At 71.9% G+C, this 57,671-nt stretch carries 49 protein-coding genes (1 of these 49 only partly in view); 37 read left to right on the top strand and 12 right to left on the bottom strand.

All coding sequences use genetic code 11. The annotated features are described in order from the left end of the window. The first annotated feature begins 109 nt into the window (after positions 1-109). The 5 genes from ACZ4IF_RS33145 to ACZ4IF_RS33125 all read left to right on the top strand — a co-directional run bounded on the left by ACZ4IF_RS33145 (position 110) and on the right by ACZ4IF_RS33125 (position 4,301). Positions 110-835 carry a L,D-transpeptidase family protein gene (locus ACZ4IF_RS33145; RefSeq protein ID WP_467569754.1) on the top strand — a complete coding sequence of 242 codons (726 nt, stop codon included), beginning with the start codon at positions 110-112 and terminating at the stop codon, positions 833-835. Between the two features lie 76 nt (positions 836-911). Then, positions 912-2,069 carry an alanine racemase gene (gene alr / locus ACZ4IF_RS33140; protein WP_467569591.1) on the top strand — a complete coding sequence of 386 codons (1,158 nt, stop codon included), beginning with the start codon at positions 912-914 and terminating at the stop codon, positions 2,067-2,069. Positions 2,070-2,223: 154 nt separating this feature from the next. Beyond that, entirely contained in the window at positions 2,224-3,456 is a 1,233-nt protein-coding gene (locus tag ACZ4IF_RS33135) for an alpha/beta fold hydrolase (protein ID WP_467569589.1), read from the top strand. Beyond that, a complete protein-coding gene (gene tsaE / locus ACZ4IF_RS33130; RefSeq protein WP_467569586.1) occupies positions 3,422-3,955 on the top strand; it encodes a tRNA (adenosine(37)-N6)-threonylcarbamoyltransferase complex ATPase subunit type 1 TsaE in 534 nt (177 codons plus the stop codon). The genes ACZ4IF_RS33135 and tsaE overlap by 35 nt, the downstream gene beginning before the upstream one ends. Positions 3,956-4,130: 175 nt before the next feature. After that, a complete protein-coding gene (locus ACZ4IF_RS33125) occupies positions 4,131-4,301 on the top strand; it encodes a hypothetical protein (RefSeq protein ID WP_359494261.1) in 171 nt (56 codons plus the stop codon). Positions 4,302-4,450: 149 nt separating this feature from the next. Here ACZ4IF_RS33125 and ACZ4IF_RS33120 read toward each other — a convergent pair whose 3' ends face one another. Then, a complete protein-coding gene (locus tag ACZ4IF_RS33120; protein WP_467569583.1) occupies positions 4,451-5,005 on the bottom strand; it encodes a hypothetical protein in 555 nt (184 codons plus the stop codon). Positions 5,006-5,115: 110 nt separating this feature from the next. Here ACZ4IF_RS33120 and tsaB point away from each other — a divergent pair, with 110 nt between their 5' ends. The 15 genes from tsaB to ACZ4IF_RS33045 all read left to right on the top strand — a co-directional run bounded on the left by tsaB (position 5,116) and on the right by ACZ4IF_RS33045 (position 22,809). Then, on the top strand, positions 5,116-5,763 hold the full coding sequence (gene tsaB / locus ACZ4IF_RS33115; RefSeq protein ID WP_467569580.1) for a tRNA (adenosine(37)-N6)-threonylcarbamoyltransferase complex dimerization subunit type 1 TsaB: 648 nt from the start codon (positions 5,116-5,118) through the stop codon (positions 5,761-5,763). A 68-nt stretch (positions 5,764-5,831) separates the two neighbouring features. Further along, a complete protein-coding gene (rimI, locus tag ACZ4IF_RS33110; protein ID WP_467569751.1) occupies positions 5,832-6,338 on the top strand; it encodes a ribosomal protein S18-alanine N-acetyltransferase in 507 nt (168 codons plus the stop codon). Continuing rightward, on the top strand, positions 6,331-7,434 hold the full coding sequence (tsaD, locus tag ACZ4IF_RS33105) for a tRNA (adenosine(37)-N6)-threonylcarbamoyltransferase complex transferase subunit TsaD (RefSeq protein WP_359494254.1): 1,104 nt from the start codon (positions 6,331-6,333) through the stop codon (positions 7,432-7,434). The genes rimI and tsaD overlap by 8 nt, the downstream gene beginning before the upstream one ends. After that, positions 7,431-7,682 (top strand): hypothetical protein, encoded by a 252-nt coding sequence (locus ACZ4IF_RS33100; RefSeq protein WP_467569576.1) that lies wholly within the window; start codon positions 7,431-7,433, stop codon positions 7,680-7,682. Before tsaD ends, ACZ4IF_RS33100 begins: the two co-directional genes overlap by 4 nt. Before the next feature lie 166 nt (positions 7,683-7,848). Beyond that, entirely contained in the window at positions 7,849-8,871 is a 1,023-nt protein-coding gene (locus ACZ4IF_RS33095; RefSeq protein WP_467569573.1) for a LacI family DNA-binding transcriptional regulator, read from the top strand. A 427-nt stretch (positions 8,872-9,298) separates the two neighbouring features. After that, positions 9,299-10,594 carry an extracellular solute-binding protein gene (locus ACZ4IF_RS33090; protein WP_359494245.1) on the top strand — a complete coding sequence of 432 codons (1,296 nt, stop codon included), beginning with the start codon at positions 9,299-9,301 and terminating at the stop codon, positions 10,592-10,594. Positions 10,595-10,603: 9 nt separating this feature from the next. Then, on the top strand, positions 10,604-11,611 hold the full coding sequence (locus ACZ4IF_RS33085; protein ID WP_467569570.1) for a carbohydrate ABC transporter permease: 1,008 nt from the start codon (positions 10,604-10,606) through the stop codon (positions 11,609-11,611). Next, complete coding sequence (locus ACZ4IF_RS33080; protein ID WP_467569567.1) at positions 11,608-12,468, top strand: carbohydrate ABC transporter permease; 861 nt, start codon at positions 11,608-11,610, stop codon at positions 12,466-12,468. Before ACZ4IF_RS33085 ends, ACZ4IF_RS33080 begins: the two co-directional genes overlap by 4 nt. Before the next feature lie 85 nt (positions 12,469-12,553). Further along, the gene (locus ACZ4IF_RS33075) at positions 12,554-14,782 is read left to right on the top strand and encodes a beta-xylosidase/alpha-l-arabinosidase (RefSeq protein ID WP_467569564.1); all 2,229 of its coding nucleotides are present in this window, start codon (positions 12,554-12,556) and stop codon (positions 14,780-14,782) included. 109 nt (positions 14,783-14,891) lie between these two features. Continuing rightward, positions 14,892-15,953, top strand: a complete 1,062-nt coding sequence (locus ACZ4IF_RS33070; protein ID WP_467569561.1) for a LacI family DNA-binding transcriptional regulator — start codon at positions 14,892-14,894, stop codon at positions 15,951-15,953. A gap of 173 nt (positions 15,954-16,126) precedes the next feature. Beyond that, the gene (locus ACZ4IF_RS33065) at positions 16,127-17,488 is read left to right on the top strand and encodes an endo-1,4-beta-xylanase (protein ID WP_467569559.1); all 1,362 of its coding nucleotides are present in this window, start codon (positions 16,127-16,129) and stop codon (positions 17,486-17,488) included. A gap of 105 nt (positions 17,489-17,593) precedes the next feature. Beyond that, a complete protein-coding gene (locus ACZ4IF_RS33060; RefSeq protein WP_467569556.1) occupies positions 17,594-18,670 on the top strand; it encodes an LCP family protein in 1,077 nt (358 codons plus the stop codon). Between the two features lie 188 nt (positions 18,671-18,858). Further along, the gene (locus ACZ4IF_RS33055; RefSeq protein WP_028805410.1) at positions 18,859-19,215 is read left to right on the top strand and encodes a YciI family protein; all 357 of its coding nucleotides are present in this window, start codon (positions 18,859-18,861) and stop codon (positions 19,213-19,215) included. A gap of 116 nt (positions 19,216-19,331) precedes the next feature. Beyond that, complete coding sequence (locus tag ACZ4IF_RS33050; protein ID WP_467569553.1) at positions 19,332-20,624, top strand: RNA polymerase sigma factor; 1,293 nt, start codon at positions 19,332-19,334, stop codon at positions 20,622-20,624. Between the two features lie 148 nt (positions 20,625-20,772). After that, a complete protein-coding gene (locus ACZ4IF_RS33045; RefSeq protein WP_467569550.1) occupies positions 20,773-22,809 on the top strand; it encodes a cell wall-binding repeat-containing protein in 2,037 nt (678 codons plus the stop codon). On the opposite strand, the gene ACZ4IF_RS33040 is transcribed toward ACZ4IF_RS33045, so the two are convergent. After that, positions 22,787-23,980 carry a THUMP-like domain-containing protein gene (locus ACZ4IF_RS33040; protein WP_467569548.1) on the bottom strand — a complete coding sequence of 398 codons (1,194 nt, stop codon included), beginning with the start codon at positions 23,978-23,980 and terminating at the stop codon, positions 22,787-22,789. The genes ACZ4IF_RS33045 and ACZ4IF_RS33040 overlap by 23 nt on opposite strands. 137 nt (positions 23,981-24,117) lie before the next feature. Between ACZ4IF_RS33040 and ACZ4IF_RS33035 the strand changes: the two genes are divergently transcribed. From ACZ4IF_RS33035 to groL, 4 genes are all read left to right on the top strand, one after another. Then, complete coding sequence (locus tag ACZ4IF_RS33035; RefSeq protein ID WP_467569546.1) at positions 24,118-24,999, top strand: polysaccharide deacetylase family protein; 882 nt, start codon at positions 24,118-24,120, stop codon at positions 24,997-24,999. Between the two features lie 56 nt (positions 25,000-25,055). After that, positions 25,056-25,841 carry a polysaccharide deacetylase family protein gene (locus ACZ4IF_RS33030; protein ID WP_467569542.1) on the top strand — a complete coding sequence of 262 codons (786 nt, stop codon included), beginning with the start codon at positions 25,056-25,058 and terminating at the stop codon, positions 25,839-25,841. 250 nt (positions 25,842-26,091) lie between these two features. After that, positions 26,092-26,400, top strand: coding sequence for a co-chaperone GroES (groES, locus tag ACZ4IF_RS33025; RefSeq protein WP_028805404.1), 309 nt, complete (start codon positions 26,092-26,094; stop codon positions 26,398-26,400). Between the two features lie 111 nt (positions 26,401-26,511). Further along, positions 26,512-28,140 carry a chaperonin GroEL gene (groL, locus tag ACZ4IF_RS33020; protein ID WP_095936085.1) on the top strand — a complete coding sequence of 543 codons (1,629 nt, stop codon included), beginning with the start codon at positions 26,512-26,514 and terminating at the stop codon, positions 28,138-28,140. Between the two features lie 167 nt (positions 28,141-28,307). On the opposite strand, the gene ACZ4IF_RS33015 is transcribed toward groL, so the two are convergent. The 3 genes from ACZ4IF_RS33015 to ACZ4IF_RS33005 all read right to left on the bottom strand — a co-directional run bounded on the left by ACZ4IF_RS33015 (position 28,308) and on the right by ACZ4IF_RS33005 (position 30,681). After that, positions 28,308-29,015, bottom strand: coding sequence for an ester cyclase (locus ACZ4IF_RS33015; RefSeq protein WP_467569538.1), 708 nt, complete (start codon positions 29,013-29,015; stop codon positions 28,308-28,310). Positions 29,016-29,141: 126 nt separating this feature from the next. Then, entirely contained in the window at positions 29,142-29,915 is a 774-nt protein-coding gene (locus tag ACZ4IF_RS33010) for an SDR family NAD(P)-dependent oxidoreductase (protein WP_467569535.1), read from the bottom strand. A gap of 94 nt (positions 29,916-30,009) precedes the next feature. After that, positions 30,010-30,681, bottom strand: coding sequence for an MOSC domain-containing protein (locus ACZ4IF_RS33005; RefSeq protein WP_467569532.1), 672 nt, complete (start codon positions 30,679-30,681; stop codon positions 30,010-30,012). A gap of 80 nt (positions 30,682-30,761) precedes the next feature. On the opposite strand from ACZ4IF_RS33005, the gene ACZ4IF_RS33000 reads away from it, so the two are divergent. After that, complete coding sequence (locus ACZ4IF_RS33000) at positions 30,762-31,655, top strand: LysR family transcriptional regulator (RefSeq protein ID WP_467569529.1); 894 nt, start codon at positions 30,762-30,764, stop codon at positions 31,653-31,655. Positions 31,656-31,743: 88 nt separating this feature from the next. Here the strand turns inward: ACZ4IF_RS33000 and ACZ4IF_RS32995 are convergent, their stop codons facing one another. Next, positions 31,744-32,073 (bottom strand): WhiB family transcriptional regulator, encoded by a 330-nt coding sequence (locus ACZ4IF_RS32995; protein ID WP_028805398.1) that lies wholly within the window; start codon positions 32,071-32,073, stop codon positions 31,744-31,746. 389 nt (positions 32,074-32,462) lie between these two features. Between ACZ4IF_RS32995 and ACZ4IF_RS32990 the strand changes: the two genes are divergently transcribed. The 4 genes from ACZ4IF_RS32990 (at position 32,463) to ACZ4IF_RS32975 (ending at position 36,977) form a co-directional block, all read left to right on the top strand. After that, positions 32,463-33,074: a response regulator transcription factor gene (locus ACZ4IF_RS32990; RefSeq protein ID WP_003948568.1), complete on the top strand. Its 612-nt coding sequence runs from the start codon at positions 32,463-32,465 to the stop codon at positions 33,072-33,074. Positions 33,075-33,342: 268 nt separating this feature from the next. After that, positions 33,343-33,918: a sigma-70 family RNA polymerase sigma factor gene (locus ACZ4IF_RS32985; protein WP_028805397.1), complete on the top strand. Its 576-nt coding sequence runs from the start codon at positions 33,343-33,345 to the stop codon at positions 33,916-33,918. 253 nt (positions 33,919-34,171) lie between these two features. After that, positions 34,172-35,677, top strand: coding sequence for an IMP dehydrogenase (gene guaB, locus ACZ4IF_RS32980; protein WP_467569525.1), 1,506 nt, complete (start codon positions 34,172-34,174; stop codon positions 35,675-35,677). A gap of 175 nt (positions 35,678-35,852) precedes the next feature. Continuing rightward, positions 35,853-36,977: a GuaB3 family IMP dehydrogenase-related protein gene (locus ACZ4IF_RS32975; protein WP_028805395.1), complete on the top strand. Its 1,125-nt coding sequence runs from the start codon at positions 35,853-35,855 to the stop codon at positions 36,975-36,977. A 74-nt stretch (positions 36,978-37,051) separates the two neighbouring features. Here ACZ4IF_RS32975 and ACZ4IF_RS32970 read toward each other — a convergent pair whose 3' ends face one another. The 3 genes from ACZ4IF_RS32970 to ACZ4IF_RS32960 all read right to left on the bottom strand — a co-directional run bounded on the left by ACZ4IF_RS32970 (position 37,052) and on the right by ACZ4IF_RS32960 (position 39,230). Continuing rightward, positions 37,052-37,318 (bottom strand): hypothetical protein, encoded by a 267-nt coding sequence (locus ACZ4IF_RS32970; protein ID WP_467569522.1) that lies wholly within the window; start codon positions 37,316-37,318, stop codon positions 37,052-37,054. A 2-nt stretch (positions 37,319-37,320) separates the two neighbouring features. Further along, positions 37,321-37,869 carry a hypothetical protein gene (locus ACZ4IF_RS32965; protein WP_467569519.1) on the bottom strand — a complete coding sequence of 183 codons (549 nt, stop codon included), beginning with the start codon at positions 37,867-37,869 and terminating at the stop codon, positions 37,321-37,323. 152 nt (positions 37,870-38,021) lie between these two features. Then, complete coding sequence (locus tag ACZ4IF_RS32960; RefSeq protein WP_467569517.1) at positions 38,022-39,230, bottom strand: nucleotide sugar dehydrogenase; 1,209 nt, start codon at positions 39,228-39,230, stop codon at positions 38,022-38,024. A 272-nt stretch (positions 39,231-39,502) separates the two neighbouring features. Between ACZ4IF_RS32960 and ACZ4IF_RS32955 the strand changes: the two genes are divergently transcribed. Further along, entirely contained in the window at positions 39,503-41,209 is a 1,707-nt protein-coding gene (locus ACZ4IF_RS32955) for a glycerol-3-phosphate dehydrogenase/oxidase (protein WP_095936094.1), read from the top strand. A 61-nt stretch (positions 41,210-41,270) separates the two neighbouring features. Here ACZ4IF_RS32955 and ACZ4IF_RS32950 read toward each other — a convergent pair whose 3' ends face one another. Further along, on the bottom strand, positions 41,271-42,371 hold the full coding sequence (locus ACZ4IF_RS32950) for a serine hydrolase domain-containing protein (protein ID WP_467569514.1): 1,101 nt from the start codon (positions 42,369-42,371) through the stop codon (positions 41,271-41,273). A 183-nt stretch (positions 42,372-42,554) separates the two neighbouring features. Between ACZ4IF_RS32950 and ACZ4IF_RS32945 the strand changes: the two genes are divergently transcribed. From ACZ4IF_RS32945 to ACZ4IF_RS32935, 3 genes are all read left to right on the top strand, one after another. After that, positions 42,555-44,663: a serine/threonine-protein kinase gene (locus ACZ4IF_RS32945; protein ID WP_467569749.1), complete on the top strand. Its 2,109-nt coding sequence runs from the start codon at positions 42,555-42,557 to the stop codon at positions 44,661-44,663. Between the two features lie 169 nt (positions 44,664-44,832). Continuing rightward, positions 44,833-47,718 carry a protein kinase gene (locus tag ACZ4IF_RS32940; RefSeq protein WP_467569511.1) on the top strand — a complete coding sequence of 962 codons (2,886 nt, stop codon included), beginning with the start codon at positions 44,833-44,835 and terminating at the stop codon, positions 47,716-47,718. A 196-nt stretch (positions 47,719-47,914) separates the two neighbouring features. Continuing rightward, on the top strand, positions 47,915-49,525 hold the full coding sequence (locus tag ACZ4IF_RS32935) for a serine/threonine-protein kinase (protein WP_467569747.1): 1,611 nt from the start codon (positions 47,915-47,917) through the stop codon (positions 49,523-49,525). A gap of 150 nt (positions 49,526-49,675) precedes the next feature. Here ACZ4IF_RS32935 and ACZ4IF_RS32930 read toward each other — a convergent pair whose 3' ends face one another. Beyond that, positions 49,676-50,089, bottom strand: a complete 414-nt coding sequence (locus tag ACZ4IF_RS32930; RefSeq protein WP_467569509.1) for a hypothetical protein — start codon at positions 50,087-50,089, stop codon at positions 49,676-49,678. A gap of 634 nt (positions 50,090-50,723) precedes the next feature. Between ACZ4IF_RS32930 and ACZ4IF_RS32925 the strand changes: the two genes are divergently transcribed. Then, positions 50,724-52,352, top strand: a complete 1,629-nt coding sequence (locus tag ACZ4IF_RS32925) for a serine/threonine-protein kinase (RefSeq protein WP_467569507.1) — start codon at positions 50,724-50,726, stop codon at positions 52,350-52,352. A gap of 228 nt (positions 52,353-52,580) precedes the next feature. Next, entirely contained in the window at positions 52,581-54,257 is a 1,677-nt protein-coding gene (locus tag ACZ4IF_RS32920; protein WP_467569504.1) for a serine/threonine-protein kinase, read from the top strand. 176 nt (positions 54,258-54,433) lie between these two features. On the opposite strand, the gene ACZ4IF_RS32915 is transcribed toward ACZ4IF_RS32920, so the two are convergent. Then, positions 54,434-55,264 carry a hypothetical protein gene (locus ACZ4IF_RS32915; RefSeq protein ID WP_467569501.1) on the bottom strand — a complete coding sequence of 277 codons (831 nt, stop codon included), beginning with the start codon at positions 55,262-55,264 and terminating at the stop codon, positions 54,434-54,436. Positions 55,265-55,764: 500 nt separating this feature from the next. Between ACZ4IF_RS32915 and ACZ4IF_RS32910 the strand changes: the two genes are divergently transcribed. After that, positions 55,765-57,420, top strand: a complete 1,656-nt coding sequence (locus ACZ4IF_RS32910; protein ID WP_467569499.1) for a succinic semialdehyde dehydrogenase — start codon at positions 55,765-55,767, stop codon at positions 57,418-57,420. Positions 57,421-57,553: 133 nt separating this feature from the next. Next, on the top strand, positions 57,554-57,671 hold the beginning of the coding sequence (locus ACZ4IF_RS32905) for a GMC oxidoreductase (protein ID WP_467569494.1). Its footprint extends 1,691 nt past the window's final position; 118 of the gene's 1,809 nt are visible here — the first part of the coding sequence; the start codon lies at positions 57,554-57,556; the stop codon falls past the right edge of the window.

The following is a 57,671-nucleotide window of genomic DNA, read 5'->3' as shown; positions in this document are numbered from 1 at the left end:
GGCCGGCGCGGGCCTTCCGGCGTTCGTGGAGCGGTGTTGACCGGATCGGGGGACCCGGTCCGCGCGGCGCACCGGCCCGCGCGGGCCCGTTGCGTTCGCTGATCGCATGATGAGCGGACGAATGACGCGCCGCGGCGCCGCGGTGCTGCTGGCCACACTGGTCGCCCTGCCCGCGGGCCGGGCGGCGGCGGAGCCGGGACCTGTGGCCCCCGGCCCGAGGTCCGACCACACTGTCGCGGGTTCCGCCGCGGCGTGCACCAAGCAGACGGGCCCCTATCAGCGGCAGGTGGAGCGCGGGCTCGGCCTGAAGGCGGACGGAAAGCAGTCGCCCGCCGACTGCCGGGCCATCCGCGCGTTCCAGAAGAGGTACGCGATCGAACCGGACGTCGGCTTCGCGGGACCCGTCACCTGGACCCGGATCCAACAGCTCGCGGGCATGAAGAACCCGAACGCGGCAGGCAAGTGCCCCGTGCGCTCGTACCGCGTCGCCTGCGTGGACCTGACCCGCCAGCTCTCCTGGGTGCAGAAGGGCACGAAGGTGCTGTGGGGCCCGGTGCCGATGCGCAGCGGGCGGGCCGGCTACCGGACCCGCACCGGCTGGTTCACCGTCTACTGGAAGCACGAGAACCACTGGTCGACGCTGTACAACACCCCCATGCCGTACAGCCAGTTCTTCAGCGGGGGACAGGCCTTCCACGCCATCCGGGGCAGCGTCCACAACCCCGACGGCTCGTGGGGCTGCGTCAATCTCCGGCTCGCGGACGCCCGCAAGCTGTGGGCCGTCCTGAAGAAGGGCGACCGTGTGTACGTGTGGGGCCGTAGGCCGGGGACCTGATGAGGAGCCGCCGGACGGGCGCCGGCGGTACCGGCGCCGAAGGGCTGTCCGCCCCCTCTGAGACACTGGGGACGCGATGAACGAGACAGCACCCCTGCGCGCCCGTGCCGAGATCGACCTGGCCGCCCTGCGTGCCAACGTACGGACCCTGCGTTCCCACGCGCCGTCCGCGGCCCTGATGGCCGTGGTCAAGTCCGACGCGTACGGCCACGGGGCGGTGCCCTGTGCCCGCGCGGCGCGCGAGGCGGGCGCCACCTGGCTGGGCACCGCCACGCCCGAGGAGGCCCTCGCCCTGCGGGAGGCCGGACTGCCCGGGCGCATCATGTGCTGGCTCTGGACACCGGGCGGCCCCTGGGAGCGCGCCGTCGAGGCCGACCTCGACGTCTCCGTCAGCGGCATGTGGGCCCTGCGGGAGGTCGTGGAGGCGGCCGGACGTGTCGGCAGACCGGCCCGCGTCCAGCTCAAGGCCGACACCGGCCTCGGACGCAACGGCTGCCAGCCCGCCGACTGGCCGGAACTGGTCGCCCACGCCCTGGACGCGCAGGCCCGTGGACTCGTCGAGGTCACCGGCCTCTGGTCGCACTTCGCCTGCGCGGACGAGCCGGGCCACCCGTCCATCCAGGCCCAACTCACCCTGTTCCGCGAGATGGTGGCGTACGCCGAGCAGCGGGGCGCCCGCCCCGAGGTGCGGCACATCGCCAACTCGCCCGCCACGCTCACGATTCCCGACAGCCACTTCGACCTGGTCCGCACCGGGATCGCGGTGTACGGCGTCTCGCCGAGCCCGGAGCTCGGCACACCGGCCGACTTCGGACTGCGCCCGGTGATGACGCTGAGCGCGTCGCTCGCGCTGGTCAAGCACGTCCCGGCGGGGCACGGCGTGAGCTACGGACACCACTACACGACACCCGGCGACACCACCCTCGGCCTGGTGCCCGTGGGCTACGCGGACGGCATCCCGCGGCACGCCTCAGGCACCGGACCGGTCCTGGTCGGCGGCAAGTGGCGCACGGTGGCGGGCCGGGTCGCCATGGACCAGTTCGCCGTCGACCTCGGCGGGGACGAGCCCGAGCCCGGCGCGGAGGCGGTCCTGTTCGGCCCCGGCGACCGCGGCGAGCCGACCGCGGAGGACTGGGCCCGCGCGGCGGGCACGATCGCCTACGAAATCGTCACCCGGATCGGAACCCGCATTCCCCGCGTCTACGTGAATGTGAACGAGGAACGAGACGGGTAGCAGGACGGGTGACACGGGCGGCCGGACACCCGCCGGACACCGGCGGCCATGAGTCGCGCGGCGGCGGGCGGACGGCCGGGAGCGCAGGCCCGGGAGCCCGGAGCGAACAGCACGTGGCGCAAGGCCGAGAGCCCAGAGCGAAGAGGAGCTGGACGTGAGCGAGAGCAGCGCGGGGGCCGTCGCGAGTGCGGCCTCGGCCGCCGCCTCCGCCGGGAACTGGCGCAAGGCCGGTGTCGCCGGTGCCGCGATAGGTGTCGTGGCCGCGGGCGCCGCCGCCGGAGTCGCCATAGAGCGGCTGACGGTCGGCCGCAACATGCGCAGGAAGGCCCGCCTCGCGCTCGACTCGGCGGGTCCGTACGGCGCGCTGCGCGGCACCCCCGGCAAGGCGTACGCCGACGACGGCACCGAGCTCTACTACGAGGTCGACGACCCCGAGCCGGAGGCCCCGCTCGCCCCGCGCCGCCGTCGGCTCTTCGGCCGCAAGGCCCCGGCGCCCGTCACCGTCGTCTTCAGCCACGGCTACTGCCTCAACCAGGACTCCTGGCACTTCCAGCGCGCCGCCCTGCGCGGTGTCGTACGGACCGTGCACTGGGACCAGCGCAGCCACGGACGGTCCGGGCGGGGTACCGCCCAGCTGGAGGATCGCACCCCGGTCACCATCGACCAGCTCGGCCGCGACCTGAAGGCCGTCATCGACGCGGCCGTGCCCGAGGGCCCGATCGTGCTCGTCGGGCACTCCATGGGCGGCATGACCGTCATGGCCCTCGCCGACCAGTACCCCGAGCTGATCCGCGACCGGGTCGTCGCGGTCGCCCTGGTGGGAACGTCGTCGGGACGGCTCGGAGAGGTCAACTTCGGACTGCCGCTCGCCGGCGTCAACGCCGTACGGCGGGTGCTGCCGGGTGTGCTGCGCGCGCTCGGGCAGCAGGCCGCGCTGGTGGAGCGGGGACGGCGGGCGACGGCCGACCTGTTCGCCGGGGTCATCAAGCGGTACTCGTTCGCGGGCCGGGACGTCGATCCCGCCGTGGAGCGCTTCGCGGAGCGGATGATCGAGGGCACCCCGATCGACGTGGTCGCCGAGTTCTACCCGGCGTTCACCGACCACGACAAGACCGAGGCGCTCGCCCGCTTCGCCGACCTGCCCGTCCTCGTCCTCGCCGGGGTCAAGGACCTGGTGACGCCGAGCGAGCACAGCGAGGCCATCGCCGATCTGCTGCCGGACGCCGAGCTGGTCCTCGTGCCCGACGCGGGGCACCTGGTGATGCTGGAGCACCCCGAGGTCGTCATAGACCGCCTTGCCGACCTGCTGATGCGCGCGGGTGCCGTCCCGGCAGGGGCTACCGTGGGTGGCTATGGAAGCACCAGCAGCACCGCACAACCCGGCTGAGCCCGCGCAGCACGGAGTCAGCGTGCAGATCACCGTCAGCTCCCCCGAACAGATGCAGGAGCTGGGCCGCCGGCTCGCCAAGCTGCTGCGCCCGGCTGACCTCGTGATGCTCAACGGCGAGCTCGGCGCGGGCAAGACCACGCTGACCCGCGGTCTGGGCGAGGGGCTCGGTGTCCGGGGCGCGGTCACCTCCCCGACCTTCGTCATCGCCCGCGTCCACCCGTCGCTGGGCGACGGACCCCCGCTCGTGCACGTGGACGCGTACCGCCTCGGCGGCGGGCTCGACGAGATGGAGGACCTGGACCTCGACGTCTCGCTGTCCGACTCGGTGATCGTCGTGGAGTGGGGCGAGGGCAAGGTCGAGGAGCTGACCGACGACCGTCTGCACGTCGTCATCCACCGCGCCGTCGGCGACACCACCGACGAGGTCCGGCACGTGACGGTGACGGGCCTGGGCGGCCGCTGGGCGCCGGTGGACCTGAGCGTGCTCGCGTCCTGACCGCCGGGCCCCTGGGCTGTGCCTGGTCCGCCCCTCGACGGCAGCGGTGCCGGTGAACGTTCCGACAAGACGTCGGCAAGATATTGCGTTCGGTGTCCCGGGCATGGTGACATGGAGCAAGACCGTAGTTAGGGCTGCCTAACCACGCGTGCCGCCGAAGCCCCAGGAGGCGTCCATGTCGGCTTCAGAACGTGACGTGCCGGCTGAGCCGCGCGTGGTGGCCGGGGTGTCGATGCGGGACCTGCTGGCGTCGTGCGCCGCGGCCGAGGCGGTGTCCCGCCCGCCGAGGGAGCCGGAGCCGCTTCCCGAGGTTCCGGTGACCGGACAGCCCCGCAAGGCCGCTTGACGTCCCACGAAAGGGTTGTTCTGCGCGGTCCTTCGCCGAGGGCCCGCCGACGCCCCACCACAGGCGGCGCGGGGCGACCGTGACGGCCCGCGATCGGGCCCGTGGCCGGCGGGCGGTCCGCGCACCGGTCCGGCGGTCCGCCTCCTGGGTCAGCGGATGACGACGACCTTCACGCCGATCGTCGCGAACGACCACATCGCGTCACCGTCCGCACGGGTCTCGCGGATGCCGCCGAGTTTCTTGGTGGGGTCCGGGGCTTCCGTCGACCCGTTCACCGCCGCGCTGAAGCCGATGGCGATGCCGTCGATCAGGTGGAACCGCACGACGTGCTCGATCTGCGCGCCGTCCGATCCGGAGACCGCCCGCGCCCGTGAGGTGACGGCGTAGCTGCCCGCGGCCGGGTCCAGCGTCCCGGGCGTCACCTTGAAGGTGCGCCGGACCTTGTTGTTCGCGCCGACCAGCCAGACCCGGTCGTCGTCGGTCGAGTACACGACCCGCTCGCCCCGGCCGGACTGCGCGGGCAGGGCCGCCGGGTTCTTCTTGTCGCGGGGGGCCTTCGAGGTGGCGGCCTTGGGGGAGGCGCCGGCCTGCGGCTTGCCCAGGGTGTCCGGCACGCTCGCGGACGCCTGGTAGGCGAGGAAGCCGACTGCGGCGACCGCCGCCACGGTGAGCCCGGCCACGAATCCCGAGCTGCTCCTAGCCACCTTGTGTGCCCACCTCTCGTACTTCGTACGTCCTTGCTGTGACGGTAGCAGCAGGGGAGCGGGAGACCGGGGCGGCCGTACGTCCGGCTCGGGCGCCGTAGGCTGTTTGCGTGCTCTTGCTCGCTCTGGATACCGCCACCCCCGCCGTGACCGTCGCGCTGCACGACGGCACGTCCGTCATCGCCTCGTCGAGCCAGGTCGACGCGCGCCGCCACGGGGAGCTGCTCCTCCCGGCCGTGGACCGCGTGCTCGCCGCGGCGGGTCACCGCCTCGACGCCGTCACCGGCATCGTCGTCGGCGTGGGCCCCGGCCCGTACACCGGTCTTCGCGTCGGCCTGATGACCGCCGACACCTTCGGACTCGCGCTCGGCGTGCCGGTGCACGGCGTGTGCACCCTCGACGCGCTCGCGTACGCGGCCGACATCGACGGCCCCTTCGTCGCGGCGACGGACGCCCGCCGCAAGGAGGTCTACTGGGCGCGCTACGCCGACCGGCGCACCCGCGTCACCGACCCGGCCGTGGACCGTCCCGGCGACCTGGACGTCGGCGGGCTGCCCGCCGTCGGAGCGGGTGCGCTGCTCTACCCCGACACGTTCCCGGACGCGCACGCGCCCGAGCACGTCTCGGCGGCGGCGATGGCCTCGCTGGCCGCGGAACGGCTCGCCGCCGGCGTCGAACTGGAGGCGCCCCGGCCGCTCTACCTGCGCCGGCCGGACGCCCAGGTGCCCAAGAACTACAAGGTGGTCACCCCCAAGTGACCGACCACCCGTCTCCTGGAAGCCGCCCTCCGGCCACGCCGTCGCCCGGCGGGGCCGACGTGCGCGAGATGCGCTGGTGGGACATCGATCCCGTACTGGAACTGGAGAAGGACCTCTTCCCCGAGGACACCTGGTCCCGGGGCATGTTCTGGTCCGAGCTGGCCCACGCGCGCGGGCCCGAGGCGACGCGTCGGTACGTCGTGGCCCTCGACGGGGAGCGGCTCGTCGGGTACGCCGGACTCGCCGCCGCGGGCGACCTGGGCGACGTGCAGACCATCGCCGTCGCCCGCGACCAGTGGGGCACCGGGCTCGGCGCCCGGCTGCTCACCGAGCTGCTGCGCGCCGCGACCGCGTTCGAGTGCGCCCAGGTGATGCTCGAATGCCGCGTGGACAACGTCCGCGCGCAGAAGCTCTACGAGCGCTTCGGCTTCGAAGCCATCGGCGTCCGGCGCGGCTACTACCAGCCGGGGAACGTCGACGCCCTGGTCATGCGCCTCAACACGGCTGCGGACAGTGGCCCGGGAGCAGGCTCCCCCTCAGCAAACGGCGGACAAGGAACAGAGAGCAATGGCTGACGAACCACTCGTCCTCGGTATCGAGACCTCCTGCGACGAGACCGGCGTCGGCATCGTCCGCGGCACGACCCTGCTCGCGGACGCGATCGCGTCCAGCGTCGACGAGCACGCCCGGTTCGGCGGGGTCGTGCCCGAGGTCGCCTCCCGGGCCCATCTGGAGGCGATGGTGCCGACCATCGACCGCGCGCTGAAGGAGGCGGGCGTCAGCGCCCGTGACCTCGACGGCATCGCGGTGACCGCGGGTCCCGGCCTTGCCGGTGCGCTGCTCGTCGGCGTCTCCGCGGCGAAGGCGTACGCGTACGCGCTCGGCAAGCCGCTGTACGGCGTCAACCACCTCGCCTCCCACATCTGTGTGGACCAGCTGGAGCACGGTGCGCTGCCGGAGCCGACCATGGCGCTCCTCGTCTCCGGCGGGCACTCCTCGCTGCTGCTGTCCTCGGACATCACGTCCGACGTGCGGCCGATGGGCGCGACCATCGACGACGCCGCGGGGGAGGCGTTCGACAAGATCGCGCGCGTGCTGAACCTCGGCTTCCCGGGTGGCCCGGTCATCGACCGGTACGCCAAGGAGGGCGACCCGCAGGCGATCGCGTTCCCGCGCGGGCTCTCCGGGCCCCGCGATCCCGCGTACGACTTCTCGTTCTCCGGTCTGAAGACCGCCGTGGCCCGCTGGATCGAGGCGCGGCGGGCGGCGGGGGAGGAGGTGCCGGTGCGTGATGTGGCGGCGTCCTTCCAGGAGGCGGTCGTGGACGTGTTGACCCGCAAGGCCGTACGGGCCTGCAAGGACGAGGGCGTCGACCACCTCATGATCGGCGGCGGGGTGGCCGCCAACTCGCGGCTGCGGGCGCTCGCCGCGGAGCGCTGCGAGGCGGCCGGGATCCGGCTGCGGGTGCCGCGGCCCAAGCTGTGCACGGACAACGGCGCCATGGTGGCCGCCCTCGGTGCGGAGATGGTGGCGCGCAACCGGGCCGCCTCCGACTGGGACCTGTCCGCCGACTCGTCCCTCCCGGTGACGGACCCGCACGTGCCCGGCCAGGCCCACTCCCACTCCCACGACCACGTGCACGAGGTCAGCAAGGAGAACCTGTACTCGTGACCGTCGCCCTGATGTGGGAGGCACGGGCCGTGGCGGGGCGCGGGGAGGACCTGCTCGCCTGGGTGCGGGCGCAGGAACTGTCCGGCGCGCCGCTGCGCCGGGAGACCCTGCGGGCTCCCCAGGACCGGGTGCTCGTCATCACCTGGTGGGACGCCGCGTACGACGCGGAGCTGCCGGAACTGCCCGAGCCTGAAGGCGAGTTGGTGACCCGGGCGGTGCACCGGTGGAGGTTCGAGGCGGTGTCCTGAGCGCGTTCCGCGGGGGGAGTCCCGGACGGTGTCCGGGAGGGGTGCCTCGGGGTCGGCCGGTCCGGGCTTCCCGTGGACCATTGTTTTCCGGAAGACTCCTGCAAAGTTTCGCCTGCGCGTATGGAACCGTAGGGGGCGACCTGACACGTCGACGGAGGTGGGCGCAGTGGCCCGGGAGAGCATCAGGAACAAGGTGACGATCACCGAGATCGCCCGGCAGGCCGGGGTCTCGGTGCCCACCGTGTCGCGTGTCGTCAACGGCCGCTCGGACGTGTCCCCGGAGACCCGGGCCCGGATCGAGGACCTGCTGCGGCACCACGGCTACCGGCGCAAGCCGTCCGCGCCGGGGAACCGGGCAGCCCTCATCGACCTCGTCTTCAACGACCTGGACAGCCCCTGGGCGGTGGAGATCATCCGAGGGGTCGAGGACGTCGCGCACGCCGCGGGCGTGGGCACGGTGGTCTCCGCGATCCACGGCGCCTCGGGCTCCGCCCGGCAGTGGATGACCAATCTGCGCGCCCGCGCCTCGGACGGCGTGATCCTGGTGACCTCCGTCCTCGAACCGCGGCTGCACGAGGAGCTGCGGCGCCTCGGCGTGCCGCTCGTCGTCATCGACCCCGCGGGGTCGCCGTCCCTGGACGAGCCCACCGTCGGTGCCACCAACTGGGCCGGCGGCATGGCCGCCACGGAGCATCTGCTCGGCCTCGGCCACCGCAGGATCGGCTTCGTCGCCGGGCCCCCGCGGCTGCTCTGCTCGCGGGCCCGCCTCGACGGCTACCGGGCGGCGCTGGAGGGTGCCGGCGTCGAGGTCGACGACGCCCTGATCGTGCCGGGTGACTTCTACCACCAGGCCGGTTTCGACGGCTGCAACACCCTGCTCGACCTGGCCGAACCGCCGACCGCGCTGTTCGCCGCCAGCGACCAGATGGCGCTCGGTGCGATCGAGGCGCTGCGTCGCCGCGGGCTGCGGGTGCCCGAGGACATGAGCGTCGTCGGGTTCGACGACCTGCCCGAGGTCCGCTGGTCGGCGCCGCCGCTGACGACCGTGCGCCAGCCGCTGGCCGACATGGGCAAGCTGGCCACGCGCACGGTGCTGCGGCTCGCGCTCGGCGAGGAGCCGGCGTCGCCCCGGGTGGAGCTCGCGACCGAGCTGGTCGTGCGGGCGAGCACGGCGGCGCCGGCCGTCTGAGACGGTCGCCCGTCGTCGTTCGAGGGGCACGCGGGCGCGCCGGTCCGGGTCTTCGCCGCCGCGTGCCGCCCCGGCGCAGGCGGGCCTGACCCGCGGTCGCCCGCGGCCTTCCGGTGGGCCGTGCCCGGGCTCGCCCGCGCCCTTCCGGTCAGCCCCTCCCCGGTCGGCCCGCGTCCTTTCGGCGAGCGGGTCGGCCCACGCCCTCCGACGAGTCGCCCCGGGGCTCGTCCGCATCCCGTGGCGAGCCTCCGCCGTGGCCGCCGGCGCTCCATTCGGCGGGCCGTTCCCCGAGGTCGGAGAGAGGTCCGGGGCCCGCCGACTCCCATATTTGTCAGGAGCGTTGACATACCTGTCGCGCGCCCGTAACTTCCGTGCGCACTCGACCGATAATTTTCGGCTCTCTTCCGGAAGGTATGCGATGCGAGCGTTGGGCAACACCTCTCTCTCCCGCCGCGGGTTCATGGCGGCCTCAGCGGCGACCGGGCTGGGTGCGGCCGCCCTGAGCGCGTGCGGCTCCTCCGACAGCGGGAACAGCTCGGGCAAGACCACCATCGAGTGGTGGAACATCACCACCACCCAGCCCGCGAAGAAGCTGTGGGCCCAGCGCGCCAGGGAGTTCGAGGCGGCGCACCCCGACGTGAAGGTCAAGGTCGTCACGCTGGAGAACGAGGCGTACAAGTCGAAGATGACCGCGCTGACCACCTCGGGGAAGCTGCCGGACATCTTCCACACCTGGGGCGGCGGCGTCCTCCAGCAGCAGATCGACGCGGGCCTGGTCGAGGACCTGACCGAGAAGGTGGCCCCCTGGACGAAGCAGTACGTGCCCGCCGCCCTGGCGGCCTACCGCTTCGAGGACAAGACGTACGCCGTCCCGTTCGACATCGGCATGGTCGGCTTCTGGTACAACAAGGCGCTCTTCGCCAAGGCCAAGATCACCACTCCGCCCACCACCTGGTCCGCCTACCTCGACGCCGTCAAGGCCCTGAAGAGCGCGGGGATCACGCCCATCGCCCTGGCCGGCAAGGAGAAGTGGCCCGGCATGTACTACTGGGCGTACCTCGCGATGCGGGTCGCCGGACTCGACGCGATGCAGAAGGCCGCGACCGACGCCGACTTCACCGGTGAGGGCTTCGTCAAGGCGGGCGAACACCTCAAGGAACTCGTCGCCCTCGAACCGTTCCAGAAGGGCTTCCTCGGCGCGGCCTACTCCACGCCCAACGGCGAGGCGGCCGCGATGGGCAACGGCAAGGCGGCCATGGAACTGATGGGCCAGTGGGCGCCCGTCGTCGAGAGCGACGCCGGCAAGGGCATCGGCAAGGACCTCGGCTTCTTCTCGTTCCCCGCCGTCGAGGGCGGACAGGGCGCGCTCACCGAGGTGTTCGGCGGAGGCGGCGGCCACGCGGTGCGCAAGGGAGCGCCGGACGCGGCGGTGGAGTTCCTGAAGTTCTTCGCCGAGAAGGAGTTCGCCGCCAAGCTGGTCAAGGACACCGGACTGATCCCGGTGTCCAAGGACGTGCGCTCCGCGCTGACCGACGCGAACCTCACCGCCGTGTCCGACGCGTTGAACTCGGCCACCGGTTTCCAGCTCTACCTCGACCAGGCGTACGCCCCTGCCGTCGGCCAGGAGATCAACGACAGCGTCGCCGCACTCATCGCGGGCTCCAAGTCCCCGCAGCAGGTGACCCGTTCGGTCACCGAGGTGGCCAAGAGCGAGAAGAGCTAGCGGCCGGCGATGACGCATTCGACGACATCGACCCCGTATGCGCCCGAGCTCGGCAAGGTGCCGGAGCCGGGGTCCGTGCCCGCGGCTGCCGGGCCGCGCAGGCCCGTGCTGCGCCGCCTGGGCGACTGGCTCTCGGCGGTCGTCTTCACGGTCCCCGCGCTCGCCCTGTTCGGCCTCCTGGTGCTGGTGCCGATGGGCTACGCGTTCTACGTCAGCTTCTTCGACTGGGGCGGATTCGGTTCACCCACGGACGTCACGGGGTTCGGCAACTACACCCGGCTGTTCGAGGACCCGGTGTTCCTCGGGGACCTGTGGCGCGGCGGGCTGCTGATCGGCTTCTCCATAGCCCTCCAGCTGCCGTTCGCGCTCGCCATGGCCGTGCTGCTCAACCAGGAGCTGCGCGGCCGGGCCGTCTACCGGATGCTGTTCTTCGCCCCGTACATCCTGTCCGAGGTCATCACCGGCGTGCTGTTCGGCATGATCTTCGCGCCGGGGGACGGACTCGCCGACCGGCTGCTCGGCGCGGTGGGGCTCGACGGCCTCGGCGGGGAGTGGTTCGCGGGACAGCACACGGTCCTGCCCACGCTCTTCCTCGTCATGACGTGGAAGTACTTCGGCTTCCACATGATGCTCTACCTGGCCGGCCTCCAGGGCATCCCGGCCGAGCTGTACGAGGCCGCCCGCATCGACGGCGCCGGCACCTGGCAGCGCTTCCGCCACATCACGCTGCCGCTGCTCGCGCCGACCCTGCGGATCAGCGCGTTCCTCTCCGTCATCTTCTCCATCCAGCTCTTCGACCTGGTCTGGGTGATCACCACGGGCGGCCCCGACCATGCCTCCGAGACGATGGCGATCAGCATGGTCCAGTACGGCTTCAAGCGCTATCAGATGGGCTATGCGAGCGCCATCAGCGTCGTGATGTTCCTCATCAGTCTGGTCTTCGCCCTCGCCTACCAGCGCTTCGTGCTGCGCCGTGACACCGAAGGAGCCCTCACCACCATGCGAGCCAACCGATGAGCGGCGCGACGGGTGTCCCGAAGAGCATCGTGCGCCGGCGCAGGCTGCGCATCCTCCCCGTGTACGTGATCCTCTGGGTGGTCGGCGTCTTCATGGTCACCCCGCTCCTGTACACGCTGGTCTCCGGTTTCAAGTCGACCGAACAGCTCTCCAGCAACCCGTTCGGGCTGCCGTCGCCCTGGGTGACCTCGAACTACACGTCCCTGCTCGGCTCGGGCGCGTTCTGGCGGTCCGTGGGCAGCAGCACGGTGATCGCCGTGGGCGCCACGCTGCTCACCGTGGCGACCGCCGCGCTCGCCGCGTTCGCGCTGGCCCGGTTCGCCTTCCGCGGGCGGGAGCTGGTGTTCACGCTGTTCACCATGGGCCTGATGTTCCCGTTCGCGGTGGCGATCCTGCCGCTGTTCATCCTGCTGCGCACCTTCGGGCTCCTCGACAACCCCTGGGGCGTGATCCTGCCGGAGGCGGCCTTCGGGCTGCCGGTGACGATCATCATCCTGCGCGGATTCTTCCGGGAGATACCCGGCGAGCTGGAGGAGGCCGCGACCCTCGACGGCTGCTCCCGCTTCGGCTTCTTCTGGCGCATCCTGCTGCCGCTGGCCCGGCCCGCGCTCGGCACGGTCTCCGTCCTCGCCATCGTCAGCAGCTGGAACCAGTTCCTGCTCCCGCTGCTCGTCTTCAGCGAGCCCACCTGGTGGACGATCCCCGTCGGCATCCAGCAGTTCCAGGGCCAGTACGCCTCGGACGTGGCCCGCATCTTCGCGTACCTGGTGCTCGCCATGGCACCCGCCCTCGCCTTCTACGCGGTCGCCGAACGCCAGTTGATCGGCGGCATCACGCTCGGCGCGACCAAGGGATAGGGCCCGCCCCGCGGTGCACGCCCGTCCGGGCGGGCCCCGGCGGACCGTTCCGTCGCCGAACCACTTCACCGACGTGAGGAGTTACATGACCCACCCCTGGCAGGATCCCGCTCTGCCCGCCGACGTCCGTGCCGCCGACCTGCTCGCCCGGATGACCCCGCGCGAGCGGATCGCCCAGCTCTACAGCGTCTGGCCCGGCTCCGACGAGACGCCCGGAGGGGACATGGCGCCGCTCCAGCACGCCCTGTCCGAGGACATCGACCTGGCGGAACTCCTCCCCGACGGGCTGGGCCAGCTCACCCGCCCCTTCGGCACCGCCCCCGTCGACCCCGCGGAGGGCACCGCCCGGCTGGCCTCCCTCCAGGAACGCATCCGGTCGGCCAACCGCTTCCGGCTGCCCGCGCTCGCCCACGAGGAGTGCCTCACCGGCTTCACCGCCTGGCGGGCCACCGTCTTCCCCACCCCGCTCGCCTGGGGTGCCGCCTTCGACCCCGCCCTGGTCCGGGAGATGGCCTCGGCGATCGGCGCCTCCATGCGCTCGGTCGGCGTGCACCAGGGCCTCGCCCCCGTGCTCGACGTCGTGCGCGACCCCCGCTGGGGCCGCACCGAGGAGTCGATCGGCGAGGACCCGTACCTCGTCGCGACCATCGGCACCGCCTACGTCCAGGGCCTGGAGTCGGCGGGCGTCGTCGCCACCCTCAAGCACTTCGCCGGGTACTCGGCCTCGCGCGCGGGCCGCAACCACGCGCCCGCGTCGATCGGCCCGCGCGAGCTCGCCGACGTCATCCTGCCCCCGTTCGAGATGGCCGTGCGGGAGGGCGGCGCCCGCTCGGTGATGGCCGCGTACAACGACCTCGACGGACTGCCCGCGCACGCCCACCATCGGCTGCTCACCGAACTGCTCCGCGAGGAATGGCAGTTCACCGGCACGGTGGTCGCCGACTACTTCGGCGTCTCCTTCCTGGAGTCGACGCACGCGATCACCGACTCCCCGGCCGGGGCCGCGGCGCTGGCCCTCGCCGCGGGCGTGGACGTGGAACTGCCCGCGGTGCGCTGCTACGGCGCCGGGCCGCTCGACGAGGAGCTCGTGGACCGGGCCGCGCTGCGGGTGCTGACCCAGAAGTGCGAGCTCGGCCTGCTGGACCCCGACTGGTCGTCGCCCGCCACGGACTCCGCGGCCGTGGACCTCGACCCGCCCCACATGCGGGCGCTCGCGCGGCAGCTGGCCGAGGAGTCGGTCACCCTGCTGGCCAACGGCGGGGTGCTGCCGCTCGCACCGGGCACCGGGCGGATCGCCGTGCTCGGCCCGCTCGCCGACGACGCGGCGGCCCTCCTCGGCTGCTACACCTTCCCCCGTCACGTGCTGCTCGACCACCCCGACGTGCCGATGGGCGTCGAGGTGCCCACGCTGCTCGAAGCGCTGCGCGCGGAGCTGCCGGACACCGAGTTCACCGAGGACCCGGTCGCGGCCGACGTGTGTGTCGTCGCCGTCGGCGACCGCTCCGGGTTGTTCGGACGCGGCACGTCGGGCGAGGGCTGCGACGCGGCCGACCTGGAACTGCCCGACGGACAGGGCGAGGTGGTGGAGAAGGCGCTGGCGTCGGGGACCCCGGTCGTGCTGGTCGTGCTCTCCGGGCGCCCGTACGCGCTCGGCCGCTGGGCCGACCGGTGCGCGGCGGTGGTGCAGGCATTCTTCGCGGGCCAGGCGGGCGGCTCGGCCGTCGCCGGTGTGCTGTCCGGACGCGTCAACCCCTCGGGGCGGCTCCCGGTGAGCGTGCCCCGCGACCCCGGCGGGCAGCCGGGCACGTATCTGGCACCGCCGCTGGGCCGCCGGGGCGAGGCGAGCAGCCTCGACCCCACCCCGCTGTTCCCGTTCGGGCACGGCCTGTCGTACACGTCCTGGGACTGGCAGCCGCCGACGGTCGACGACCGTTCGTTCCCGACGGACGGCGTGACGACGCTGCGGCTGACCGTCCGCAACACGGGGGAGCGGGCCGGCACGGAGGTCGTCCAGCTGTATCTCCACGACCCGGTCGGCAAGGTGGCGCGGCCCGTGGTCCGGCTGATCGGTTACGCGCGGGTGCCGCTGGAGGCGGGCACGTCGGCGGAGGTGCACTTCACCGTGCCGGCGGACCTGGCCGCCTACACCGGCCCTGACGGCGACCGGATCGTCGAACCCGGGGCGCTGGAACTGCGGTTGGCGGTGTCCGGCGCGGACGAGGGGGTGCGCTGGACGGTGCCGGTGACACTGACCGGACCCGAGCGGGTGGTGGGGCCCGGACGACGGATGCGGAGCGAGGTGCGCGTGAAGTGAGGCGGCGGGACGAGCTCCGACTCTTTCGCGCCAACAGCCGATCGTTCTGTCGGCGCATGGCGCGCACAGGAGGGTCGGAGCGCGGGTGGGCGGGGCTACGATCCCGCCCATGAATCCCGCGAAGCCGCCGCGAACCCCGGGAACACGCACGTCGACGCGTCCGCCCGCGCAGACCGCGACGCTCGCCGAGATCGCCCGCGAGGCCGGCGTGTCCGCGCCGACCGTTTCGAAGGTGCTCAACGGCCGCGCGGACGTGGCCCCCGGGACGCGTACGCGCGTGGAGGCGCTGCTGCGTTCGTACGGCTACCGGCGGCGCCGGGCCGAGGCGACCCGCTCGCCCCTCATCGACCTGGTCTTCCACGAGCTGGAGAGCGCCTGGGCGATGGAGGTGATCCGGGGCGTCGAGAACGTCGCCCGGGACGAGGGGCTGAGCGTCGTCCTCTCCGAGAGCGCGGGCCGGCTGACCCCCGGACGCACCTGGGCGGACCAGGTCGCCGCCCGTCGCCCGCACGGCGTGGTCCTCGTGCTCTCCGGCCTCGACGAGTCCGGGCAGGCGCTGCTGACCAGCAGGTCCATCCCGTTCGTGGTGATGGACCCGGCCGGCGACCCCGGCGACGACGTGCCGTCCGTCGGGGCCACCAACTGGCACGGCGGCCTGGCCGCCACCCGTCACCTCGTCGAGCTGGGCCACACCCGGATCGGCGCGATCAGCGGGCCCACACGCATGATGTGCAGCCGCGCCCGCGTCGACGGGTACCGGGCCGCGCTGGAGACGGCGGGGCTGCCGTCCGACCCGGCCCTGATCCGGCCGGGCACCTTCCACCACGACAGCGGCTACCGGGCGGGCCTCGAACTGCTGCGCCTCCCGGACCGGCCCACCGCCGTCTTCGCGGGCAACGACCTCCAGGCGCTCGGACTGTACGAGGCCGCGCGCGAGCTCGGGCTGCGCATCCCCGGGGACCTGAGCGTCGTCGGGTTCGACGACCTGCCGGTGGCCCGCTGGGTCGGCCCGCCGCTGACGACGGTACGGCAGCCGCTCACCGAGATGGCCGAGGCGGCGGCGCGGCTGGTGCTCCAACTGGGCCGCGAGGAACGGCCGCCGTCGGCGACACGCGTGGAACTGGCCACGAGCCTCGTGGTGCGCAGCAGCACCGGCGCGCCTCCGGCGTAGCGGGGACGTCCGGCGGCCGACCCGTACGGCGGCTGCCGTGCCGCACGGCGGTGGCTCCGCGCGGCGAGGAAGGCGATACAGGCGTGACGGATGTCTTGACGAGTTATGGGAGCGCTCCCATACTGCTCCGCAGTCAATCGGTTGAACGACCGAAACTTTCGGAGGCACCCGCCATGAGAACCTCCAGAACATCCTTAGGGAAACGACTCTCGGCCTTGTTCACGGGCGCCGCGGCCGTGGCCGCCCTGCTCGCCGCCGGGACGACCGCCCACGCCGCCGACACCCCGCTGCGCGACCTGGCCGCGGCCAAGGGCAAGGTCATCGGCACCGCGGTCACCGGATCCAGACTCACCGGCACCTACGGCGACATCGCCGGCGGCCAGTTCAACTCGCTGACCCCGGGCAACGCCATGAAATGGGGCTCGGTCGAGCCCACCCGGGGCAGCTTCAACTGGTCCGAGGCCGACCAGATCGTCGCCTTCGCCCAGGCCCACAACCAGCAGGTGCGCGGGCACACCCTCGTCTGGCACAGCCAGAACCCGAGCTGGCTGACGAACGGCACCTGGACGCAGGCGCAGCTCAGCAGCCTGCTCCAGGACCACATCACCACCGAAGTCACCCGGTACAAGGGCAAGCTGGCGGCCTGGGACGTGGTGAACGAGCCGTTCAACGAGGACGGCACCTACCGCTCGACGCTCTGGTACAACGGCCTCGGTGCCGACTACATCGCCCAGGCGCTGACCTGGGCGCACGCCGCCGACCCGAGCGCCAAGCTCTACATCAACGACTACAACGTCGAGGGCGTCAACGCGAAGAGCACCGCCCTCTACAACCTGGTCAAGTCGCTGAAGGACCGCGGCGTCCCGATCGACGGCGTCGGCCTCCAGGCCCACCTGATCCTCGGCCAGGTCCCGGGCACGCTCCAGCAGAACATCCAGCGCTTCGCCGACCTCGGCGTCGACGTCGCGGTCACCGAGCTGGACATCCGTATGCAACTCCCCGCCGACAGCTCGAAGCTGGCGCAGCAGGCCGCCGACTACAAGGCCGTGTTCGACGCGTGCGTCGCGGTCACCCGGTGCGCCGGTGTCACCGTCTGGGGCTTCACGGACTCCGACTCCTGGATCCCGGACGTCTTCCCGGGCTACGGCGCGGCGACCCCGTACGACGAGAACTACGCCCCGAAACCGGCGTACTCCGCGATCGCGACCGCGCTGGGCGGGACGTCGACGCCGCCTCCCACCGGCGCGTGCACCGCGACGTACGGCGTCACGAGCCAGTGGAACACGGGCTTCACGGGCCAGGTGACGATCGCCTGCTCCGGGGCCGCGCTGTCGTCGTGGAAGGTGAACTGGACGTACGGCGCGGGCCAGCGGATCACCCAGGCCTGGAACGCCACCTGCACGCAGACGGGTGCGGCCGTCAGCTGCTCCAACGCCTCCTACAACGGGACCGTACCCAGCGGCGGTTCGGTGACCTTCGGCTTCAACGCCTCGTGGAGCGGGAGCAATCCGGCCCCGACGGTGACCCTGGGCTGAGCCCGCACCGCGATCGCTGAGGTACGCCTGAGAAGTCTGAGAATTTCCGAAGGAAACCCGAGAACAGGTTCCTGCTCGTCATAATTCGGACTTACGTTCCTCTGCGTGACGGGTGAGGACGAGCACGGGGACGACCGCGAGGGCGTCGCGGGACACGGCGGCCGGCGGCGCCTGCTGAAGGCGGTCGGCGCCGTTCTCGCCGGCGTCCTCGTGCTCTGCGCGTCCGGTGCCGGCTGGGCGTACTGGCATCTCGACCACAACATCAAGAGCGTCGACATCGACAGCGCGCTCGGCGACGACCGGCCGGCCCGGGCGGTGCCGACGCCGAGCGCGTCCGCCATCGGGTCCGCTTCCGCCTCCGCCGCCCCGCTGCCGAGCGGCGCGCTGACCATCCTGGTCCTCGGCTCCGACTCCCGCAGCGGCGAGCGCAACGAGAAGCTCGGCGGCGGTGACAGCGGCGGGGCGCGCTCCGACACGGCGATGGTCGTCCACCTCGACGAGGGTCGCAGGCACGCGACGGTGGTGAGCATCCCCCGGGACACCCTGGTGACCCGTCCGTCGTGCCCGACGCCGTCCGGGGGGACCACGGCGGTGGCGCACGGAGTGATGTTCAACAGCGCCTACGCGGTGGGCGGTCCGGTCTGCGCGGTGAAGACGGTCGAGTCCATGACCGGCATCCGCATGGACCACTACGTCGAGATCGACTTCGCCGGTTTCGCGGACCTGGTCGACGCGCTCGGCGGTGTCACCGTCACGACCGACGAGGACATCGACGACGACCTGAGCCATCTGCATCTGGCGGCCGGCGAGCACCACCTCGACGGCACGCGGGCGCTGGCACTGGCCCGGACGCGCCACGGCATCGGAGACGGCAGCGACCTCGGGCGCATAGGCCTCCAGCAGAAGCTGGTGAAGGCGCTGCTGGCGCGGATCTCGGCCACCGACCTGCTCGCCGACCCGGCCAGGCTCTACAAGGTCGCGGACGCGGTGACCGGGAGCCTGACGACGGACACCGGACTCGACTCGCTGGGCGAGCTGTCGAGACTCGGCCGGAGCCTGAAGGGCCTGTCGTCCGACGCCGTCGAGACGGTGATGATGCCGGTGGTGACCGCACCCACGGACCACAACCGGGTGGTGGCCCGGGAACCGGCGGCCACCGAGCTGTGGAAGTCGCTCAGGTGACGCCGGGGCGATCAGCCGGCACCCACCCGTTCGCACCCTGCTGACCTGCGAAAACGGCATCGGTGGAAGAAACTTCGAAGAAATTCCGCAGCGGTGTCGATACGGGCGTGCCCCGTTCGACGCATGGGTGAGAGGCGGGGAGGAGCTCCGCCTCCGACGCACAAGAGTCACGGATACGAGGAGTCACCATGCCGCGTTACCTGTCGCTGGTCCAGATCGACGAGAGCACCGCGCCCGCCGAGGGCCCGAGCCCCGAACTGATGCAGCGGATGGGCGAGCTCATCGAGGAGATCACGAAGGCCGGGGTCATGCTCGACACCGCCGGGCTGACGCCCAGCGCCCAGGGCAAAAGGGTGCACTGGCAGAGCGGGCAGCTGTCCGTCACCGACGGGCCCTTCACCGAGTCCAAGGAGGTCGTCGGCGGCTACGCGCTCATGCAGTGCAAGGACATGGCCGAGGCCCTGGAGTGGACCAAGCGGTTCCTGAAGGTGCACGAGGAGCACTGGACGGTGACCTGTGAGGTCCGGGAGATCGCGGAGGGCTGACCGGGAGCACGGCCGGGGCCCCGCCCCGGCCGCCCGGGCTCCCGCCGGGCCCTGGGGACGGCCCGGCCCTGGGGACCGCTTTGCCCGGCCGCCCGGAGGGTGTCTGATGGTGGGCTGTGGAAGAGCAGCCCACCATCACCGCAGCCGGGTCCGACCGCAGCGCCCAGGAAACCGTCGAGACGATCTTCCGGATCGAGTCGCCGCGCATCATCGCCGGCGTCGCCCGGATCGTCCGGGACGTCGGCATCGCCGAGGAACTCGCCCAGGACGCACTGGTCGCGGCCCTGGAGCAGTGGCCGCGCGACGGTGTGCCCGACAATCCGGGCGCCTGGCTGACGGCCACGGCCAAGCACCGCGCCATCGACCTCGTACGCCGCCGGGAGCGGTACGCGCGCAAGCTGGAGGAGGTCGGCCGGGACCTCTCGCTGTCCGCGCCGCACCACGTCGACGAACCCTCCGACCCGGACGACATCGACGACGACCTGCTCCGCCTCGTCTTCACCGCATGCCATCCGGTCCTCTCCGCCGAGGCCCGTATCGCGCTCACCCTGCGTCTCCTGGGCGGCCTGACGACCGCCGAGATCGCCCGTGCCTACCTCACGTCCGAGGCGACGGTCGCCCAGCGCATCGTGCGCGCCAAGCGGACGCTGGCGGCGAAGGGCGTCGCCTTCGAGGTCCCGTACGGCCCCGAACGGGAGGCCCGGCTGGGGTCGGTCCTGGAGATCATCTACCTGGTCTTCAACGAGGGCTACGCGGCCACGGCGGGCGACGACCTGCTGCGCCCCGCCCTGTGCGAGGACGCCCTGCGGCTGGCGCGCGTGCTCGCCGAGCTGATGCCCAAGGAGCCCGAGGTGCACGCGCTCGCCGCCCTGCTGGAGCTCCAGGCGTCCCGCACACCCGCCCGTACCTCCGTCTCGGGCGAACCGGTCCTGCTCAGGGACCAGAACCGCCGCCGCTGGAACCGCATGCTGATCCGCCGCGGCTTCACCGCGCTGGGCCGGGCCAACGCCGTGGCCGTGGGCAGCCCGGGCCCGTACGCGCTCCAGGCCGCCATCGCCGCCTGCCACGCGCAGGCGTACGCGTACGAGGACACGGACTGGGGACAGATCGCCACCCTCTACGCCCTGCTGGCGGCCCGTACGCCGTCCCCGGTGGTCGAGCTGAACCGTGCCGTCGCCGTCTCGATGGCCGAGGGGCCCGGCCCCGCCCTGGAGATCGTCGACGCCCTCTGCGGTGAACCCGCCCTGCGCGACTACCACTTGCTGCCCAGCGTGCGCGGCGATCTGCTGGCCCGGCTCGGCCGCACGGAGCAGGCGCGGGCGGAGTTCGAGCGGGCGGCCGCGCTGGCGCGCAACGAACGGGAGCGGGAGCTGCTGGCGGCCCGGGCACGTGAGCTGGGCGGGGCGTGAGCGTTCCCGCCGTAACTCCATTCCCAAGGTGATCAGCGACGGCTTACAGTTGCGCCGCTGCCGTACACGGGCGTGACGCTCTTCGTTCGCCCCGAAGACCCCTGAGGGACACGGTCCGGCAGCCCATCGCTACCTGGGGGGTACACCCATGAGGACTTCCGCGCGCCACAGACTCGTGGCGCTCACCGCGGTGACGGCGCTCGCCGCCGGCACCGCGACCGCGCTGGCGCCCGGAGCGGCGGCCGACGTCACCGGATGGCCGGCGACCGACGGCAGGATCGCCGTGGCCGGCGACGGCATCATGTCGGTGGACGTCACCGGCAACGACGAGAAGCGCATCTCCAACGGCTCCGACGACGAGTCGCCCGCGTGGTCGCCCGACGGCAGCCGCGTGGTCTTCGAGGACGCCGGATCACTGCAGACCATCGGCGTCACCGGCAGCACCCGGACGACGGTCTACGAAGGTGCCGACAGCGGCCCCTCGGCGTCGCACCCGACGTACTGGACCTACGGCCGCGAGATCGTCTACTCCGCGGCGAGCAAGCTGTACTCCATTCCCGCCGACGGCGGCACCCCGGTCCGGCTGTCGGCCTCCGGCGGATGCGACACCCTGCCGAGCGGCGACGCGGTCGGAAGACGTCTCGTCTTCCAGCGCAACGGCGGCTCGTGCACCACCAAGACGCCGTCGGTCGTGCTCTACGACGCGGCGACGAAGACGCAGACCACGCTCGTCGCGAACGGCGGCTCGCCCGCCCTCTCGCCCGACGGCACCAAGGTCGCGTTCGTGCGCGCCGTCGACGGTCACCGCCAGCTGTTCTCCGTCAACACCGACGGCACGGGCGAGCGCCGCCTGACCGACGACGACGGCGACTACGACACCCCCTCCTGGGCGCCCGCGAGCGACCGGCTCGTCGTGCACTTCGACCGGCCCACCAGCGGCGGCCGCCAGGAGAGCAACGTCGTCATGACGATCACCGCGGACGCGGTGACGGAGGGCGAGCCCTTCCCGTGGGGCGGCCGTTCGCCCGCCTGGCAGCCGCTCCGCAAGAACACCGTCGTCCGGGTCTGGGGTGCCGACGTCTACGGCAGCAACATCGCCGGCTCCCGCTGGACCTGGAACACGGTCGGCCAGAGCGAGGCGGGGCTGATGAACGCCTCGTCCGCCGTCCTGGTCTCCCGGGACAGCCAGTCGTACGCGCTCACGGCGCCCGCCCTCGCGGGCAAGAAGCACGGACCGGTCCTGCTGACGCCCTCGACCTCGGTCTCCTCGGCCGTGCAGGCGGAGCTGAAGCGCGTGCTCAAGCCCGGCGCCACGGTCTACCTGGTCGGTGGCACGTCGATCCTCAGCAGCGCGGTCGCCTCGAAGGTCTCCGCGCTGGGCTTCACCCCGAAGCGGCTGGCGGGGACCTCGCGCTACTCGACCTCGGTCGCCGTCGCGAAGTCCGTCACCAGCGCTCCCCAGTACGTGTTCCTGGCGACCGGCACCGACTACCACTCGGCGCTCGCCGCCGCGTCCGCCGCGGGCTCCCTCGGGACCGGCGGCAAGGCCGTCGTCGTGCTCAACGACGGGAACTCGCTGACCTCGTCGGTGAAGTCGTACCTGAACGGCCTCGACCCGGACGACACCTACATGATCCCGGTCGGCGCCTCGGCGAAGTACGCGCTCACCCACACGTCCTTCTCCAACTGGCCCTCCCGGTACACCTACTACCCGGTGACCGCGTCCACCAACGAGGGCACCGCGGCCGCGCTGGCCGCGATGTGGTGGCGCGCGCCGAGCAGCGCGGCGCTGGCGTCCACGGACAGCTGGCGCGGCGGTGCCACCGCGGGCGCCGCGATGAACGTGTTCGGGCCGCTGCTGTGGACGGACGTCACCGCCCTCTCCGCCGACACCAGGTCCTACCTGGTCAAGGGCGCCGCGAACCTGGGCGGTCTGGCGGTCTTCGGCGGCACCGGCTCGGTGTCGACGGCGGCACTGAACTCCGCGGGCGCGGCGATCAGCGCGAGCGGCAGCCAGTGGACGTACATGCCGGACTACAACGGCCTCGCCCCGCAGGCGAGTTCGTTCTCCTCGGCCACGGTCGGCGGGCCGGCCGCGGGTGCTCCGACGGTGCGCACCGGCACGGCGCCGCAACCTGTCGCCGCGCCGGACCTCGCTCCGCTCAGCAGCCGCCACCAGCAGTAGGCGGCCGGGCGGGTGCCCCCACCAGCATGGTCGGGGCACCCGCCACCCGCGTCAGGAACACCGTCGCGGAAGCGGGCCCCTGCGGCTTCACCTTCCGCCGCAGCTCCTCCGGCTCGACGGCCGAGCCCCGCTTCTTGACCGTCAGCACACCGACCTCGCGCTCCCGCAGCAACGCCTTCAGGCGCTTGACGTTGAAGGGCAGCAGGTCGGTGATCTCGTAGGCGGAGGCGTACGGCGTCGGGCGCAGCTCGTCCGCCGTGACGTAGGCGATGGTCTCGTCGATCAGGCCGCCGTCGAGGTCCTCGGCCACCTCCGCGACCAGGTGTGCGCGGATGACGGCGCCGTCGGGCTCGTACAGGTAGCGGCCGACCGGACGCACAGCGGGATCGGGCAGGCCCCGTCCGCGCAGTTCGCGCGGGCCGGGCAGCAGGGTGGCCCGCACCAGCCCCGGCTCGGTGCCGAACCACAGCACCGCCTCCTTCACGTCCCCGCCGTCGGAGATCCACTCGGCCTCGGCCTCGGCGGGCACCGTCTCGTGCGGGATGCCGGGGGCGATCTTCAAGGCGGCCAGCGGCGCCTTCGTCGCGGTCTCGACCGCCCAGGACAGCGGCGGCGAGTAGGCCTCCGGGTCGAAGATCCGGCCCCGGCCGCCACGCCGTGCCGGGTCCACGAAGACCGCCTCGTACGCGGAGGTGTCGACGGCGGTGACATCCGCCTCGCTCACCTCGATCAGCTCCGAGAGCCCCAGCGCGTCCGCGTTCGCGCGGGCGACCGCCGCGGTCAGCGGGTCGCGGTCGACGGCGAGGACCCGGATGCCGGCGCGGGCCAGCGCGATCGCGTCGCCGCCGATCCCGCAGCACAGGTCGGCCACGGAGCGGATGCCCAGCTCCTGGAACCGCCGCGCGCGGTGGGCCGCCACGCTCGTCCGCGTCGACTGCTCGACCCCGTTCGGGGTGAAGAACATCCGCTCCGCGTCCTCGGCTCCGAACTTCGCCGTGGCCCGCTGCCGCAGCCGCTCCTGCCCGAGGGCGGCGGAGACCAGCTCGGCCGGGTGCTCGCGGCGCAGCCGGGTGGCCACGGCCAGTTCCCGCGCCGGTTCGGTGCCGCGGACCTCGTCGAGCAGGGCGCGGCCCTCGGGGGTGAGGAGGGAGGCGAAGGAGACGTCGTTCACCGGCCCATTGTGGGCCAGTCGGTGGATGCTGCGCGTCCGGCAGTGGGGCCGCGGTGGTGTCGGGGCCTCGTGAGCGGCTCGCGCTGGGAAGATCCCGCACCATGCGATCAGTGCGACAAAACGATAAAAACGCCGCAATGTGGGCCGGTGTTCGCGGCGGTCTTGCCGTGCTCGCCCTCACCGCTCTCGCCTCCGGCTGCTCCGGCGAGGAATCCGGCGTCAAGGGGACCCCCGGCCAGCCGAAGGTCAAGGCGTCCCCTGCCGCCGGCTCCTATGCCGACCGGGTGAGCAACACCCAGGCCGAGCGCGTCGCCGCCGCCGCGCGCTGGGGCCTGGACAGGGCGCCGCTCGTGCCCCCGGCGCCGCCCGCCACGAAGCCGGTGATCAAGGCCCGTGACGGGTTCGAGGTCGACGGCCAGGAGGAGGAGGGACTGCCCCCGGTCTTCACCACCGTCCCCACCAAGGACAAGGTCGTCTTCCTCACCATCGACGACGGCGAGGAGAAGGACCCGAAGTTCCTGCGGATGATGAGCGACCTGAAGATCCCGTACACCGCCTTCCTCAGCAACTACCTGATCAAGGACGACTACGGGTACTTCCGCGAGATGCGCGACCGTGGTGTCAGCCTCAACAATCACACGCTGCACCACCCGTACCTCCCCGGGCTGTCGTACGACGAGCAGACGGAGGAGATCTGCGGCATGCAGGCCATCATGACGAAGCAGTTCGGCAAGCGCCCGACGCTCTTCCGGCCGCCCTACGGCAACTACAACGGCGACACCCTGCGCGCCGCCAAGTCCTGCGGCATCAAGTACGCCCCGATCTGGGACGAGGAGGTCTACGTCGACCACTGGGAGTACCGCGAGGACGACCGCGACCTGCACCCCGGCGACATCGTCCTGACCCACTTCCGGGGCCGCGCCGACTGGGACGGCACGATGACCGACATGGTCCGCCGCTTCCTGAAGAAGGTCACGGACAAGGGGTACGCGGTGGCGCGCCTGGAGGACTACCTGTGAGGCTCCGGGCGCGGCGCCCGGCGCGCCCGCGGCCACCGCACCCGGCGCGGCGCGGGATGCGCGCGCTCGGTGCCGGACTGCTCGCCGCCGTGCTGCTCACCGGCTGCGCCCAGTCCGTCGACCCCATCGAGCGGCTGGGCAAGAAGGCGGCGCAGAAGGTACGGCCCCGGGAGGCGGCGTACCGCCGCTGGGGCCTCGCCACCCCGCTCGCCCGCCCGCCGCGCCCGCCCGCCCGGACCGTCGCGCGCCCCGCCGGCCCCGGACTGCCACCCGTCGTGGACCACGTCTCCACCCACGACCGAGTGGTCTTCCTGACCTACGACGACGGCGCCGAGCGTGATCCGCGCTTCGTCGACATGGTCCGTGAACTGCGGCTGCCGGTCAGCATGTTCCTCACGGACACCGTCGTCGGGCCTGGGTACGGGGACTTCGCCCGGCTCCGCGCGGTCGGCGTGAGCGTGCAGAACCACACCCTCGACCACGCCTCCCTGCGCGGCCTGCCCTATGTCGGCCAGCGCGCCGAGATCTGCGGCCAGCAGGACAAGCTCAAACAGCGCTTCGGCATCCGACCCCGGCTGCTGCGGCCCCCGTACGGCACCTACGACCACACCACGCTGCGCGCCGCCGCCGACTGCGGGGTCGCCGCCGTCGTGCTGTGGCGGGCCTCCATGCGGGCGGAAGGACTGAGGTACGAGCAGGGGCACGAGCTGCGGCCGGGCGACATCGTCCTGGCCCGGCCGGAGGACACCGGCGGAGTGACGCTCATCGACTCCACGACCCGCCTGCTGCGCCGTATCCAGGCGCAGGGATTCACGGTGGCCCGGCTGGAGGACTACCTCTGAGCTCCGCCTCAGGGACGGGGGAGCGGACGTGAACGCGCGCGGACGTGCGCCGAGGTTTTGCGGACATGTAAGCGCCGCGTTGGCACTCCGCTTGACCGAGTGCTAATCGCAGTCATAGTCTCGGCCCTGGCACTCCCCCCTGGAGAGTGCCAATAGCGACGGGCAGGTCCGGCACCCGCGACGACGGATCGACCTGGTCGCCACCTCAGACAGTTAACCCCGTGAGATCTCCGAAGGGGGAGGTCGGATCGTGACGACCGCCAGCTCCAAGGTTGCCATCAAGCCGCTCGAGGACCGCATTGTGGTCCAGCCGCTGGACGCCGAGCAGACCACGGCCTCTGGCCTGGTCATTCCGGACACCGCCAAGGAGAAGCCCCAGGAGGGCGTCGTCCTGGCCGTGGGCCCGGGCCGCATCGAGGACGGAAAGCGCGTCGAGCTCGACGTCACCGTCGGCGATGTCGTGCTGTACAGCAAGTACGGCGGCACCGAGGTGAAGTACAACGGCGAGGAGTACCTCGTCCTCTCGGCCCGCGACGTGCTCGCGATCGTCGAGAAGTAATTCACCCAGAATTGCAGTGAACTGCGCCCCTGGCCCCCGCGACGTCAACAAGCCGGGCGCCGGGGGCGCCGTTCGTTTCTCCCAGTTTTCCGAGAGGGCTGAACCGCTCCTATGGCGAAGATCCTGAAGTTCGACGAGGACGCCCGTCGCGCCCTTGAGCGCGGCGTCAACAAGCTTGCCGACACGGTCAAGGTGACGATCGGCCCCAAGGGCCGCAACGTCGTCATCGACAAGAAGTTCGGCGCCCCCACCATCACCAACGACGGTGTCACCATCGCCCGCGAGGTCGAGGTCGAGGACCCGTACGAGAACCTCGGCGCCCAGCTGGTGAAGGAGGTGGCGACCAAGACCAACGACATCGCGGGTGACGGTACGACCACCGCCACCGTGCTCGCCCAGGCGCTCGTGCGCGAGGGCCTGAAGAACGTCGCCGCGGGCGCCTCCCCGGCGCTGCTGAAGCGGGGCATCGACGCGGCCGTCAAGGCCGTCTCCGACGACCTGCTCGCCACCGCGCGCCCGATCGACGAGAAGTCCGACATCGCCGCCGTCGCCGCGCTGTCCGCCCAGGACCAGCAGGTCGGCGAGCTCATCGCCGAGGCGATGGACAAGGTCGGCAAGGACGGTGTCATCACCGTCGAGGAGTCCAACACCTTCGGTCTGGAGCTGGACTTCACCGAGGGCATGGCCTTCGACAAGGGCTACCTGTCGCCGTACTTCGTGACGGACCAGGAGCGCATGGAGGCCGTCCTCGAGGACCCGTACATCCTCATCCACCAGGGCAAGGTCAGCTCCATCCAGGACCTGCTGCCGCTGCTGGAGAAGGTCATCCAGTCCAACGCCTCCAAGCCGCTGCTGATCATCGCCGAGGACGTCGAGGGCGAGGCCCTCTCCACCCTCGTCGTGAACAAGATCCGTGGCACCTTCAACGCCGTCGCGGTGAAGGCCCCCGGCTTCGGTGACCGCCGCAAGGCCATGCTCGGCGACATCGCCACCCTCACCGGTGGTCAGGTCATCGCCGAGGAGGTCGGCCTCAAGCTCGACCAGGTCGGCCTGGACGTGCTGGGCACCGCCCGCCGCGTGACCGTCACCAAGGACGACACCACGATCGTCGACGGTGGCGGCAGCTCCGACGAGGTCGTCGGCCGCGTCAACCAGATCAAGGCCGAGATCGAGAACACCGACTCCGACTGGGACCGCGAGAAGCTCCAGGAGCGCCTCGCGAAGCTGGCCGGCGGCGTGTGCGTCATCAAGGTCGGTGCCGCCACCGAGGTCGAGCTCAAGGAGAAGAAGCACCGTCTGGAGGACGCCATCTCCGCGACCCGCGCCGCGGTCGAGGAGGGCATCGTCTCCGGTGGTGGCTCCGCGCTCGTCCACGCCGTGAAGGTCCTCGAGGACAACCTCGGCAAGACCGGCGACGAGGCCACGGGTGTCTCGGTCGTCCGCCGCGCCGCCGTCGAGCCGCTGCGCTGGATCGCCGAGAACGCCGGCCTGGAGGGCTACGTCATCACCTCCAAGGTCGCCGAGCTCGACAAGGGCCAGGGCTTCAACGCCGCGACCGGCGAGTACGGCGACCTGGTCAAGGCCGGCGTCATCGACCCGGTCAAGGTCACCCGCTCCGCCCTGGAGAACGCCGCCTCCATCGCCTCCCTGCTCCTGACGACCGAGACCCTGGTCGTCGAGAAGCCGGCCGAGGAGGAGGCCGACGCGGGCCACGGCCACGGCCACGGGCACGCCCACTGAGGCAACGCGCCGCACGGCGTGACGCCCCCGGCGTGACGTCGAGCAGTGCCTCGCGGAGGCCCCCGTTCCCGACAGGGAGCGGGGGCCTCCCGCGTTTCCGTTCGCCGGCCCCACCGGGGCCGGAGCCTCGCGTGGGCCGCGCGAGGTGTTCCGGGGGCCGCGGCTCCCTAGGTCTCCAGTGCGTCGAGCGCGCCGAGCTGGGCCATCAGTCCCAGCCGGTCGTACTGCCACCAGCCCTCGGCGATCTTCCCGTCCTCCTGGCAGCGGAAGACGGTCGTCCCCGTCATGGTGACCGTCGTCCCGCTCGGGGGGATCCCCATGAAGTCGCCGGTGTGGGTGCCGTTCCAGGTCCACCGCGTGCAGACGCGGTCGCCCTGGGCCAGCTGGTCGTCCACGGTGAAGGAGAAGTCGAACCCGCCCCGCCACATCTCGATCTCGCGCCGCATGGCGTCGAGGCCCAGGTTGTCCTGCTCGTTGGCGGGATCGTGGTCGTGGTAGTGCTCGACCATCAGGTCGTTGAGCGGCGGCAGGTCGCCCGCGGTGGCCACCGTGTCGAAGAACCGGCGGATGGTGGCCTCGTACAGCTGCTCGTCACGGATCACGTCCAGGTCCGTGAACGTCGGTGTCTCGTCGCAGAGGGCGACCATCTCCTGGAAGATCCTGTCGGTCTCCGGCAGGTTCGAGTTCCGCACCGCCTCCTCGTACGAGGCGAACTCCACGATCTCGATGAAGTGGGACGCGTCGGACCGGTCCTTGCCGATGACGCTGTGCGTCGCGGTCCGCTTCCCCCGGGTCTGCTCGACCCAGGTGTCCATCAGCCGGTTCATCTCGTCGAACCGGCTCGTCTTGCAGTCGATCAGTTGCACGAATGTCATGGCGCAGCCTCCCGGCCCACGTGGTCCGGATGAATGCGTCCATTTTAGTGAAGATCCCCCTCAACTGTCGTGGTTGAAGGGGATATCACCCGAGGGTGCGGACAGGCCCTAACGGCCCCGCCCAGCTCACTGCGGCCCGTACTTCCGCCCCGTCCTCGACGAGATCCCGCCGAGCAGCGCCCGCGGCGTCACCTTCACCACGCCCATCAGCGCCTTGTACCGCGGGTCCGGGATCGACAACGACTTGCCCCGGGCGAGGTCCGCGAGCGCCGCCGCCACCAGCTTGTCCGCGTCGAGCCACATCCACTTCGGGATGTTGTCCGTGCCCATCCCGGCGCGCTGGTGGAACTCGGTGCGCACGAAGCCGGGACACAGCGCCATCAGCCGCACGCCGCTGCCCGCGAGGTCCCGCGCCGCGCCCTGCGTGAACTGCACGACCCACGCCTTCGACGCGCCGTACGTGCCACGCGGCACGAACGCGGCCACCGAGGCGACGTTGACGACTCCGCCCCGGCCGCGCTCCCGCATCACCTCGGTCGCCGCCGACGTCAGCCGGAGCACCGCCTCGCAGTGCACCTTGAGCATCTTGAGCTCGTCCGCCATCGATACGTCCAGATAGCGGCCCTTGTTGCCGAAGCCCGCGTTGTTGACCAGGAGGTCGACCGGGTTCCTCCGGTCGCCGAGGCGCGTGGCGACCGCGTCGATGCCGCCGTCGGACGCCAGGTCCGCCGTCAGCACCTCCGCCTCGATGCCGTGCCGGTCGTGCAGTTCGGTGGCCTGCTCCTGCAGTCGCTTCGTGTCGCGCGCCACCAGAACGAGGTTGTGCCCGTCAGCCGCCAGGCGCCGCGCGAAGGCGGCACCGATCCCCGCGGTCGATCCCGTAATCAGAGCCGTTGTCATGGCGCAAGGTTAGTGACCTGGCCAGGCGTCCGGCGCCCGCCGCCGTCCAACGCTCGGCCACGCCCGAAGAGTTCCCCCTGCCGTGGCCCGCCCGCTACCGGTCGCCCTGGTCGGCCACATACTTCCGGGCCTTCGCCCGCGCCTCCGGGTGCAACGCGTCGCCGGCCGTCAACAGCCTTGGCAGCAGCTCCCGTTCGGTCGTCACGGCGCGGAACTGGAGGGCCACCGTGACGTCGTGGTCCGGCCGGTGCACGATCTCGATCGTGTCGCCCGGCCGGATCTCGCCGGGCTCGATCACCCGCAGATAGGCCCCGGGCGCGGCCTGTCGCGTGAAGCGCTTGACCCAGCCCTTCTCGCCGAGGTGCCCCTGGAAGGTGCGGCAGGGGATGCGTCCGCTGGTCACCTCCAGGACGACCTCGGAGCCGATGCGCCAGCGCTCGCCGATCCGCGCGCCGGAGACGTCCAGCCCCTCGGTCGTGAGGTTCTCGCCGAACACGCCGTTGCGCAGCGGCCGGCCGAGCTCGCGCTCCCAGTCGTCGAGGTCCTCGCGGGCCACCGCGTACACCGCCTGGTCGTCGCCGCCGTGGTGGCGCCCGTCGCAGACCGCGTCCCCGGCGAGTCCGCTGCCGCCGATCGACTTGGGGCCGGGCGCGGTGACACGCACGGCACCGTCCACCGGCTGCTTGTCGATGCCGGTCAGGCCCTCCGGCTGGTCGGTGTACGCGACGGCCTGTGCCCGGCCCAGATTCAGCGACAGAAGCTTCATGCCCTCCACGCTAGGCGACCACGGCCAAAGCGTCGACGCAGTATTGGCGGCGGCCCCCAAGGCTCGCTTATGCTCGGAGGGTGATCGAGGCCCGTCATCTCCGTGTCCTGCGCGCCGTCGCCGCCACCGGCTCCTTCTCCGCGGCCGGGCGCGAGCTGGGCTGCACCCAGCCGGCCGTCAGTCAGCAGATGAAGGCGCTGGAGGCCTCCGTCGGCACCCCTCTGCTGATCCGCACCGGTCGTGAGATGCGCCTGACCGAGGCGGGCGAGGCGCTGGTCAAGCACGCCGTGAGCATCCTGTCCGGTCTCACGGCCGCCGAGGAGGAGGTCGCCGCGATCGCCGGCCTGCGTGCCGGGCGGGTCCGGCTCGTGTCCTTCCCCAGCGGGAGCTCCACCCTTGTGCCGACCGCCCTCGCCGCACTGCGCGCCGCGCACCCGGGGACCCGGGTCTTCCTGGAGGAGGCCGAACCGCCGGAGTCCGTGGAGAAGCTCCGGGACGGCGACTGCGACATCGCGCTGGCCTTCCGCTACGAGGGCACGGGCGGTGAGGAGTGGGACGACCTCGTCGTCCGCCCGCTGCTGACGGACCGGCTCGTCGCGCTGGTGCCCGAGCGTCACCGTCTGGCCGCGGCCGGGTCGGTGGCCATCGGCGAGTTCGCGGGCGAGTCGTGGATCGCGGGCTGCCCGCGCTGCCGCGGACAGTTGGTCGAGGTGTGCCGGGGCGCGGGCTTCGAGCCTCGCATCGACTTCGCCACCGACGACTACCCGGCCGTGGTCGGTCTCGTGGGCGCGGGCCTCGGCGTCGCGGTCCTCCCGGAACTGGCAATCGAGTCCGTCCGGCCCAAGCGGGCCCGCACGGTGACGGTGGAGCCGCCGGTGCGGCGCGAGATCGTCGCCCTCACGCTGCCGGATCTGGCGCAGGTGCCCGCGGTGGCGGCGACGCTCGACCGGCTGGCGCGAGCCGCCGCCCGCTGACGGGCGGTCGCGGACCTCGGGCCGCATGTCGGCGTGCACGCCGATACAGGGGCACGCGTACGCGCGCCCGGGGTGAAGAAACGTTCCTTCAGTTGTTCGAAGCGTGACTGCTTCCACCGGCCGATGCCGAGACCAGCCGGTTGCGCGCCCGCCCCATGAGCTCTTCGCGCTCGTCCTCGGTCAGTCCGCCCCACACGCCGTACGGCTCGCGCACCGCCAGCGCGTGTGCCGCGCACTCGGCGCGTACCGGGCATCTCATGCAGACCTCTTTGGCCGAGTTCTCGCGAGCGCTCCGTGCCGCACCACGCTCGCCCTCCGGGTGGAAGAAGAGCGAGCTGTCGACCCCGCGGCAGGCCGCGAGGAGCTGCCAGTCCCAGAGGTCCGCGTTCGGACCGGGAAGGCGGGAGAAATCTGCCATTGCGTGTCCCCTTGTTGCCGTTCTGGGCTGCTATGCCCCACCGACCGTACATCTACGATCTAAGGAGATGAAAATATGACTCATTGCGAATCTAGCCGCAGACACCAACAAATGGGAAGAAATCGGTCTAAATGGGGCATAGGTTGTGATGAAACATTGAGGGTCCGTTGTGCATGTCTGCACCGTGTCCGCACCCTCACGTACAGTGCCGAAGACGACGGAGTGCCCCGTAACTCTTTCGAGTGACCATCGTTGAGAGTGCGGAGGCGGTTGAAGGAACAAGCGCTCGGGCAGACGGCAGAATCCGTCGGCGAGTGTCGACCGCACAGGTGACGATTCGTACCAGCCTGGAGGCTCAAGGTGACGCGCATCAGCTGCGGAGGACGGCCATGACATCCGTCCTCGTCTGCGACGACTCCCCGCTTGCCCGAGAGGCGCTCCGCCGCGCGGTGGCGACCGTGCCCGGCGTCGAGCGTGTGACGACGGCGGCCAACGGCGAGGAAGTCCTCCGCCGCTGGGGCGCCGACCGTTCGGACCTCATTCTGATGGACGTACGCATGCCCGGACTGGGCGGCGTGGAGACCGTCCGGCGGCTGCTGTCCGCCGACCCCGGTGCGCGCATCATCATGCTCACCGTCGCCGAGGACCTGGACGGTGTGGCGCTCGCCGTCGCCGCCGGCGCCCGCGGCTATCTGCACAAGGACGCCTCGCGTGCCGAACTGCGCGCCACCGTGACGCAGGCGCTCGCCGACCCCACCTGGCGGCTCGCGCCGCGCAGACTGCGTTCGGCCGAGATGGGCGCCGCGCCCACCCTCACCGCGCGGGAGATCCAGGTCCTTGAGGGCATGAGCCACGGCCGCTCCAACGCCGAGATCGGCCGCGAACTGTTCCTCTCCGAGGACACGGTCAAGACGCACGCCCGGCGGCTCTTCAAGAAGCTCGGCGCCTCGGACCGCGCGCACGCCGTGGCGCTCGGTTTCCGGTGGGGTCTGGTTCGCTAGGTGAGCCGCCCCGAGGGTATGACGGCGGCAGCCCCCGCCCGCTCGACGGCGGGCGGGGCCGGGCCCTCAGAGAGATCCTCTTCGGTGCCCGATCCCCGTTTCCCGGCGGATGCCGCATCCTTGAGGTGTGGAGTTCCTCGGGGACAGGTCGGTCGAGCGAAAGGGGAGGGCGCAGGAGATGAGTTCCGGCGCACCTGCTCATAACGCTTCGGTGCACAACTATGGACGCGGTGCCACGGAACGGACGACGCCGAGGCACCATGGACCGATGCGCGAAGACGAGACGACGGTGATCGGCGCGCTCGTCCATCGCGCGGTCGACGGCGACGAGCAGGCCACGCACGACCTGCTCGCCCACGTACACCCACTCGCGCTGCGCTACTGCCGCACCCGTCTGTCCCGGCTTCCGGGCGACGCGCGGCACTTCGTGGAGGACCTGGCGCAGGAGGTCTGCGTCGCCGTTCTCCTCGCGCTGCCGCGCTACAAGGACACCGGGCGCCCCTTCGAGGCGTTCGTCTTCGCCATCGCCGCGCACAAGGTCGCCGACCTCCAGCGCGCCGCGATGCGCCACCCCGGCTCGACGGCCGTCCCCTCGGACGAGATGCCCGAGCGCCCCGACGACTCCCTCGGTCCCGAGGAGCGCGCCCTGCTCAGCAGTGACGCCGAATGGGCCAAGAAGCTCCTGGCCAACCTCCCCGAGAACCAGCGCGAGCTGTTGCTGCTGCGCATCGCGGTGGGCCTGACGGCCGAGGAGACGGGCCAGATGTTGGGAATGTCACCCGGGGCCGTGCGAGTGGCCCAGCACCGGGCGCTCAGCCGTCTGCGGGCGCTCGCGGAGCAGTAGCGGTCCGTCGGCGCGGCGCGCGCCGCGCGCCGCGGTCGGCGGGCTTTCCCGTCGCACAGGTGCGAAGGGCGACGGGAGCGGAGGGAGGTGGCCCGCTGTCCGTGCCCCCGACCGGACCCGTGATGAACGTCGAGGTCACCGGACCCGTACGAACATACGAAGCCGAAGCGCACCCTCAACCGTGGAATGAGAGAGCCGTGCTTCCCGTTAGCATGGACATCCGCACCGATCAAGGCCATTTGGGGAAGGTGTCATGACTGCCAACGTCGACGGAGTGCCCGCCAAATTCGCGACACTCGGGCTGACCTACGACGACGTGCTGCTGCTGCCGGGCGCGTCGGACATGGCGCCCGACCAGATCGACACCGCCTCGTACATCTCGAAGAACGTGCGGGTGAACATCCCGCTGCTCTCCGCAGCCATGGACAAGGTGACCGAGTCCCGCATGGCGATCGCGATGGCGCGCCAGGGCGGTGTCGGCGTCCTCCACCGCAACCTGTCCATCGAGGACCAGGCCAACCAGGTCGACCTGGTCAAGCGTTCCGAGTCCGGCATGGTGACCGACCCGATCACGGTGCACCCGGACGCGACGCTCGCCGAGGCCGACGCGATCTGTGCCAAGTTCCGCATCTCCGGGGTGCCCGTCACCGACGGCGGCGGCAAGCTCCTGGGCATCGTCACCAACCGCGACATGGCCTTCGAGACCGACCGCTCGCGTCAGGTCCGCGAGGTCATGACTCCGATGCCGCTGGTCACCGGCAAGGTCGGCATCTCCGGCCAGGACGCCATGGAGCTGCTGCGGCGCCACAAGATCGAGAAGCTGCCGCTCGTCGACGACTCCGGTGTCCTCAAGGGCCTCATCACGGTCAAGGACTTCGTGAAGGCCGAGAAGTACCCGAACGCCGCCAAGGACGCCGAGGGCCGGCTGCTCGTCGGCGCGGCCGTCGGTGTGGCCGGTGACGCCTTCGAGCGCGCCCAGGCCCTCATCGAGGCGGGTGTCGACTTCATCGTCGTCGACACCGCGCACGGTCACTCCCGCCTCGTCGGCGACATGGTCGCCAAGATCAAGTCGAACTCGTCCGGCGTCGACGTCATCGGCGGCAACATCGCCACCCGGGACGGTGCCCAGTCGCTCATCGACGCGGGCGTCGACGGCATCAAGGTCGGTGTCGGCCCCGGCTCCATCTGCACCACCCGCGTCGTCGCCGGCATCGGCGTGCCGCAGGTGACGGCGATCTACGAGGCGTCGCTCGCCGCCAAGGCGGCCGGCGTCCCGGTCATCGGCGACGGCGGCCTGCAGTACTCCGGCGACATCGCCAAGGCGCTGGTCGCGGGCGCCGACACGGTGATGCTGGGCTCGCTGCTCGCCGGCTGCGAGGAGTCCCCGGGCGAGCTGCTGTTCATCAACGGCAAGCAGTTCAAGTCGTACCGCGGCATGGGCTCCCTGGGCGCCATGCAGTCCCGCGGCGAGCAGCGCTCCTTCTCCAAGGACCGCTACTTCCAGGAGGGCGTCGCCTCCGACGAGAAGCTCGTGCCCGAGGGCATCGAGGGCCAGGTGCCCTACCGGGGCCCGCTCTCCGCGGTCGTCCACCAGCTGGTCGGCGGCCTGCGCCAGTCGATGTTCTACGTCGGCGGGCGCACCGTCCCCGAGCTCCAGGAGCGCGGCCGGTTCGTCCGGATCACCTCGGCGGGCCTCAAGGAGAGCCACCCGCACGACATCCAGATGACGGTCGAGGCGCCGAACTACAGCCGCAAGTAACCCGTACGGCACCGATGGGCCCCCACGCGCGCGTGGGGGCCCATCGTCGTCCACACGCGCGTGGACACGCGCCGATCCGTGTCCCGAGGGCGGTCCCGGAGGTTCCGGGGCCGCCCCCGGCGTGGGCGTCGGGGATACTGGGAGGCGCAGAAGCGAAGAGGGAAAGGCCACACACGTGACTGAGATCGAGATCGGGCGCGGCAAGCGCGGCCGCCGGGCGTACGCCTTCGACGACATCGCCGTCGTCCCGAGCCGCCGTACGCGGGACCCGAAGGAGGTCTCGATCGCCTGGCAGATCGACGCCTACCGCTTCGAGCTGCCGTTCCTGGCCGCCCCGATGGACTCGGTCGTCTCCCCGGCCACCGCGATCCGCATCGGCGAGCTGGGCGGCCTGGGTGTCCTCAACCTCGAAGGCCTCTGGACGAGGTACGAGGACCCGCAGCCGCTGCTCGACGAGATCGCCGAGCTGGACGCGGACACCGCGACCCGCCGCATCCAGGAGATCTACGCGGCTCCCATCAAGGAGGAGCTGATCGGGCAGCGCATCAAGGAGGTGCGCGACTCCGGCGTCGTCACCGCCGCGGCCCTGTCCCCGCAGCGCACGGCCCAGTTCTCCAAGGCCGTCGTGGACGCGGGCGTGGACATCTTCGTCATCCGCGGCACCACGGTCTCCGCCGAGCACGTCTCGGGCGCCTCCGAGCCGCTGAACCTGAAGCAGTTCATCTACGAGCTCGACGTCCCGGTGATCGTCGGCGGCTGCGCCACGTACACGGCGGCCCTGCACCTCATGCGCACCGGCGCGGCGGGTGTCCTCGTCGGCTTCGGCGGCGGCGCCGCGCACACCACGCGCAACGTCCTGGGCATCCAGGTGCCCATGGCCACCGCGGTCGCGGACGTCGCCGCGGCCCGCCGCGACTACATGGACGAGTCCGGCGGCCGGTACGTGCACGTCATCGCGGACGGCGGCGTCGGCTGGTCCGGCGACCTCCCCAAGGCGATCGCCTGCGGCGCCGACTCGGTGATGATGGGCTCCCCGCTCGCGCGCGCGACCGACGCGCCGGGCCGCGGCCACCACTGGGGCATGGAGGCGGTCAACGAGGAGCTGCCGCGCGGCAAGAAGGTGGACCTCGGCACCGTCGGCACCATCGAGGAGGTCCTCACGGGCCCCTCGCACACCCCCGACGGCTCGATGAACTTCTTCGGCGCCCTCCGCCGCGCCATGGCCACCACCGGCTACAGCGAGCTCAAGGAGTTCCAGCGCGTCGAGGTGACGGTCGCGGACTCCCAGCACAAGCGGTAGGCCGCACCCGGCCGAAGACGAAGGGCCCGTCCACCGTGAGGTGGACGGGCCCTTTCGACTGCCCGGCGTCCGGTTCAGCCGCCCGTCAGCAGCTCGGCGACGCCGGCGAGCACGAGGATCACGCCGCACAGACCGACGACTGCCCCGACCACGCGGAAACCGCGGGCGGTGATCCACTTGTCGGGCGGGTCGAAAGTGCCGGCCGCGGCGGCGCGCAGCTCATGATTGCGCTGCTGGTGGGCCTCCAGCGCCGCGGACGGGCCCCGGACGTCGAAGGCGACCCAGCCTCCGCCCGTCATGGCCGTGACACCGAAGACCATGAGGAAGAGAGGGAAGGGCACCGTCAGACCCCGGCCTTACGGGTGCTGGAGAAGGCGACGTACGCCGCGATCGCGAAGAAGACGAACGTCAGCGGGTCGGCCTCGGCCTTCCATGCCTCCTGGACCACGTCGAAGTGGTCGAAGAAGACCTCGTTGAAGCCGACACCGAGGTCCTTGGCGCCGATCATGGCCTCGCCGACGAGCTGGCCGAGGTAGATCGAGGCGACGGACAGGATCACGCTGGCGACCGGCAGGATCTGGTTGCGGCCACCGACACGGCCCGCGGCGAGGCCGACGAGGAAGCCGACGCCGACCGCGGCCCAGCCGATCTCGTGCTTGGTCAGACCGATGATGGCGCCGTAGACGCCCGCGGCGACCAGCGCGGCGACGAAGGCGGCGGCCAGGCCGAGCGCCAGGTTGTCGCGCACCGGAGCGGCCGGCGCCACCGGGGCGACCGGGAAGCCCGGCTGGGGCGCGCCCTGCGGGTCACCCTGCCCGGGGGCGGGCGCCTGACCGGCGTACGGGTTGTTGTCGAGCGGCGGGCCGGACGGCGGCGGAGTCGACTGACTCATGTGGTTCCCCCCAGGGAATGCGGGCGCACCTGTGGTGTGCGCAAGACGTGGGAGCACACCTGTGGGCGCCCGGGACCCGGGCGCACCTGTGTGCGAGAGCTGCCGCACAGTAGCAGGCCCGAGTGACCGGGTGGGAGGGGATTACCGGGAGGTCAGAGGCGGTGCGCCGCTCCTGTCGGGGTCGCTCCCCGCGTGTCCAGGAGGAGTTGGGCCTTCACGGACAGACCTTGCAGGTCGTAGGTGCGGTGCTGCTGGATCAGGATCGTCAGGTCGGCGTCGGCCGCGGCCTCGTAGAGGGAGTCGGCGCGTGGCACGGGCCGGTCCAGGACGCTCCACGCCGGCACGTAGGGGTCGTGATAGCTGACGGATGCGCCGAGTTCCATCAGCCGGACCGCGATCTCGTTGGCCGGGGCGCCCTGTTGGTCGACGACATCCGCCTTGTAGGTGACGCCGAGGAGGAGCACGCGTGCGCCGCGGACCGATTTCCCGTGCTCGTTGAGGAGCGTGGCGGCGCGCTGGATGACGTACTGCGGCATCTGGTCGTTGACCTGCCGCGCCAGTTCGACCATCCGCAGGGTGCGCCCCGTGTGGCCGCCGAGGTCCTGGGCCGTGCCGTGCCCGCCGACACCGGGGCCCGGACGGAACGCCTGGAAGCCGAAGGGCTTCGTCTCGGCGCACCGGATGACGTCCCACAGGTCGACGCCCAGACTGTGGCAGAGCACCGCCATCTCGTTGACGAGCGCGATGTTGACGTGGCGGTAGTTGGTCTCCAGCAGCTGCACGGTCTCGGCCTCGCGTGGTCCACGCGCGCGAACCACCTTGTCGGTGAGGCGGCCGTAGAAGGCGGCGGCCGACTCGGTGCAGGCGGGGGTCAGGCCGCCGATGACCTTCGGTGTGTTGGCGGGCGTGAAGTCGCGGTTGCCGGGGTCGACCCGGCCGGGAGAGTACGCGAGGAAGAAGTCGCGCCCCGCGCGCAGCCCCGAACCCTCTTCGAGCAGAGGACGCAGGAAATCCTCGGTGGTTCCGGGGTACACGGGTGATTCCAGGATCACCGTGGTGTGCGGGCGCAGCCGGGTGGCCAGGGTGCGGGCGGCGGCCTCCACCTGGCCGAGGTCGGGGCCGCCGTCCGCACCTCGCGGGGTCGGCGCACAGATGACCGCGGTGCGCACCCGGCCCAGTTCGGCCGGGTTGGTGGTCGGCCGGAAGCCCCCCGCGAGCATCCGGCGCAGCTCGGCCGGGGTGAGGGGGCCGCTTTCCGGCCCCGTTCCGTAGCCGAGTGTGGGGATGCCGACGGCCACGGCGGCCTGGGCCAGGGGCAGGCCGAGATGACCGAGTCCGATGACGGCGAGATCTGCGGGCATGGAGTGGGCCGTCCTTCCCAGTAGCCGAAGCGGGACAGGTGCGCAAGCCCGGTGGACAGAACGAGCGAGTGCAATGTCACACTAGGAGTAAATATGACCGATTTGCTGGATTGTTTGGCTGAGATTCCCTGCGCGTCGTCGAGAGTTGTCCACAGGCTGAGGAGCGGACGGTGGCCGAAGCAGGACATCGCGGTCAGACTTGAGGGCGGGGAGACGCGGGCCCGGTCTCGCCGGACAGGTGCGGCCAGCGCGACGGACAGCGGGAGGCAGCGATGAGGACAGCGACACTGGGGCCGGCCGAGCGTGCCGAGGCACTGGCGGGGATGGCCGAGCGCGAGCTGGACGTGCTGGTCGTGGGCGCGGGTGTGGTCGGCGCGGGCACCGCGCTCGACGCCGTGACACGCGGCCTGTCCACGGGCCTGGTCGAGGCCCGTGACTGGGCGTCAGGCACGTCCAGCAGGTCCAGCAAGCTGATCCACGGTGGGCTGCGCTATCTGGAGATGCTCGACTTCGCCCTGGTCCGCGAGGCCCTCAAGGAGCGCGGCCTCCTGCTCGAACGGCTCGCACCGCACCTCGTGAAGCCCGTCCCGTTCCTCTACCCGCTCCAGCACAAGGGCTGGGAGCGGTTCTACGCGGGCTCGGGCGTCGCGCTCTACGACGCCATGTCGCTCGCCCGGGGCCACGGCCGCGGCCTGCCCAGGCACCGTCACCTGAGCCGCCGACAGGCCCTGCGCGTCGCACCCGCCTTGAAGAAGGACGCCCTGGTCGGCGCCCTGCAGTACTACGACGCGCAGATGGACGACGCCCGCTATGTCGCCACCCTGGTCCGCACCGCCGCGTCGTACGGCGCGAAGGTCGCCAACCGCGCCCGCGTCACCAGCTTCCTGCGCGAGGGCGAACGGGTCGTCGGCGCCCGCGTCCAGGACGTCGAGGGCGGCGGGGAGTACGAGATCCGCGCCAAGCAGGTCGTCAACGCGACGGGCGTGTGGACCGACGACACCCAGGCGATGGTCGGGGAGCGCGGCCAGTTCCACGTGCGGGCCTCCAAGGGCATCCACCTGGTCGTGCCGAAGGACCGGATCAACTCGACGACGGGCCTGATCCTGCGCACCGAGAAGTCCGTCCTCTTCGTGATCCCCTGGGGCCGGCACTGGATCGTCGGCACCACGGACACCGACTGGGACCTCGACAAGGCCCACCCCGCCGCGTCCAGCGCCGACATCGACTACCTCCTGGAACACGTGAACTCGGTGCTGGCGGTCCCGCTCACCCGCGACGACGTCCAGGGCGTCTACGCGGGCCTGCGGCCGCTGCTCGCCGGGGAGTCGGACGCCACCAGCAAGCTCTCGCGCGAGCACACCGTGGCCCACCCCGTGCCCGGGCTCGTCGTCGTGGCCGGCGGCAAGTACACGACGTACCGGGTGATGGCCAAGGACGCGGTGGACGAGGCGGTGCACGGCCTCGACCAGCGGGTCGCCGAGTGCGTCACCGAGGAGACGCCGCTGCTCGGGGCCGAGGGCTATTACGCCCTGTGGAACGCGCGGGCGCGGATCGCGCAGCGCACCGGAATCCATGTGGTGCGCGTCGAGCACCTGTTGAACCGGTACGGGTCGCTCGCCGAGGAGCTCCTCGACCTCATCGCCGAGGACCCCTCCCTGGGTGAGCCCCTGGCGGCCGCCGAGGACTACCTCCGCGCCGAGATCGTCTACGCCGCCTCGCACGAGGGCGCCCGGCACCTCGACGACGTCCTGACGCGGCGCACCCGCATCTCCATCGAGACCTTCGACCGCGGCACCCGCAGCGCCCGCGAGGCCGCCGAGCTGATGGCCCCGGTCCTCGGCTGGGACAAGGACCAGATCGAGCGCGAGGTCGAGCACTACGAGAAGCGCGTCGAGGCCGAGCGGGAGTCGCAGCGGCAGCCCGACGACCTGACGGCGGACGCGGCGCGGCTCGGAGCGCCGGACATCGTGCCGCTGTAGACCACGCTCGTCACTCGAACGAGTGTCGGGAGTGGGGATCTTTGTCCGGAATCCAGTCGTTCTACGAGATGCGGGGGCAGAACTCGGCCGCGAGCAGCGCGGGTTCGAGGCCGGGATCTGTCAATCCGTCCGTGTTCACCCGGAAGGTGAGGGCGTGACGGCCGTCGACGGTGGCCGCGGTGCGCACGTAGCTGCCGCTGATCCGGCCGTTGTGCCCCCACACCGTGACGCCGCACGACAGCTTCACGGGGAACAGCCCCATGCCGTACGAGCCGTGTGCGGTGCTGGTGCTGCGCATCTCGCGCAGCAGACGCGGGGGCAGCAGGTCACCGCCGAGCAGGGCCGCGTAGAAGCGGTTCAGGTCGGCGAGGGTGCTGACCAGCTCGCCCGCCGCGCCCGCCACGCGCGGGTCGAGCGCGGTGACGTCCGACCCGTCCGCGGCGAACGCCCGGCCGTGCGGCGCGGGAAGGGAGCGGCGGCTTCCCGGGAAGGACGTTCCGGACAGACCGAGGGGGACGATGATGCGCCGCTCCGCCTCGGCGGCGTAGGAGTGGCCGGTTACCTGCTCGACGACCAGGCCGAGCAGTACGTAGTTGGTGTTGGAGTAGACGAAGCGGCCGCGGTCGGCCGGAGGGTGGGTGAGCGCGATGTGTACGGCCTGAAGCGGGGTGACGGGGACGGTGCCCCCGGTGTCCGCGGTGAAGTCGTGCAGGCCGCTGGTGTGCGTCAGCAGGGCACGCAGGGTCAGTTCGCGACCGTCGTTGCCGGCGCCGCGCACCAGACCGGGAAGGTGGTCGTCCACGGTGTCGGACAGGGACAGACGGTGCTCGGCGGCGAGTTGCAGGACGACCGTCGCGATGAACGTCTTGGTGACACTGCCCGCCCGGAAGTGGTCGGAGCGCGCTATCGCGCCACCGGTGGTGGCGAAGCGCGTGCCGGACTCCTCGCGGGCCAGCAGAGCGGCGGCCGGGGCCCCGCCCCGGGTGACGAGACGGGCGAGCGCGGCGTTCGTCGCGGCCGCGACAGGACTTCCGGAAGGGATCGAGGGGCTGGTCGGCGAGCTCGCCGGAGCCTGGTCCGGCAGGTCGGCCGGGAGCAGCAGGAACAGCGCCAGGGACACGGGTATGGCCAGGAGTGTCCGAGGTGTCCGGCGCGCAGGCATCGGCGGTCCTTCCTTGTCGCGGTCCATCATGCGGGACGTCGTCCCGCGGGTCTGCGGCGGTCCCGGCCCGAGTGACGTCGCGGTCGCCGGGCCGTCGTCGCGTGAGAGGCACCCTGGGCGCTGAGCGCTTGTCGGGTGAGGGACAATGGAGGCTCTGTCAGGGCGGGTTGCATGAGGGGACGCATGTCGGAGGCGGAGCGGGCGGGAGCATCCCGTCAGGACAAGAGCGAACGTCTCCTCGCCGGGCGGTACCGGCTGGGGGATGTTCTCGGCCGCGGCGGCATGGGCACGGTGTGGCGGGCCAAGGACGAGACCCTGGGCCGCACGGTCGCCGTCAAGGAGCTGCGGTTCCCGTCGAGCATCGACGAGGAGGAGAAGCGACGGCTGGTCACGCGCACATTGCGTGAGGCCAAGGCGATCGCCCGGATCCGCAACAACGGCGCGGTGACGGTCTTCGACGTGGTCGACGAGGACAACAGGCCCTGGATCGTGATGGAGCTCATCGAGGGCAAGTCGCTCGCCGAGGTCATCCGCGAGGACGGGCTGCTCACGCCGCGACGCGCCGCCGAAGTGGGTCTGGCGATACTCGACGTGCTGCGCTCGGCGCACCGTGAGGGCATCCTGCACCGGGACGTGAAGCCGTCGAACGTGCTGATCTCCGACGACGGCCGGGTCGTGCTGACCGACTTCGGCATCGCCCAGGTCGAGGGCGACCCGTCCATCACCTCGACCGGCATGCTCGTCGGGGCCCCTTCCTACATCTCGCCGGAGCGGGCCCGCGGGCACAAGCCCGGCCCCGCGGCCGACCTGTGGTCGCTGGGCGGTCTGCTGTACGCGTCGGTGGAGGGCGTTCCTCCGTACGACAAGGGTTCCGCGATCGCGACGCTCACCGCGGTGATGACCGAGCCGGTCGAGCAGCCGAAGAACGCGGGCCCCCTGGAGAGCGTGATCTACGGCCTGCTGGCCAAGGACCCCGCGCAGCGGCTCGACGACGCGGGCGCGCGCTCCCTGCTCAACGAGGTGCTGCACACGCCCGAGCCGAAGAAGGCGGAGCCGGAGCCGGCCGACGCGACGAAGGTCGTGGCCCTGCCGCCGGTGCCCGACGAGGAACCCGGCAAGGGACGTTCGGGCGGAACCTCGGGCAAGCGGGGCGAGGAGGCCGGGGACCGGCTGCGTGGAGCGCTGCGTTCCGTGCGCAAGGCCGCCTCGGCCGCCGGAGCCGCCACCGCGGCGGCGACGGCGCGTGCGAAGGAGTCCGCCGGTACGACGGGGAGTCGGCGAGCGGCCTCCGCCGGTGCCGGCGCGGCCACCTCGTCGTCGCCCTCGGCGCCGGTGTCCGGGAAGACCCCCGGTGCCGGTGCGGCTCCCGCCGGGAAGGCGGGGGCTCGTGACGGAGCGTCGTCGGATTCCGGTTCGGCGGCGGGCGCGGGAGCGGCGGGCTCGGCCGGCGGCGTCTCCGGGTCGGGCTGGCCGGTGGCTCCGGAGCGGCCGCCGCGGCCGGCGCCGCGGGCGTCGCTCACCGATGTCGTACCGCGCCGGACGCTGGTGATCGTCGCGGTGCTCGTGGCGCTGGCCGTGCTCGGCACCGTGCTGGCGCTCACGCTCGGCGGCGGGGACGACGAGGGGGCGAAGGGCGGCAAGAGCGGCGACACCAAGTCGGCCGCCTCCAGCGGTGTGACCGCGGGCGGCAGCGGCAGCGACGACAAGGACAAGGGCGGCGCCGCCCACACGGACAGCGACGACAAGTCGGACAAGGGCAAGGGCTCCGACGAGGACGGGAACGCGGACGACACGTCGGACCCGTCGGCGAGCGCGGAGGCCCCGTCGGGCGGGTCGGACGGCGGCAAGGAGTCGGACTCCACGGCCGTGTCGAAGTACAAGAGCGCGCAGGGCTTCTCGATCGGGCTTCCGAAGGGATGGAAGTACCAGTCCACGGGGGCCGCGGGTACCCGCTTCACCGGCCCCGACGGTCAGAAGCTCCTCGTCGGCTGGACGACGACGCCGAAGGACGACCCGGTCGCGGACTGGAAGAACCAGGAGCGGTACATGGTGCGCTCGCAGTACCAGCGGGTGCGCATAGAGCAGGTGGACTATCGCGGCTGGAACACGGCCGACTGGGAGTTCACCTACTCGGAGGGCGGCACCAAGTACCGGTCCATCGACCGCGGGTTCGTCGTCAACTCGCATCAGGGATATGCCCTGATGTACACGGCGAAAGCGGCCGACTGGGGCAGCGATCTGCGCAAGGACACCTGGAAGACGCTGACCAAGACGTTCCAGCCGAAGTCGTGACGTACCGCTCACCGGTGTGACGTTCTGCCACGGATGGTGGCCCTGAGATCTCGCATCCCCGCTTGCGGGTTGCCTCCGGCACGTATCGTGAGTGGTTGCGGACCGTACGAAGCCGTAACGGAACGCAAGGCGAACGGAATTGACCAACCGATCGGCCGGGGGAGGCATCGTGGACGACTATGCGGGACGGGTCCTCGCCGACCGCTACCGGCTGCCGCTGCCCCCGTCCGACGAGTACGAGTTCGCCGAGTCCCGCGCCTTCGACACCTACAGCGGGCAGGAAGTCCTGGTACGCCAGGTGCCGTTGCCGGAGGTCGTCGAGGCCGAGGTGCTCGACGCGGACGGCCTGCCCGAGGGGTTCGTGGCCCGGGACGGCGGGGCACGGCGGGCGTCCACGCGGACCACCCGCCGGCCCACCGAACCGGCCGTGCGCAGGGCCATCGAGGCCGCCCAGGCCGCCGCGCAGATCCCGGACCATCCCCGGCTCGACCAGGTCTTCGACGTGTTCGCCGAGGGCGGGTCGCTGTGGATAGTGAGCGAGCTGGTGCCGGCCAGGCCCCTGGCCGCACTGCTCGCCGAGAAGCCGCTGAGCCCGTACCGCGCCGCCGAGGTCGCCTCGGACGTCCTCACCGCGCTGCGCGCCCTGCACGCGCACGGCTGGGTGCACCGCAACATCACCGTGCGCACGGTGCTCGTCTGCGACGACGGCCGGGTCATGCTGACCGGTCTCGCCGCGGGGGCCGCCGAGGAAGCGCTGTGCGGGTACGACCCGGTGCCCGCCCGCGAGGACGTCGGCGCCGGACCCGCGCCGGGGACCGGAGCCGACGGCACCGGTCAGGCGGGGAACGGACCGGCAGGGCACGGCGGTCCGGAGGGCGCGGACGCCTCGCGCGGTGGCGTGGGACCCGGCACGCGGGGAACGCCCCGGGGTGCCGGAGGCCGCGGACCCGGCGGTCCCGCTTCCGGGAACGGCGGTGTGCCCGGCGTCGCCGTGGCCGCCTCGTCCGGAGCCGACTCCGAGGCGGCGCGACGGGCCGCGATCGAGGCACGGGCGGAGCACGGCACGTCCCTTCCGGGGATGCCTGGAGCGGCCGCGGCGGGCACCGGCCCGCGGGCGCTCGAAGCGGGCGGCCCAGGAGCGGGCGGACCCGGCGGCGACATCCGGGCGGCGCGGGCAGGAGCCATCGCCGCGTACCGTGCCGGGGCGCGCGCCGCGGCACGCGTCCAGGAGGAGCAGCGGGGCGACCGGTTCGCGCTCCCGGCGCCCAGGCCCGCGGAGCACCCCGGACAGCCCGACACCCAGGTGCCGGGGAACCCCGGCCCGCACGAGGCCGGACACGGCGGACCGCCCCGGTTGCCGGGCCAGGGCGTGGAGCGCCCCCACACCGCACCTCCCGGTCAGATCGCCGATCCGTACGGCGTCGGAGGGCGCGGCAGCCGGCACGGCGCACAGCCGCGAGGCGGGTCCCTCGGCGGCGACGGCCGGCAGGGCGCGCTCCCCGGAGGCGCGTACGGCGGGGCGGTCGCACGGAGCGGCCTGCCCGCGCTCGCACCCGGACAGCAGACCTCCGCCGCCGGGCAGGGCGGCGGCCCCGGTGTACCCGCGCAGACCCACGGCATCCCTCGGGGCGCGGACGCCGGCCGGGCACCCGGTGACGGACGTACGCAGGGCCGTTCCTTCGGAATCGAGGCCGGACCGGGGCAGGGCCCGCAGGCGCGGGACGTGCAGGCAGGAGGCGGCGGCTGGGGCGAGCTCGTCGGCGCCGCGCCCTCGCGTCGCGGGCCCGGCACGGCGCTCGCCGCGGAGCGGGCCCGGCAGGCCCGGATGGCCGTGGTCGGCCCCGTGACCGAGCGGTGGGCTCCCGAACAGGCCGGCCCCGTCCACGAGAACTGGCAGCTGGCGGCGCCGATCGGCCCCGCGACCGACCTGTGGGCGCTGGGCGCGCTGCTCTTCCGCGCCGTGCAGGGCCACGCGCCCTACCCGGAGGAGAACACCGCCGAGCTGGTGCACCTGGTGTGCGCGGAGCCGCCCGCGTTCGCCGAGGAGTGCGGGCCGCTGAGGCCCGTCGTGGAGTCGCTGCTGCGCCAGGACCCCACCGAGCGCCTCGACTTCGAGGAGCTGCGCGGCTGGTTGCGGTCCTTGGTGCGGTCCGCGCCGGAACCGGAGGCCGGTGCACATGTCGTCGCGGCACCCCCCGTCGACCCGAGCCGGCTGCCGATCGTGCGGCGCCGGGGCGAGCTCGTCCGCAGGCGCCGCGCCGGGCTGCCCGCGACCAGTCCGCACGCCCGCCACAAGCGCGCCAGACAGGACCGGACGGCGAAACCCCGCCGCCTCGGCCGGAACCTGCTCCTGCTGGTCCTGCTCCTGCTGGCCGCCGCGATCGCGTACGCCATGGTCTTCATGCCCAAGGCCGACCGGTCCGGCGGTCCGGCGGGTGAGCGGACCGGCTCCGCCGGGGACGTCGCGTCCCCGACCGACACCGGCGGCGACGCGAAGGCGAGCAGTGAACCACGCCCCGACCAGACCTCCCCGGGCACGGACAAGAGTCCGTCGGGGGCGTCCAGTTCGGCGGCCTCGCCGAACCCGGACGACCCGGACGTCGCCCGGGGCTTCACCCTCCGTAAGGACCCCGAGGGATTCCGGGTCGCCGTGGCGAGCGGCTGGGACCGCACACCGAAGAACGGCCGCAGTCAGGTCGTCTACTCGCAGGGCGACTTCGAGCTCATCGTGGTGCCCGGCCGGGACGGCACGGGGACGTACGGCAGCGACCCGATGACGTATCAGCGGGAGAGCGAGAAGGAGTTGCAGCCGTTCCGGGACTCGACCTGGGCGACGTCCAGCGGGATGCGGCGCATCGACGTGGGCGGACGGGCCATGGCCGAGGGCCAGTTCACCTGGCAGGACTCCCAGGGCCGCTCCCTGTACGTCCGCAACCTGGCGATCCTCGTCGGCGGGCGCTACCACGTCGTGCAGGTACGCGGCCCCGAGGCCGAGCGGGACGAGGTGACCCGCCTGTACGAGCAGGCGTCGCAGACCTACCAAGTCACCGGCTGAGCACGGACCGTACGGGCGTCCGGCCTCTGAACACCGGTGTGCGCAGGCGAGAGGCGTGAACACCGGATGGTTCCCTTCCGTACACGGAAGGGAGAACCGTCACAGTGCGGTCTCCGTACGACCCCGCTTGTTCCCTGCGCGGGGGCCGCTCTTTAGTCTGACCCTGTCAAGACCATTGCGGGGAAACGTGAATCAGATGCAGGGCCTGCTCCTCGCGGGCCGCTACCGGCTTGTCGACTCCATCGGCAGCGGTGGCATGGGGCGGGTGTGGCGCGCACACGACGAGGTGCTGCACCGCGCGGTCGCGGTCAAAGAGCTGACCGCCGCGCTGTACGTCGCCGAGGGCGACCTGGCCCGGCTGCTCGCCCGCACCCATGCGGAGGCGCGGGCCGCCGCCCGGATCAACCACTCGGCCGTCGTCACCGTGCACGACGTCCTGGAGCACGACAACCGTCCGTGGATCGTCATGGAGCTGGTCGAGGGCAACTCGCTGGCCGACGAGGTCAAGGAGCAGGGCCGTGTCGAACCCGCCGAGGCGGCCCGGATCGGCCTGTGGGTGCTCCGCGCGCTGCGGGCCGCCCACGCCGCCGGCGTACTCCACCGTGACGTCAAACCGGGCAACGTCCTGCTGTCCGCCGACCGGCGCGTCCTGCTGACCGACTTCGGCATCGCACAGGTCGAGGGCGACACGACCATCACGCGCACCGGCGAGATCGTCGGTTCCGTGGACTATCTGGCGCCCGAGCGGGTCCGTGGACACGACCCCGGGCCCTCCTCCGACCTGTGGGCACTCGGCGCGACGCTGTACACGGCGGTGGAGGGACGGTCGCCGTTCCGGCGCACCTCGCCCATCAGCACCATGCAGGCCGTCGTCGAGGAGGAACCCGCCGAACCGGTCAACGCGGGTGCGCTGGGGCCCGTCCTCGCCGCGCTGCTGCGCAAGGATCCGGTCGAGCGGCCCAGCGCGGCGCAGGCCGAGCAGATGCTCGTCGAGGTGGCGGCGGGACGACTGCCGAGTGCAGCGCGGTCGTATGCGCCGACGGGGCAGGCGGGGTACGACACCGTGGAGACGGGGACCGGCACCGGTACCCGCGCGCAGACGGCCCCCGTCACGCAGTATCCGCCGGTGACGAACGGGCCCGTGCCCGCGCCGCCGAAGCGGCACCGCCTGCGTACGTTCGCTCTGGTCGTCGCCCTCGCGGCGAGCGTCGGCGGGGGTGTCGCGGTCGCGCTGCAGCAGTTCGGCACGGGCAGCCCCGGCGACTCCGCCTCTGTGTCGTCGACTCCGAGCGACAGTGTCACGCCGAGCGACAAAGGTGGTCAGGGCGCGGTTCCCGCCGGTTGGGAGCGGCGCAACGACCCGGTGGGCTTCAGCATCTCCCTGCCCAAGGGGTGGAAGCGGTCCGTCTCCATCGACCAGGACGGCCTCCGGCAGGTCGACTACTCGCCGGACAAGGGCAAGCACCTCGTGCGGGTCGCCGTCGACACCGCGCCGGACTTCCGCACCTCGTACGAACACATGAGCTACTTGGAGCAGCGGGTCTCAGGGCGGCTGCAGGACTACGAGCAGCTGAGACTCAAGGAAGAGCTTTTCCGCGACCTGCCGGGTGTCCGCTGGGAGTACACGTGGAACGCGCTGGCCAAGGACGGGCCGCACTACTTCCCGGGGCCCTACCGTGCGATCGACGTCGGGTACATGGACGGTGACGGCACCGAGTACGCCATCTACGCGGCCTCGCCGGCCGACGACTGGACCACCACCAGAAAGCAGTTCGACTGGATCCTGCGGGGCTTCCAGGAGGGTTGATCCTGGTGGAACAGGAAAGGGCGCCGGCCGAGGCCATCAACGGCCTCTGCGGAATGACCTGCCCGCCGTCCGAGCGGCGGGCAGGTGCGGATGTTGCTGGAGACGGCCGCGCATCCGCCCGCTCCGGCCGCGGCTCAGGCGGCCTGAGGGTCAGGCATAGTCCGTGCAAGAACGGACTATCGTGTTCCCTTCGATAACCGCCACCTGCGCGCCGATGTAGTCGAGGTCCTCGCCGGTGGGCGACGCGTAAGTCGTGAATGAGTTGGTCGATCCGTTTCCGTCGTATTCGGAGTGCCAGGACCACTCCGTTACCCATCCAGTGCCTTCGTCTATGGAAACGAGCCGAATGGCCACATGGTGACCATCGGCAGCGGTGTCCTTGACCCAACCGCTGATGTCCACATGGCTGGCTGTCCAGTTGGTGAACGCGAGAGTCCCCGAGGCGCCGGTCACCGAGCACGCGGCTCCGCCGCTCGCCGCACTGGCATTGGTCACTGTGGTCGCAGCGAATATGGCCACCGCCGCGACGCTCGTGACGGAAAGGCGCTTCCATGTGTTTCCCATAAGGAAAAGGTAAGGCTTCCATGATTCACATGACAGTTTGATTCCAGCCGCCCGCTTTGCCCTTCGTGCCGCATATCTCTTGGCGATTTGCCGCGCTTTGTATTCTTCCCAAACAGGGTTTGGCCGAAAATGATCGCCCCTGACCGCCCGGCCCGCCCTGCTCACGCACGCCGACGAACTGGCCGAACCCGCCGGCTCCAAGGAGCCGTCGCGCGCCACCGGGCCGCTGGTGTGCCGAGCCGGTTGCTCCCGGATCTTCGTGGACAAGACGTCCGGCAGGAAGCGCGGGCCCGTCGGAGCTCGGCAAGGCGCTGGACTGCCTCCGTGAGGACGGCTTTGTCGGTGGCGAAGTCCGGATGGGCCTCGCGCAGGACCTTCAGTCGATCAGGCGCGCGTTCGGCGAACAGGTGGATGATCGCGCGGGTGCAGGCGTGGGCGGGGACTGGCTGATCCCGTCCCCGGCCGCGAGCGTTGATGCGCCGTTCCGTCGCGGTGGCCTCGTCGATCCGGTCCGGCATGGTCCGCGCCAAGGCCTGAGTTCCCTGCCCTGTGCCACCGGCTGTCCTGGAGCGGCGGCATACTTGGCTGGTCGGCGCTCCGGAAGGCGTCCATCCGGTGCGGCATGATGGGGCCCATGGGGACCGAGGGGGAGAACGTCCGTGTGATCGCGGGCCGTTACCGGCTGACCGCCAGGATCGGGCGCGGCGGCATGGGGGTCGTCTGGCGTGCCACCGACCAGCTGCTCGGCCGGCAGGTGGCGGTGAAGGAACTCTCCCTCGACGACTCGCTCTCGGCGGACGAGGCCCGGCAGCAACGCGACCGCACCCTGCGCGAGGCCCGCGCCGTCGCGCAGCTGCGGCACCCGCACATCATCGTCGTGCACGACGTCGTCGAGGACGACGAGCGGCCGTACATCGTGATGGAGCTCATCGACGGTGGTTCCCTCGCCGAACGGATCTCCGCGCGCGGGCCGGTGGACGCCCGCGAGGCCGCGCGCATCGGCATCGGCCTCCTCGGCGCACTGCGCCGCGCGCACGACGCGGGTGTCCTGCACCGCGACCTCAAGCCCGCCAACGTCCTGCTGGAGGCGGGCAGCGACCGCGTCGTGCTCACCGACTTCGGCATCGCCCAGGTGGCGGGCGCGACGACCCTGACCGAGAGCGGCGCGTTCGTCGGCTCGCCCGAGTACACCGCTCCCGAGCGGATGTCCGGGGTCAGGACGGGACCCGAGTCCGACCTGTGGTCGCTCGGCGCGCTGCTGTGCACGATCCTGAGCGGTGAATCGCCCTTCCGCCGAGACTCGTTGGGCGGCATCCTGCACGCCGTCGTCGTCGACGAGATCCGCCCGCCCGCCCAGGCCGCGCCGCTCCTGCCCGTCGTGCGCGGCCTGCTGGAACGCGACCCCGAGCGGCGGCTCGGCGCGGCCGAGGCCGAGCGGATGCTGCGCGCCTTCCGGGACACCGGGCGTACGCCGCGGCTGTCGGTGCCGTACACGCCGACACAGCGCGACGTGCCGAGACCGAAGCCCGTGCCGTCCCCGTCGACCGGCGCCGTGACGGACGTTCCGTCGAAGCAGTCCACGCGAGGTGTCCTGGTCGCCGCGGCCCTGGTCGCGGCGATGGTCGGCGCGGGCGTGTCGGCGGCGGCACTGCTGATGAACGACGGCGGTGGCGGGGGCGGTGCGCCCGCCTCGTCGAGCACGGCCCACACGTCCGGCACACCGAGCGGGCCCAGCGCCTCACGTACGCCGTCCGCGTCGCCCGAGCACCCCGCCCCGACGGTGACCGTGACCCGGCGGCAGAGCCCTGCCGACACCTCCCGCACCGCGCCCTCGGGCTACCACGTCGCGCGGGACCAGGGCTTCTCGCTCGCGGTGCCCGACGGGTTCACCCGCGATCCGCAGGGGGAGCGGGTCTTCTACATGTCACCGGGACAGACCTTCCGGATCGGCATCAAGGTGGCCGACCCCGAACCGGGTGGCCCCCTCGCGGTGATGCGGAAGTCCGCCGCCAAGGGCCCCGCGAACAACCCGGGTTACCGCGACGGCGTCGTCGAGAGGACCACCCACGCCGGAGCGCCCGCCGCGCTGTGGCAGTTCACCTGGGACGGCTTCGACGAGGCGGAGGGAGCCCGGCACACCTACGACCTGTGCTGGGAGGAGGGCGGCCGGATGTACGACGTGTGGGTCTCGGCGCCGGTCGGGAAGGTGACGCAGGCGAAGGAGTACTTCGATGTGGCCGTGGACACCTTCACGGCGTCCTGAACGGGTGCTTGCACGGCCATCCATGGCGTCCTGAGCGGGCGCCTGCGGGCCGGTTCACGGCGGCCCGGGCGGGCGCCTGCGCGTCCCGCGACGGCCACGGGCGCGAGGGCCCGAGCGAAGACACGTACTGCAGTAAACGGGAGATAAGGGATGGCGCGCGTCACGGGTCTGTGACCGGCCGCCGGCGGGGCTGGAAGCCGAAGCCCCCACCACGATAGAGATGGAGGCATGAGCAACAACGGGGGAGTCCCTCACGGGGCCGACGAACCGACCAGTTTCGGTCTGCAACCGCCGCGCCCGGCGGCACCGGCACCACAGTCGGCCGTCCCGTACCCGGGCAATCCCTACGCCACGCCCACCCAGGCCGTCCCCGAACAACAGGCCCGCCCCGCGCAGGACCCGGGGACGGGCCGGCTGATCGCCGGCCGCTACCGCCTGCTCGCCAAGCTCGGGCACGGCGGCATGGGAACGGTCTGGCGGGCCAAGGACGAGACGGTGGACCGCGAGGTCGCCGTCAAGGAACCGCGCGTCCCGGACCACCTTCCCGAGCGTGAACGCTCCAACGCCTTCGAGCGGATGCGCCGCGAGGCGCGCGCCGCCGCACGGCTCGACCACCCGGCGGTCGTGAACGTCCACGACGTCGCGGTCGTGGACGGACAGCCCTGGATCGTCATGGAGCTCGTGCAGGGCCGCTCGTTGGGAGACGCCCTCCAGGAGGGCACGCTCGGCGTCCGCGAGGCCGCACGCGTCGGCCTGGAGGTCCTCGGAGCCCTGGAGGCCGCGCACGCGGCGGGCATCCTGCACCGCGACGTCAAGCCCGACAACGTCCTGCTGGGCCGTCACGACCGCGTCGTCCTCACCGACTTCGGCATCGCGCAGATCGAGGGCGAGACCGATCTGACGGACACCGGCGGTTTCGTCGGCTCACCCGAGTACATCGCTCCGGAACGGGTGCTGGGGCAGCGCCCCGGACCGGCGTCCGACCTGTGGTCGCTCGGCGTGGTGCTCTACACGGCCACCGAGGGCGTCTCCCCGTTCCGGCGCAGCAACACGCCCGCGACGCTCCAGTCGGTCCTCAACTCCACGCCCGCGGCGCCCGCATCGGCGAACGGCCCGCTCGCCGAGGTCATCAACGGACTGCTGGACAAGGACCCCTCACGCCGGCCCGGCGCGGACCGGGTGCGGCGGCTCCTGGAGGAGGCGGCGCGACCGCCGGCCCCGGCGCCCACCCAGGTCGCGCAGGTCACGCAGGTCGCGCAGGTCGCGTTGCCGGACGGCAAGGGCATCCGGGTGGGCCGCAAGACCCTGCTCGGCATCGGTGCGGCGGTCGTCGCGGCGGCCGTGGCGGCGTACCTGGTGATCGCCGACCCCTTCGCGGGGCCGCTGCCGGACGGCTGGAAGAAGGCGCACGAGAAGGACGTCGCCGCGACGCTCGCGGTGCCCAAGGACTACCAGGCGAGCAGGCCCGACCGTTCGTCGGACAAGACCCACTGGGTCACGTACACCGACTGGAGCGGCAGCATCTGGGTCGGTCTCACGCTGACCAGGAAGGCGGAGGACACCGGCAAGCAGATCAAGGGCTCCGCCGCTGCCGAGATGTACGCCGACAACGACAAGTTCAAGGAGAGCGGCGAGTACGCCCTGAACATGCCCGAGGGGCCGGGGACGTCCACGGACGGGAGCACCAAGTACGAGGGCAGGCCCGCCGCGGAGAACACGGTGAGCTACAAGACCACCGACAGCCAGAACCCCCGCCCCCGCGAGGTGAAGATCTTCTACTACAAGTCGTCCGCGGGCGACATGTACAAGCTCACCATCAGCTACCCGGGCAAGGGCGACTTCACGGCACGCGGCCGTGAAGTCGCAAAGGCGGCGATCGCGAACCTGGACATCGACAAGCTCTGAGGGCTCCGTCGTGGGGGGAGGGGTCGCGCCCGGGCCGCTTCAGCGGCCCGAGCCCGGCTCGGACCGGACCGGCGGTCCGGCTCGGACCGGACCGGCGGACCCGGATGAGCCGGACCGGCGGACCCGGACCGGCGGACCCGGATGAGCCGGACCAACCGGGCGGGCCCGGACGGGGATCAGGCCAGCTTGGCCGTCTGGGCCTTGATGACCTCGGACGGGATGTCGTAGTCGGCGGCGCCGTCCGCGGTCTCGCCCGAGAACGCGGCCAGGCTGAGCGTGTAGTACGTGGCGACCGTGCCGCCGTGGCGGACGACCTCGCCGTGCACGGTCACGTCGCCACCGTCGGCATCCACCGTCACCGCGAACGCGACGGCCCCGTCGCCCTTGCCGGAGGCCTTCTCGCCCTCCACCTTGGTGATCTTCTGGGTGTCGCCCTTGTCCGCGGCCTCGAAGCCGCCCGCGCAGCCCTTCACCGCGTCGGACACCGAGGACAGCGTCTTCTCGGCGCCGTCGCCCTCATAGGAGGAGAGCGAGACGATCGTCACCGTGCCGGTCAGGGCATCGGTGATCGACTTCATCGCGTCGTCGAGCTCCTCGTCGGTCATGTCCTCCAGCTTCTTGGAGGGAGACGCACTGGGGGAGGCCGACGGGTCCTGCGTGACCACGCGCTTGACGTCGGCGGCGGAGTCACCGGGCGCGAGCCCCGCCATGACGTAGGCGATCGGCGCGCACTTCGCGTCCTCCACCTCGAGGTCGTCCTTGGTGGTGGTGAACCCGCCGGACTTGTCCGACGACTCGACCTTGTAGCCGTCGACGTCGCTCGTCGCGATGATCCGCTGCTCCAGCTCGGCGCTGCTGAGGGCCTTCGCGGCAGTGGTCTCCTTGCCCGCGCCGGTGCTCTTTTCGCTGTCGTCGGAGCCGCTGTCGGAGCAGCCGGTGGCCAGGGTGAGAGTGAGGGCCGAGGCGACCGCGGCGATGCCGGCGCGCGACAGCGCGAGTCTCTTCATTCTTGTCGATCCTTCGATCTGTCCGAGGGCGAAAGGGCTATGAGGGACGGGTCAAGGACTATGAGGGACGGGTCAAGGAATCGTCAACCGATCAAGGTCGGAAGTGTTCGCTCCTGCATCGCCCGTGAACCGAAGGGACTTTGACGGGCCGGCGGGCGGCGAGCGCCTGGCATGGACGGCGCGGCCCCCCGGTCACGGCGCCGGGGGTTCCCGCCGACGCCGTCCCGGTCGTCCGCCGAGGGCGGAGGACGACCGGGTCGTCCGCGGGGGCATCCCGGAACGCCACCGAGGGCGCCTCCGAAACGCCACCGCGGTCGTCCCAGTCGTCCCCACGGTGTCCCGGCGACCTCCCCGCGATGTCATCAACCCGTGATCGTCGCGCGAACAACGCCCTGATCAGGGCGTTTGTTGCCAGCGATCACTGGCAGCGTGTGTGCAGTCCGTGAAAGCCGATTACCGACGGGTACCCAAAGGGGCCGGGCGGGCATACCCTGCGGCTCATGACGGACTCGCAGGCCACGGAGCAGGCCACGGAAACGACCAGCGGCGACGAGGCCGGTACGGGCAGGCCCGGTACCAACCCCCTCGCGCCCGCCCCCGCGGGGGCCCGCACCGCAGCCGACGTCGTGACGCCCGAGCTGGTGGCCCAGCTCACCAAGGGCGTGGCCGGCTCCGGGCGGACCGCCAACCACACCCCGTTCACCGGCGAGAAGCTGGCCGACCTGCCCGAGTCCACCCCCGAGGACGTCGCCGAGGCGTTCGTGCGGGCCCGTACGGCGCAGATCGCCTGGGGGGCCACGCCCGTCCGGCAGCGCGCCGCCGTGCTCCTGCGCTTCCACGACCTCGTCCTCGCCCGGCAGGCCGAGGTGCTGGACCTCATCCAGCTGGAGACCGGCAAGGCCCGGCTGCACGCGCACGAGGAGGTTCAGGCCGTCACGGTCGCCGCACGGCACTACGGACGCAAGGCGCCCGCGTATCTGAGGCCCAAGCGGCACACCGGCGCCGTGCCGACCCTCACCAAGGTCACCGAGCTGCGTCACCCGCGCGGTGTCGTCGGCCAGATCGCCCCCTGGAACTACCCGCTCGAACTGTCCGTCGGCGACGCCCTCCCGGCGTTCGTCGCGGGCAACGCCGTCGTGATGAAGCCCGACACCGAGACCTGCCTCACCGCTCTGTGGGCGCGCGACCTGCTCATCGAGGCGGGGCTGCCCGCCGAGGTCTTCCAGGTCGTCATCGGCGACGGGCCCGTCGTGGGTCCCGAGGTCGTCAAGCACGCCGACTACGTCTCCTTCACCGGGTCCACGCGCACCGGCCGGGAGGTCGCCCAGGGCGCCGCAGCCCGCCTCGTCGGCGTCTCCCTCGAACTCGGCGGCAAGAACGCCATGGTGGTCCTGGAGGACGCCGACATCGACAAGGCCGCCGCGGGCGCCGTCCGCGCCTGCTTCTCCTCGGCCGGCCAGCTCTGCATCTCCATCGAACGGCTCTACGTCCACGAGTCCATCGCCGACGCGTTCGCCGACCGGTTCGCCGCCCGCACCAGGGCCATGCGCCTCGGCACCTCCCTGGCCTACGGCGCCGACATGGGCTCCCTGGTCGGCGAGCGGCAGCTGGAGACCGTGACCCGGCACGTGGAGGAGGCCGTCGCCAAGGGCGCCAAGGTCGTCGCCGGCGGAGTCGCCCGCCCCGACATCGGCCCGTACTTCTACGAGCCGACCATCCTCGACGGCGTCGAGGCGCCGATGGCCGTCTGCGCCGAGGAGACCTTCGGGCCCGTCGTCTCCCTCTACCGCTTCAAGAGCGAGGACGAGGTCGTCGAGCTCGCCAACGCCACGCCCTACGGCCTCAATTCGTCCGTGTGGACCAAGGACGGGCGCCGGGGCCGCGCGGTCGCGGCCCGGCTGCGCACCGGCACGGTCAACGTCAACGAGGGCTACGCGCCCGCGTACGGCAGCGTCCAGTCGCCGATGGGCGGCATGAAGGACTCCGGCCTCGGCCGCCGGCACGGCTCCGAGGGCATCCTCAAGTACACGGAGGCCCAGACGGTCGCCCAGCAGCGGCTGTTGCCGATGGCGCCGTCGCTCGGCATGGACGACGAGAAGTACGCGGCGTTCATGAGCCGGAGCCTCAAGGTCATGAAGGCGTTCCGGCTCCGCTAGACGCCGCGACCCCCGGGGCGGGTCCGTCCGCCCGCCCTTCCCCGACCCGTCCCGATCGTCCCCCTGTCCGTCCCACCCTTTCGCACCGCTCCTCACAGCGGTTCTCGACGAGGAGAAACGAGGAGAGCAGCACGTGTCACAGGAGAGCTCTGCCCAGAATCAGCCGGACGAGGCGGCGTACGACTACGACGTCATCGTCGTCGGCTCCGGCTTCGGTGGTTCCGTCACCGCCCTGCGCCTGACGGAGAAGG

This window comes from Streptomyces sp. NPDC025784 (assembly GCF_055558435.1).
This window is presented reverse-complemented; position numbering and strand designations above follow the sequence as displayed.

Coding starts and splice junctions, on each gene's coding strand:
- ACZ4IF_RS33145 (WP_467569754.1), top strand. CDS start 110: ATGAGCGGACGAATGACGCGCCGCGGCGCCGCGGTGCTGCTGGCCACA.
- alr (WP_467569591.1), top strand. CDS start 912: ATGAACGAGACAGCACCCCTGCGCGCCCGTGCCGAGATCGACCTGGCC.
- tsaE (WP_467569586.1), top strand. CDS start 3,422: ATGGAAGCACCAGCAGCACCGCACAACCCGGCTGAGCCCGCGCAGCAC.
- ACZ4IF_RS33125 (WP_359494261.1), top strand. CDS start 4,131: ATGTCGGCTTCAGAACGTGACGTGCCGGCTGAGCCGCGCGTGGTGGCC.
- rimI (WP_467569751.1), top strand. CDS start 5,832: ATGCGCTGGTGGGACATCGATCCCGTACTGGAACTGGAGAAGGACCTC.
- tsaD (WP_359494254.1), top strand. CDS start 6,331: ATGGCTGACGAACCACTCGTCCTCGGTATCGAGACCTCCTGCGACGAG.
- ACZ4IF_RS33085 (WP_467569570.1), top strand. CDS start 10,604: ATGACGCATTCGACGACATCGACCCCGTATGCGCCCGAGCTCGGCAAG.
- ACZ4IF_RS33080 (WP_467569567.1), top strand. CDS start 11,608: ATGAGCGGCGCGACGGGTGTCCCGAAGAGCATCGTGCGCCGGCGCAGG.
- ACZ4IF_RS33075 (WP_467569564.1), top strand. CDS start 12,554: ATGACCCACCCCTGGCAGGATCCCGCTCTGCCCGCCGACGTCCGTGCC.
- ACZ4IF_RS33070 (WP_467569561.1), top strand. CDS start 14,892: ATGAATCCCGCGAAGCCGCCGCGAACCCCGGGAACACGCACGTCGACG.
- ACZ4IF_RS33065 (WP_467569559.1), top strand. CDS start 16,127: ATGAGAACCTCCAGAACATCCTTAGGGAAACGACTCTCGGCCTTGTTC.
- ACZ4IF_RS33055 (WP_028805410.1), top strand. CDS start 18,859: ATGCCGCGTTACCTGTCGCTGGTCCAGATCGACGAGAGCACCGCGCCC.
- ACZ4IF_RS33045 (WP_467569550.1), top strand. CDS start 20,773: ATGAGGACTTCCGCGCGCCACAGACTCGTGGCGCTCACCGCGGTGACG.
- ACZ4IF_RS33035 (WP_467569546.1), top strand. CDS start 24,118: ATGTGGGCCGGTGTTCGCGGCGGTCTTGCCGTGCTCGCCCTCACCGCT.
- ACZ4IF_RS33030 (WP_467569542.1), top strand. CDS start 25,056: ATGCGCGCGCTCGGTGCCGGACTGCTCGCCGCCGTGCTGCTCACCGGC.
- groL (WP_095936085.1), top strand. CDS start 26,512: ATGGCGAAGATCCTGAAGTTCGACGAGGACGCCCGTCGCGCCCTTGAG.
- ACZ4IF_RS33015 (WP_467569538.1), bottom strand. CDS start 29,015: ATGACATTCGTGCAACTGATCGACTGCAAGACGAGCCGGTTCGACGAG.
- ACZ4IF_RS33010 (WP_467569535.1), bottom strand. CDS start 29,915: ATGACAACGGCTCTGATTACGGGATCGACCGCGGGGATCGGTGCCGCC.
- ACZ4IF_RS33005 (WP_467569532.1), bottom strand. CDS start 30,681: ATGAAGCTTCTGTCGCTGAATCTGGGCCGGGCACAGGCCGTCGCGTAC.
- ACZ4IF_RS32995 (WP_028805398.1), bottom strand. CDS start 32,073: ATGGCAGATTTCTCCCGCCTTCCCGGTCCGAACGCGGACCTCTGGGAC.
- ACZ4IF_RS32990 (WP_003948568.1), top strand. CDS start 32,463: ATGACATCCGTCCTCGTCTGCGACGACTCCCCGCTTGCCCGAGAGGCG.
- ACZ4IF_RS32985 (WP_028805397.1), top strand. CDS start 33,343: ATGCGCGAAGACGAGACGACGGTGATCGGCGCGCTCGTCCATCGCGCG.
- guaB (WP_467569525.1), top strand. CDS start 34,172: ATGACTGCCAACGTCGACGGAGTGCCCGCCAAATTCGCGACACTCGGG.
- ACZ4IF_RS32965 (WP_467569519.1), bottom strand. CDS start 37,869: ATGAGTCAGTCGACTCCGCCGCCGTCCGGCCCGCCGCTCGACAACAAC.
- ACZ4IF_RS32960 (WP_467569517.1), bottom strand. CDS start 39,230: ATGCCCGCAGATCTCGCCGTCATCGGACTCGGTCATCTCGGCCTGCCC.
- ACZ4IF_RS32955 (WP_095936094.1), top strand. CDS start 39,503: ATGAGGACAGCGACACTGGGGCCGGCCGAGCGTGCCGAGGCACTGGCG.
- ACZ4IF_RS32950 (WP_467569514.1), bottom strand. CDS start 42,371: ATGCCTGCGCGCCGGACACCTCGGACACTCCTGGCCATACCCGTGTCC.
- ACZ4IF_RS32945 (WP_467569749.1), top strand. CDS start 42,555: ATGTCGGAGGCGGAGCGGGCGGGAGCATCCCGTCAGGACAAGAGCGAA.
- ACZ4IF_RS32935 (WP_467569747.1), top strand. CDS start 47,915: ATGCAGGGCCTGCTCCTCGCGGGCCGCTACCGGCTTGTCGACTCCATC.
- ACZ4IF_RS32930 (WP_467569509.1), bottom strand. CDS start 50,089: ATGGGAAACACATGGAAGCGCCTTTCCGTCACGAGCGTCGCGGCGGTG.
- ACZ4IF_RS32925 (WP_467569507.1), top strand. CDS start 50,724: ATGGGGACCGAGGGGGAGAACGTCCGTGTGATCGCGGGCCGTTACCGG.
- ACZ4IF_RS32920 (WP_467569504.1), top strand. CDS start 52,581: ATGAGCAACAACGGGGGAGTCCCTCACGGGGCCGACGAACCGACCAGT.
- ACZ4IF_RS32915 (WP_467569501.1), bottom strand. CDS start 55,264: ATGAAGAGACTCGCGCTGTCGCGCGCCGGCATCGCCGCGGTCGCCTCG.
- ACZ4IF_RS32910 (WP_467569499.1), top strand. CDS start 55,765: ATGACGGACTCGCAGGCCACGGAGCAGGCCACGGAAACGACCAGCGGC.